This window comes from Streptomyces yongxingensis, assembly GCF_055597465.1.
This window is the reverse complement of the sequence record NZ_CM145717.1, coordinates 4,255,959-4,313,629: the sequence shown is the minus strand read 5'-3', so window position 1 is coordinate 4,313,629 and position 57,671 is coordinate 4,255,959. Positions and strand designations below refer to the sequence as shown.

Genomic DNA, 57,671 nt, shown 5'->3' with positions numbered 1-57,671 from the left:
GAAGCCCAGGTCGAGCATCTCGTCGGCCTCGTCCAGGACGAGCGCCTTGACGGCGGAGAGCCGCAGCTTCTTCTGGCCCGCCAGGTCCAGCAGTCGGCCCGGGGTGCCGACGACCACGTCGACACCCTTCTTCAGGGCCTCTACCTGCGGTTCGTAGGCGCGGCCGCCGTAGATCGACAGGACGCGGACGGCGCGGACCTTACCGGCGGTCAGCAGGTCGTTGGTCACCTGCTGGCACAGCTCGCGAGTGGGGACGACCACGAGCGCCTGCGGGGCGTCGGTCAGCAGCTCGGGCTTGGCCCGGCCGGCCTCGACGTCCGCGGGGACGACGACGCGCTCCAGCAGGGGGAGGCCGAAGCCCAGCGTCTTGCCGGTGCCGGTCTTGGCCTGGCCGATGACGTCGGTGCCGGAGAGGGCGACCGGAAGCGTCATCTCCTGGATGGGGAACGGGGACGTGATGCCGACGGCTTCCAGGGCCTCGGCAGTCTCGGGGAGGATCCCGAGTTCTCGGAAGGTGGTCAGGATGCTTGCCTCTTCTGTGAGCGCGGCGGGAGGCGGCGAAGGGGGTCGCACGGCGCCCGGGTGCACCGGCCTTGGGGAGGGCCGGTTCGGCGCGGGACCACGGCCTTCGCTCGAGCGCTCACGCCGCGAGCGGGTCCCTCCTGCCGTGCGCATAGGTGCTGCGCGCCGCGCGGAGGGCGGTCGGGTTTGGAGCCGATCGGGCCACCGACCGGGCATCCGCATTCGTGGAACGACCCGCCGATACTCGACGGGCGCATTTATCACTGTACCCCGTAAGCGCGCATCTGTGACCGGGCTGTCCGATGCGGGGCCTCCGTGGGCATGGCTGACCAGGGCCTTCCCCGGGGCGCGGAGCGGGCTATTGTGCGCTTCATGGAGACGCCTGACACGCCTGAGACGCCCGCCGCGACCACCGGGGACCGCGCCGGGGACGACGCAGCTCCGGGGAAGGGCGGCGGGGAGAAGGCCCCGGAGCCCACCGGGATCGCCGCCCAGGACTGGGACACGGCTGCCGCCGATCCGCAGTACCGGGCCGCCGTGGTGGATCTGCTCGGCGCCCTCGCGTACGGCGAGCTGGCCGCCTTCGAGCGGCTGGCGGAGGACGCGAAGCTGGCGCCCACGCTCGAGGACAAGGCGGAGCTGGCGAAGATGGCGTCCGCCGAGTTCCACCACTTCGAGCGGCTTCGGGGACGGCTCTCGGCGATCGGCGAGGAGCCCACGGAGGCCATGGAGCCGTTCGCGGCGGCGCTGGACGGGTTCCACCGCCAGACCGCGCCGTCCGACTGGCTGGAGGGCCTGGTCAAGGCGTATGTGGGCGACTCGATCGCCAGTGACTTCTACCGCGAGGTCGCGGCCCGGCTGGACTCCGACACCCGCGATCTGGTGCTCCAGGTGCTGGACGACACCGGCCACGCCTCGTTCGCGGTCGAGAAGGTGCGGGCGGCGATCGAGGCCGATCCGCGGGTCGGCGGGCGGCTGGCGCTGTGGGCGCGGCGGCTGATGGGCGAGGCGCTGTCGCAGGCCCAGCGGGTGGTCGCGGACCGCGACGCGCTCTCCACGATGCTGGTCGGCGGGCTGGCCGACGGCTTCGACCTGGCGGAGGTGGGCCGGATGTTCTCCCGGATCACCGAGGCCCACACCAAGCGGATGGCCGCCCTGGGGCTCGCCGCGTAGGGGGTGTCCGCGGGTCCGTGACACCTGCGGCGGATCCTTCCCCTCGCCGCAGCACCGATAGCAGCACCGGTATGCGGCTCCGCCGCGTGCCGGGCTCCGCCCCGAACCCCGGGGTCCAGGGGCGGAGCCCCTGGTTACGGGAAGGGGCGGGGAGGGGAAAAGCACCGATATGCGGCTCCGCCGCGTGGTCCGCCGGACATCCCGTAGGTCCGAACGACTCCCGTAGGTCCGAACGACTGCGGAACGAGGGGCTCCGGCGGCCGGTGGCGCTCCGGAGCCCGGGTGGACAGGGCCTACAGGCGGGGCCCGAGGGCCTGGGCTTGCGGGCCCACGGCCTTACGCCGTGACCGAACGCCGGCGGCGCGTCCTGGCGGGGCGGATGAGCAGCGACAGCAGCGCTGCCGAGAAGCCGAGCGCGACGATCAGCACGGCCGCCGTGTGCCCCGAACCCAGCACCGTATGGGTCAGCAGAGCGCCCAGAAGCGCGGCGGCGGGGCCGGTGGACAGGACGAGGGGCCGTGCGGGCAGCCTTCGGGGGAGCCGGTGGAGCGCCCCGTACGCGATGACGAGACCGATCAGTGCCGAGGCGAGCGCTTCCCAGAACAGCATTGGCGCGTCCTTCCCGTGAGCGGACCGGGACCGATACGTGATCACGAGTCGGTCACGCCCGTCCTACCCGTGCCCGACCGGAGGCAACCCTGTCCATGGGGGCGGTCTGTGGCGCACGGCGAGCCGGGCGTCGCGTGCGAGCGCAAACAGCGGCGGGGTCCGGTGGTCTTGTTCCACCGGACCCCGCCGCCGTGGGTGAATCCTCAGGCCGCGCCGAAACCGACCTTGCGGGCGGTCGGCTCGCCGAGCTCGACGTAGGCGAGCCGGTCGGACGGGACCAGGACCTTGCGGCCGTGGTTGTCCTCCAGGGTCAGCACCTGAGCCTTGCCGCCGAGCGCCTCGGCCACCAGGCGCTCGACCTCCTCGGCAGACTGCCCGCTCTCCAAGGTGATCTCGCGGGGCGCGTGCTGCACGCCGATCTTGACCTCCACGGCCTTGTCCCTCCGACGGTCAAATTGGGGTAGCGCGGCCATCCGCGCTGTACATCAGCACACACTAGCCGGGCGGGGACACCCGCCGGGGGCCGCGGGCGCACGCCGGCAGCGAACACGCCCGCCGCCGCGAACACGCCTCTTCGCGGCCGGGAACGGTCCCCGGCCGCTCAGTGGCCGCGCCCATCGCGCCCATCCGCCCCGCCGCGCTCGGCGGGTCCGCTCGGCGGTCCGCTCAGTGGCCGCCCTCGGCCCCGTGCAGCGGGAAGCCCGCGATACCCCGCCAGGCCAGCGAGGTGAGCAACTGCACAGCGGTGTCCCGCGGCACGGCGCTCTCGCTGGAGAGCCAGTAGCGCGCGACCACCTGGGACACCCCGCCGAGGCCCACGGCCAGCAGCATCGACTCGTCCCGGGACAGCCCGGTGTCCTCGGCGATGACCTCGCAGATCGCCTCGGCGCACTGCAGCGAGACGCGGTCCACGCGCTCGCGCACCGCGGGCTCGTTGGTCAGATCGGATTCGAAGACGAGCCGGAAGGCGCCGCCTTCCTCCTCGACGTAGGCGAAGTACGCCTCCATGGTCGCCGCGACGCGCTGCTTGTTCTCGGTGGTCGAGGCGAGCGCGGTGCGCACCGCCTGGAGCAGGGCGTCGCAGTGCTGGTCGAGCAGGGCCAGATACAGCTCCAGCTTGCCCGGGAAGTGCTGATACAGCACCGGCTTGCTGACCCCGGCGCGCTCGGCGATGTCATCCATCGCGGCAGCGTGGTAGCCCTGCGCGACGAAGACCTCCTGAGCCGCCCCCAGCAGCTGATTACGTCGGGCTCGGCGCGGCAGGCGCGTACCCCGTGGGCGCGCCTCGGTCTGCTCGATGGCTGTCACGCCGCCTCCCAATGAATGATCCCTGTGCACGATGTCCATCGCGCCCGCCATCGTACTTTTGGGTAACAGTGCGGCGCGCTGTCCGTGCGGAGAATTTCACGTACCGGACTCTATGAAAAGCCCATAAATGACGCTGGTCACCGGTAGTCCTCCTCGTTCTCCTCGACGATCCGTGCCTGTTCCGCCCGGTCGGCCTCGTTGGCTTCCAGGAACTCGTCGGCCCTGGGCCGTTCGTCGCGGCGGGAGATCACCTCGCGGTGCTGTTCGACGGCGTCCGCCTCGGGAGCCTCGACGTCGCGCGCGGCGGTCTCGTCGGTGTTCTCCACGGAGTCCTCGAAGGTGTCGGGGTCGGTTGGGTCGATGGACATGTACTCCCCTTCCCTGTTCCCTGTGGCGGCTTCGCACCGCTGGTTCGCCAGTGGTGGGCGCCAGTGATGGGTTCCCACTTACGGCGGCTTTCCACCGACGGCTACCCAGTGGCGGCCGTGCGGTGACAAGCCAGTGGCAAGGTGATCGCCCCTGTGACTTACGAGCCTAGGAGAGGTCACTTTCGGACGCTACGCGGTCTGTGAGCGTGAACACACGATCGCGCGCGTGATCGTCTCGTAACATTGCCGCATGTCTTCGACCGAGCCGCCGGAAGCCCGCATCGTCGCGGCGGTGCCGCCCGCGAGGTCCGTGCGGGTCGGAGCGGGTGAGAAGCTGCGAACAGCCGCCCTTCCGGGGCTCACGATGACCGTGCGCTGCCGTCCGCCGTCCGCCTCCGGGCTGCCGCCCGCGCTCTTCGTCCACGGCCTCGGCGGCTCCTCGCAGAACTGGTCGGCGCTCATGGAGCTGCTGGCCGACCGGGTGGAGGGCGAGGCGCTCGACCTCCCCGGCTTCGGCGACTCCCCGCCGCCGGACGACGGCAACTACTCGATAACCGGCCATGCCCGCGCGGTGATCCGCTACCTCGACGCACAGGCCCGCGGACCGGTCCATCTGGTCGGAAATTCGATGGGCGGCGCGATCGCCACCCGCGTCGCCGCGGTGCGCCCGGATCTGGTGCGCACCCTCACGCTCGTCTCGCCCGCGCTGCCCGAGCTGCGCCCGCAGCGCACCGCGGTGCCGACCGGCCTGCTCGCGGTGCCCGGGGTGACCCGGCTGTTCACCCGCTTGACCAGGGACTGGGACGCGGAGCGGCGCACCCGCGAGGTGATGATGCTCACCTTCGGCGATCCGTCCCTGGTCACCCGGGAGGCTTTCGCCCACGCGGTGGAGGAGTTCGAGCGCCGGCTCTCCCTCCCGTACTTCTGGGACGCGCTCACCCGCTCGGCACGCGGTGTCGTCGACTCGTACACCCTGGGCGGCCAGCACTCCCTGTGGCGCCAGGCCGAGCGGGTGCTCGCCCCGACGCTGCTCGTCTACGGCGGCCGCGACCAGTTGGTGTCCGTAAGGATGGCGGACCGGGCCAACGCCACCTTCCGCGACTCGCGTCTGCTGACGCTGTTGGACGCCGGGCATGTCGCGATGATGGAGTATCCCGAGGCGGTGGCGCGCGGGATGCGCGAGCTGCTCGACGACGTTGATCAACGAGATGACCGGGACAGCCGGGAGGCGCGGGGGGCCGTACCGGTGTCCGGCGCGGACGGGAGCGGTGCGGCGCGTGGGTAAACACAGCGCACGTGGCAGCCAGGAGGGCCGGGAACGCCGGTCCGTCGTGGCGGGCTCCGGCCAGGGGCAGGGCTCGGGCCCCGAGTTCGTCGAGTACAGCGCGTCCGGCGAGGCCCCCGCGGCCGGCGACGGCAGACCGGGGACCGGGCGCCGCCGGGCCGCACCGGGGCCCGGCGCCCCGGATCCCGGGGTCACCCCGCCGCAGGGCGTGCCGAGGCTGCCTTACGGAGCCGGCGGGCCCGCGGCGCGCACCAGGGGCGGACATCCCGAGCAGCGCGAGGCGGGCGGCGGCTGGGGCGCGGTCGGCGGCCGCGGCGGCGGTCCGGGCGGGCTCAGGGGCCCCGGTGGACCAGTCGGTCCCGGCGGTCAGCGGCCCCCTTACGGCATGCGCACCATGAACCCGCCGCAGCGCCCGACCACGGGCGGCACGGGCGGCGCGGCAGGTCTGATGCCCGGCCCGCGCAAGGAGTACGTCGAGGCGTTCGACACCCCCGACGCCCTGGACTGCGACGGCGACGACGTCTTCGCCGCCGGTGCGCCGGGCGGAGTGCCCCCGCAGCGCCGTACGCGGCGCGGGGCCACCCCCTCCGAGGGGATCGGCGGCGGCTCGGGCGGCGACGGCGGGAGCGGGCCGGACGACGCCGAGCAGGAGCCCCCGGGCAAGGGGGCGCGCGGTGTCACCAAGGGCGGTAAGGGGCGCACCTTCACCGGTGTCGCCGCCGCGGCCGTGACCACCGTGCTGGCCGTCGTGGTGGCCGGACAGGTCGCGAGCGGACCGCAGGGCGGCGGCGGTAAGACGCAGGCCCAGGGCGGCTCGGAGCGCGGCGACGACGCCGCCTCCCGCGGCTCCCACACCGACGACGGCCGCGGTGCGGCCCGCTCGGCGGGCTCGCCCGCCCCCGTCACCTATGACGAGAAGATGGCGGCCCTCTATCCGCTCGACGCCAAGCTGCGCGGATCCGGCGCCTTCCGGACCGTCGGCGGGCACGACAAGGCGCCCGGCCGCGGCCAGGTGCTGCGCTACCGCGTCGATGTGGAGAAGGGATTGCCGCTCGACGGCGAGCTGTTCGCCGAGGCCGTGCACAAGACGCTGAACGACGACCGCAGTTGGGGGCACGGCGGCGTTCGCACCTTCGAGCGGGTCTCGTCCGGGCATGCGGACTTCGTGATCACCCTCGCGAGCCCCGGGACCACGGCGGCGTGGTGCGCCAAGTCCGGCCTGGACACCACCGAGGACAACGTCTCCTGCGACTCGGCGTCCACCGAGCGCGTCATGATCAACGCCTACCGGTGGGCGCAGGGCGCCAAGACCTTCGGCGACGACAAGATGCACTCGTACCGCCAGATGCTCATCAACCACGAGGTGGGCCACCGTCTCGGCCACAACCACGAGATCTGCTCCAAGCAGGGCGCGCTCGCGCCCGTGATGATGCAGCAGACCAAGTTCCTGTCGACGGACGGCGCCACCTGCCGCCCCAACGCCTGGCCGTTCCCCAAGGGCTGACGGGCCCGTACCGGCCCATATAGCGCCTCGCAACGCCTGAATTCCCGATAGGTCACGTGCGTTCACCCCTTCCGGTGGTGCGACGGACAACCGTCCATCGCGCCATGGCCCTGCGCGCATAACGTGCTCCCGCTGCCTGACGGCGGCCGCCGCCGGTGACGGCGGCAGACGAACGGCCCGTTTGGGAGATCGGGGGTGCGCTCATGCGCGTGGGACTGCTTACGGAGGGTGGCTATCCGTACGCGATCGGTGGTGCCCGGGTGTGGTGCGACCGGCTGGTGCGCGGGCTCGCCCAGCATGAGTTCGAGGTGTACGCGCTCAGCCGAGGCCCCGGTCAGGAGGGTGCGGGCCGGGGCGAGCTGCCGCGGCACGTCGTCCGGGTGTGCACCGCGCCGCTGTGGGGAGAGCCGGAGCCCCGGCGGGGCAGGTGGGGCGGCCGTCGGCAGCGGCGGCGGTTCGCCGAGCACTTCGGGGAGCTGGCCGCGGCGATCAGCGCGCCTTACGGTTCCGGCGCGCCCCATGGCTCCGGTGTGCCCCATGGCTCCGGAGTGCCCGGGTGCTCCACGGACCAGGCGGACCGTTTCGCCAATGGTCTCCACGGCCTCGCGGACCTGGCCGGGGAGCACGGCGGACTGTCCGCCGCGCTCCGCTCCGAGGACGCCGTAAGGACGCTGGAGCGGGCCTGCCGCACCCTCGGGGCACCGCACGGCGCGCAGCGGGCGCGGGTCGCCGATCTGCTGACCGTCACCGAGGCCCTGGAGCGCGCACTGCGGCCGCTGTCGCTCGACTGGTACGGCGACGGGGCCGGAGGCGACCCGGGGCTGTCCGGGGTGGATCTGTGCCACGCCGCGACCGGCGGCGCCGCCGTGCTCCCCGGACTGCTGGCCAAGCGCCGCTTCGGCACCCCGCTGCTGCTCACCGAGTACGGCGTACGGCTGCGCGAGTGCTATCTGGCGGGCGCGGCCGGTGCGGAGGGCGGACGGCCGCTCTCCGGGCCCGTACGGTCCCTGCTGACCGCGTTCCACGGCCGACTGGCCGCCGAGGCGTACGCGCGGGCGGATCTGATCACCCCCGGCAATACGCACACCCGCCGCTGGCAGGAGCGGTGCGGCGCCGACCGGGAGCGGCTGCGCACCGTCTACCCGGGCATGGACGCCGCCCGCTTCGCGGAGGTCGGCGAGCAGGGCGCGGCCCCGTCCGAAGGCGACGACCGGACGCTGGTGTGGGTGGGCCGGATCGAGCCCCCCAAGGACGTCATCGCCCTGCTGCACGCCTTCGCCGAGGTGCGCCGGTGGCAGCCGGACGCACGGCTGAGGATCATCGAGACCCGGCGCGGCGAGGACCCGGAGCCGGACGGCTATCCGGCCCACTGCCGGGCGCTGGCCGACCATCTCTTCCCCGACGAGGCGGCGGACGCCCACTCCGCCGGTGACAACCCCGTCTCCTTCGAGCGGCTCGGCGACCCCGAGGTGCCGACCCTGGCCGACGCCTATGGGGCGGGCGGCGTCGTGGTGCTGTCCAGTGTGGTCGAGGGCTTTCCGGTCGGGCTGGTCGAGGCGATGTTCTGCGGGCGGGCCACGGTGTCCACGGATGTGGGCGCGGTGTGCGAGGTCATCGGCGGCACCGGGCTCGTGGTGCCCCCGCGCAACCCCCGGGCGCTCGCGGACGCGTGCCTGGCGCTGCTGAGCGACGCCGAGCGCTGTGCGCGCCTGGGCGCCGCCGCGCGCGCCCGTGCGCTGGAGCTGTTCACGGTCGAGCAGAACGTCGCGGCGTTCCGCGGGATCTATCTGGAGCTGATGTCGCACTGCCCGGTGCCGCGTGAGGAGGTCGGCGAGGGCGGCGGGCCGCTGCCGTTCGCCCGCCCCGCCGAGGCCCATGTGCCGGGGCGCTGGACCGCGGGCCGCGACGGCGACGGCTTCGGGCACCGGCTGCCCGGACCGGCCGCCTCCCGCCCCGCCCCGGAGCACACCCCCACCTGGGCCGGCCCACCGCGCGAGCCGCTGGGCGTGGGCCCGCGCCCGTCCGAGGAGGGCGCATGACCACGCCTCCCCGGTGGAACGGCCCGCTCGATCCGGCCTCCTCCGGTCGCGGCCCCGCCTCCGAAGACCGTGGCCCCGCCTCGGACCGTGGCCTTGTCTCGGACCGCGGCCTTGTCTCCGATCGTGGCCTCGCCGCCCTGTCCGGGGCCGCCCGGGTGCCGGTCTCCCGGCGGCCGGACGAGGCGTCCGCGCGCACCGGCGCCGGAAAGGCGCAGGCGAAGGGGCGGCGCGGGCCCGCCGATCCGGTGCGGGCGCTGATGCACCGCCACCACGACCTGTGCGCCCGCGCCGTCGATCCGCTGGAGATCGCCGCCGGACTGGAGGCCCACGGTGTGACGGACCGCACCGCCGCGCGCTTCCGGCATCGCGATGTCTTCTCGCTCGCCGAGGAGCTGTACGCCCGGGTGCCGCGCGCCGAGGAGCCCGCGCCCCCGGCCGCCCCCGCGCCGGGGCGCGCGCTGGGCGTGCGGATGACGTTCGCGGCGCTGTGGCTGCTGCCGGGCGCCCTGTGCGCGGCGACCACCTCCGCCGCCTTCCGCGTCGGTGCCATCCGTAAGGACACCACCGTCGGCCTCGCCCTGGGCGCGGGCGGCGCCGCCCTGACGCTCGTCGCCCTGTGGCTCTGTCTGCGCCGCGGCCCCCTGCGCGTCCGTGGGAGCGGGCGCCGGGGTCGTATGGCGCACACCCTCGGCACCGGCTGGCTGCTCGGCTACGCCGCCGCCGGGGACTGGCTGCTCACCGGGCTCCTCGACGGACGCCGCCCCTATGACGCGGCGCCCGCGGCCGAGGCCGCCGTCCTCCTCGCCCTGGCCGCCGCGCCCGCCGCGTGGTGCGCCCGCTGGTTCGCCGTCAGGGCGCGCCGCAGGCTGGCGGTCAGCCGCGGTCTCGAGGGGTTCGCGGCGGGGGCGCGCCCGCTGTTCGCGGGCGTGGTGACGGCCTTCCTCTGCGCCCTGGCGGCCCTGGTGCTCGCGGCCCGGCTCACGGTGCCCGGATCGCCTCCCGCCGCCGCGCCCCTCTCGACGGCCGAGGCCGCCGTCGTGGCGCTCTGCGGACTGCTGTTCCTCGCCCGGCTGCTCGCCGTCCACGGCTTCCGGAGGGCCGCGCTCAGCGGCATCGCCGTGGCCTGCGCGGCCCAGGCCGCGGCCCTGGCGACGGCGGCCGCCGCCCGGCTGCCGGGCGCCGCGCCGCTCGGGGAGCCCGTGGCACGGCTGACCGCCGCCCAGGGCGCGGCCGCCGTCCCCGCGGCCGCCTGCGGCGCCGCCGCGCTCGCCCTGCTGGTCCACGCGTTCGGCGCCCTGTGCCGGGCCTCCGCCCACGGCGACCCCGGCGCGCGTACCGCCCGGGCCGCCCGTGACACCCGTACGACCCGCACCGCCCCGGACCGCGCCCCATAAGGCGTCCACCGCGCCCGTAAGGGGCCCACCGCGCCCGGTAAGGCGCCCACCGAACCCGCCACCCCCCGTCCTTCCCCCAATGAGTCCGAATGAGTCCGAGGAGCAACCACATGAGCTGCGACATGACCGATCAGCGCGCCGGTACGGGGAGGCGCGACCGATGAGAGTCCTGTTGCTCGGATCCGGCGGATTCCTCGGCCGCTATGTGGCCGAACACCTGCTCGCCGACCCCGCCGTCCAGCTCACCGCGCTCGGCCGCGGCGACGACGCCGATGTGCGGTTCGACCTCTCCAACGGCAGCCCCGGCGCGCTCACTCGCTTCCTCAACGCGGTCCACCCCGGCGTCGTGATCAACTGCGCCGGGGCGACCCGCGGCGGGGCGCGCGAGCTCACCCGGCACAACACCGTCGCCGTGGCCACCGTCTGCGAGTCGCTGCGCCGCAGCGGCTGTGGCGCCCGCCTCGTCCAGATCGGCTGTTCCTCCGAGTACGGGCCCTCGCAGCCCGGCTCGTCGACCGCCGAGGACGCCGTGCCGCGCCCCGGCGGCCCGTACGGCGTGAGCAAGCTCGCCGCCACCGAGCTGGTGCTGGGCTCCGGTCTTGACGCGGTGGTGCTGCGGGTCTTCTCGCCCGTGGGCCCCGGCACTCCGGCCGGTTCGCCGCTGGGGCGGCTCGCGGAGGCGATGCGGCGCGCGATGCAGTCCGGGGAGAGCGAGCTCAAGCTGAGCGGCCTCGGCGTGCAGCGCGACTTCGTGGACGTACGGGACGTGGCGCGGGCGGTCCACGCGGCCTCGCTGTCGGCCGCGCAGGGCGTGGTCAACATCGGCAGCGGGCGCGCGGTGCGGATGCGCGAGGCGGCCTCCGTGCTCGCCAGGGTCGCGGGCTTCGGCGGCGCCCTGCACGAGATCGACAGCCCGCCGGGGCGCGGGGGACCGCATCACGTCCCGGCCGCCGCGGCCCACGTCCCGGCGCCCGCCCACCCCCATGGCGCGGCCCACGGCCACGCCACCGCCCACGGCCACGCACCCGCCCACCCCCAGGTGGCGGGCGAGCACGGCGGCGGCCCGGCAGGCGCCGGCGGCGCCACCACCTACCCCTATCCGGACGGCTGCGGCAGCTGGCAGCAGGCCGATGTGCGCACCGCCCGCGACCGGCTCGGCTGGCGCTCCAGGATCCCGCTGGAGGAGTCGCTCGCCGACATCTGGATGGAGGCGGCATGTCGCATCTGATCCCCGCGGGCCCCGGGCACGAGGTCCCGGCCACCGCCGCCCGGCTGGGCTTCGGAGTCCCCGGCTACGCCCACCCCCTGGTGGCGCCCACCGAGTGGGCCGAGCTCACCCGCCCCGGCGCGCCCCTGCACTGGGCGGTCCTCAATGTCGCCCGCGGCCCCGGCTCGCGCAGGGATCCGCACTGCCTTACGGCGGCGGCCCGGCTGCGCGCCACGGGCGTACGGGTGCTGGGCCATCTCGACCTGCGGTGCGGCACCCGCCCCTTCGGCGAGGTGATCAGTGACGCGAACCACTTCCTGGACTGGTACCAGGTCGACGGCTTCTGTCTGGAGCGCTGCCCGGTGGACCGCCCCGGACTGCCGGAGGTCCGCCGTACGGTGGCCACGCTGCGCGCGCTGCTGGGCGGGGCCTATCTGGTGCTCGGCCAGGGCATCCATCCGCATGAGGGCTATATGGAGCTCGCCGACCAGCTCGTGACCTACCGGGGCTCGTGGGCCGACTACCGTTGGTCCCAGGTGGCCGAGTGGACCGCGGGGTATCCGCCCGAACGGTTCTGCCACCAGGTGCACGGCGTTCCCCGCCGGCATCTCGAGGAAGCGCTGAGGATCGCCCGCTGGCAGGGGGCGGGCACGATCTACTTCACCGACCGTACGGCCCATCCCGAGGGGCGGACCTGCACCGATTCCCCCTGGACGGCCCTGCCCGGCTACTGGGACGAAATCGTCTCGCGACTCGGACCATGTGTCATGGAATGAGATGGGGCGTGGCAGTGTTACGAGAAGAAAACCACCCCGCTCACGCGGGGGTGAACCGTCTGCTCCCTCCCCTTACGGAGTCCCCGTGTCGCTGCCACCCCTGGTCGAGCCGGCTCCCGAGCTCACCGTCGACGAGGTCCGCAGGTACTCGCGCCATCTGATCATCCCCGATGTCGGGATGGACGGGCAGAAGCGGCTGAAGAACGCCAAGGTGCTCTGTGTGGGCGCGGGCGGCCTCGGCTCCCCGGCCCTGATGTACCTCGCCGCGGCCGGCGTGGGCACCCTCGGCATCGTGGAGTTCGACGAGGTCGACGAGTCCAACCTGCAGCGCCAGATCATCCACAGCCAGGCGGACATCGGCCGGTCCAAGGCGGAGTCCGCCCGTGACACGGTCCTCGGCATCAACCCGTACGTGAACGTCGTGCTGCACGAGGGCCGTCTCGAGGCGGACAACGTGATGGAGATCTTCTCCCAGTACGACCTGATCGTGGACGGCACCGACAACTTCGCCACCCGCTATCTGGTCAACGACGCGTGCGTGCTGCTGAACAAGCCGTACGTGTGGGGTTCGATCTACCGCTTCGACGGCCAGGCGTCGGTCTTCTGGTCCGAGCACGGCCCCTGCTACCGCTGCCTGTACCCGGAGCCCCCGCCGCCCGGCATGGTCCCGTCCTGCGCCGAGGGCGGCGTGCTGGGCGTGCTGTGTGCCTCCATCGGCTCCATCCAGGTCACCGAGGCCATCAAGGTGCTCACCGGCACCGGAGACCCGCTGGTCGGCCGTCTGATGATCTACGACGCCCTGGAGATGACCTACCGCCAGGTCAAGGTCCGCAAGGACCCGGACTGCGCGGTCTGCGGCCCGAACCCGACCGTCACCGAGCTGATCGACTACGAGGCGTTCTGCGGTGTGGTGTCGGACGAGGCCCAGGAGGCGGCGGCCGGTTCGACGATCACTCCCAAGCAGCTCAAGGAGTGGATCGACGACGGCGAGAACATCGACATCATCGATGTCCGCGAGCCCAACGAGTACGAGATCGTCTCGATCCCCGGCGCCCGGCTGATCCCGAAGAACGAGTTCCTGATGGGCGGCGCCCTCCAGGACCTTCCGCAGGACAAGAAGATCGTCTTGCATTGCAAGACGGGTGTCCGGTCGGCGGAAGTCCTGGCCGTCCTGAAGTCCGCGGGCTTCTCCGACGCCGTCCATGTGGGCGGCGGCGTGATCGGCTGGGTCAACCAGATCGAGCCCGACAAGCCGGTCTACTGATCTCCGGTACGCACCGCCCGTAAGGGGGCCGGACCGCCGCGCCGACGGCGATCCGGCCCCCTTACGGCTTTACGGGCTGCAGGGCCCTCTTACGGCTGCGGGGCCTTCTTACGGCTGCCGCGAGAGCCTCAGCGGCAGGTCGTGCCGCCCGCGGGCACCTTCCCGTCCAGCAGATAGGCGTTCACGGTCTTCGTCATACAGGCGTTGCCGCTGTTGTACGCGCCATGGCCCTGCCCCTTGTAGGTGACCTCGACGCCCACGCCCTTGCCCAGCTCCTGGACCATCTTCCGGGCCCCCTCGTACGGCGTGGCCGGGTCGCCGGTGTTGCCGACCACGAGGATCGGCGCCGAGCCCTCGGCGTGGACGTCCGGGGTGTCCGTGGTGCCGTCCACCGGCCAGCCGGTGCAGCCGAGCATGCCCCAGGCCAGATACTCGCCGAAGACGGGTGACGCCTTGCGGAAGCGCGGAAGCTGCGCCTTCACATCGGTCACCGTGTAACGCTGCCTGTCGTCCACGCAGTTGATGGCCGCGTTGGCGGCGTTGATGTTGCTGTAGTGGCCGTTCTCGTCGCGGCCGGACATCGAATCGGCCATCGCGAGCAGCATGTTGCCCTCCTCGAGCTGCATCGCCTCCTGCAGCCCGAGCGTCAGGTACTTCCAGCTCTCCTTGTCGTAGAGCGCGGCGGCGATACCGCCCAGCGCCCCGTCCTGGGTGAGCTTGCGGCCGCTCTCGGTGGACAGCGGCTTCTTGTCGAGCTTCTTCAGGAAGGCCACGATCCGGTCGGCGCCCGCCGCCGGGTCGCCGCCGGTCGGGCAGGCCGTGCCCTTCTTGGCGCAGTCCTTGAGGTAGTTGTCGAGCGCGAGCTGGAAGCCCTTCGCCTGGCCGTAGGAGCCCTGCTCGGGGTCCTCGGTGGGGTCGACCACGGCGTCCAGGACCGCGCGTCCCACCCGCTTCGGGTACAGATGGGCGTAGACGCCGCCGAGTTCGGTGCCGTAGGAGATGCCGAAGTACGACAGCTTGTCGTCGCCCAGCACCTGCCGCATGAGGTCCATGTCGCGGGCGGCGCTCACGGTGTCCACATGGGCGAGCACCTTGCCGGAACGCTTCTGGCAGCCCTTGATGAACGCCTTGGCGTCCGCCATCGCGGTCTTGACCTCGGCGTCATTGTCCGGAGTGCTGTCCACGGCGTCCGAGGCGTCGATCTCCTCGTCGCTCTGGCACCGCACCCCGGCGCTCTCGCCGACCCCGCGCGGATCGAAGCTCACCAGGTCATAGCGTGAGCGCAGGGTGTCGTAGGCGGCGGCGAAACCGGGGAGCGAGGAGACACCGGAGCCGCCGGGTCCGCCGAAATTGAACACCAGGGAGCCGATGCGCTTGCCCGATCCGGTGGCCTTGGCGCGGATCATGGCCAGATCAATCGTTTCGCCTCTGGGCTTCGCGTAGTCCAGCGGCGCCTTGAGAGTGGCGCATTCCCACTCGCTTCCCGGCTTCTCACCGGTGCCCTGCATCGCGGTCGGGGCAGGGCAGGACGACCAGTTGAGCTTCTGACCGGTGAGCGAGCCCGGCAGCCCGGAATCCGAAGGCGCGGCGGGGGCCGACGTCGAGGGCTTGGACGACGCCTTGCCCTGCTCGTTTCCCCCGTCGTCGTCGCAGCCCGCGACGGCGAGGAGGGTGACCATGGCGGTCATGGAGACCAGCGCCCTGGTCCGTATGGTGCGTGAGGAACTCGGCATATCCGGAGATCCTATGAGGAGGCGGGGGCGGAATCGTCCGCAAGTCTTCTCAAATAGGTCACGGTTCGCGCGGCGGACCCGCCCGCGGACCCCGGTCTAGGTGCAGACCTTGCCCTTCGGAGGCACCGTGCCCTGGAGCAGATAGGCGTTGACCGTCTTTCGGACACAGGCGTTGCCGCTGTCGTACGCCCCATGGCCCTCGCCCTTGTAGGTGAGCTGGACGCCGACCCCGGGGCCCAGCTCCTTCGCCATCCGCGCGGCACCCTCGTACGGGGTCGCCGGGTCACCGGTGTTGCCGACGACCAGGATCGGCGCGGCCCCCTTGGCGCTCACGTCGGGCGTGGTCCAGGCGCCGCGGACCGGCCAGTCGGTGCACTGGGTCAGGCCCCACGCCATCATGTCGCCGAAGACGGGGGAGACCTTACGGAAGGTGGGCAGCTTCCGCTCGATGTCCGGGACCGTATAGCGCTGCTTGAAGTCGGCGCAGGTGATGGCGGCGAGGGCGGACTGGAGGGTGCTGTAGCGGCCGTCCGGGCCGCGTCCGTTCATGGCGTCCCCCAGGGCCAGCAGGATCCTGCCGTCGCCCCGCTGGGCGGCCGCGATCCCCTGGGTGAGGTACTGCCAGTACTCCTTCGAATAGAGGGACTGCGCGATACCGCCGTCGGCCAGGGACTCGGTCAGCTTCCGGCCGCCGTAACCGCGCACCGGACGGCCGTCGAGCCGCTTCAGCAGCGAGCGGATCCGGTTCTGGGTGGGGCAGCTGTAGACGCTGGTCCTGGTGCACCCCTTCAGATAGTCGTCGAGGGCGCGCTGGAACCCCTTGGCCTGGCCGAGCGCGCCCTGCTCGGGCGTCTGCATGGGGTCCACGACCCCGTCGAAGAGGGCGCGTCCCACCCGCTTCGGGTACAGATGGGCGTAGACGCCGCCGAGTTCGGTGCCGTAGGAGACGCCGAAGTAGTGCATCTTCTTGTCGCCGAGGACGCGCCGCATGAGATCCATGTCACGGGCGGCGTTGGTGGTGCCGACGTACGGCAGGATCGTGCCGGAGTTCTTCTCGCATCCGGCGGCATAGGTCTTCACCCGGCGGACCAGGCTCTTCACCTCGGCGTTGTCGTTCGGGGTGGAGTCGGCGGCGTAGTAGGCGTCGAGCTGCCGGTCCGGGAGGCAGCGCACCCCGCTGCTGCGGCCGACCCCGCGCGGATCGAAGCTGACCAGGTCGTAGCGGGTCCGAAGCTGCTTGTAGCCGCCCGCGAGCGCCGGGAGGGTGGCCACGCCCGAACCGCCCGGGCCGCCGAAGTTGAAGATCAGCGAGCCGATCCGGTGGCGCCGGTCGGTGGCCTTGGCGCGGATCATGGCGATGCCGATGGTCTTGCCGTGCGGCTTGCGGTAGTCCACCGGCACATGGAGCGTCGCGCACTCCCACTCCCCGCCCGGGGCCTTGGTGGCGGCCGCGTCCTGGCTCGAGGAGGGGGCGGGGCAGCTGGACCAGTCCAGCTTCTGGTGGGCCGAGGTGTCCGGCCGTCCGCCGTCGCCACCGCATCCGGCGGCCAGGGCGGTCAGCAGCAGGGCGGCGGACAGCGCACCGAGGCGCAGAGGTCGGGACACGGCGGCTCTCCCGTGGGTGGGGGTACCGCCATCGTGAGGTCCGCGCCCGCCGTACGCGCGCACAGCGGGGGCGTACGGGTGAGGGGAGCCCCCCGGGTGCCCGGTGCCCGGGGGAGGGCTCCAGAGGGGCCTCTACGGGCGCCGCGGCGCCCGTATCGGGCGTGCCCCTACAGCGCCTCTTTGCGGGTGAGGTGGGTGAAGGCCACCCAGCCGGGCAGCACCGGCAGCCAGAAGACCATCAGCCGGAAGAGCAGCACCGCGGGCGCCGCCGTCTCGTACGGCAGCCCGGCGAAGGTCAGACCCGCGATCAGGGCGGCCTCGACCGCGCCCACACCGCCGGGGGTGGGCGCCGCGGACCCCAGGGCGTTGCCCGCGAGGAAGACGACGGCGATGCTCGCGTAGCTCAGCTCACCGCCGAACGCCCGGATCGCGGAGTCGAGGCACATCACGTTCGCGGCGGTCAGCAGCAGGGTGCCGCCGATGCCGGCGAGCAGCTTCTTGGGCCGCTGCAGCACGTCCAGCATGCGCGGGATGACGCCCGCGAACAGCGACCGCACCCGGGTGGAGACGAACTTCCGCAGGACGGGAATGGCGGTCACCACCAGCACCAGGACGGCGGCCGTCAGCAGCCCGGCGATCACGGTCCGGGACGGCGAGAGCGCCGGGGTGCGCTCGGTGCCGGTGATGTAGCCGAAGGTCAGCAGCAGCACGATATGGCTGGCGAGCCCGAACAGCTGGGAGGCGCCCACACTGGCCACCGCGAGCCCCGGCCGCACCCCCGCGCGCTGCAGGAAGCGGGTGTTGAGGGCGACCCCGCCGACCGCCGCGGGCGCCACCAGCTTCACGAACGAGGCGGCCACCTGTGCCAGCACCGTCCGCCCGAGGGGCACCTTCTCCGGGACGAAGCCGAGCAGGCTCAGCGCCGCGGCCAGATAGGTGAGCGCGGAGAAGGCGAGCGCGAAGATGACCCAGATCCAGTTGGCCTCGCCGACCAGGGCGCCCAGCTTGAGATGGGTGAACTGGGACAGCAGGAAGTACGCGGCGAAGGCCCCCGCGCAGAAGCTGACCAGGGTGCGCGGCTTGATGCGCTCCAGCCGTTCGGGCTCTATCGGTGCCTGCGGCCTCACCAACAGCACCTGCTGGCGGATCTGGGAGAGCAGATCCTCCTCGCGGGCGTCCTCCAGGGCCTCCTCCATGGCGCGCTTCTCCGCCTGCTTCTCGGCCTTGGCGGTCTTACGGTCGCCGGCGGCCGCCTCCGGGCCCCCGGCGGCCTCCTGTGCCTCCCGCGCCTCGGCCTCCCGGGCCTCCTTGGCCTCCTTGGCGGCGTGGGACGCCTCCAGGACGGCCTCCCGATGGCGCTGGGCGCGCTCGCGCGCGAGCTGGCGCAGGGTCGCGCGGGTGCCCCGGCCGAGCGCCAGGGGCTGCAGCAGCGGAAGGCTGCCGGCGACCGCGTCCGGGCCGAGGACCTCCACCGCGGCGGCCACGGAGCGCTCGGCGCCCACCCGCAGGCCCAGGGTGGTCAGCAACTGCGCGATGTCCATCCGCAGCACCACGTCACCGGCCGCGATCTCACCGCCGCGCAGATCGGTCAGGAAGACCGTGCCGTTGCGGTCGACCAGCAGGGCGTCGCTGTCCAGCCGCCGGTGGGCGATCCGCCGCGACTGGAGCGCCTGGACCTGGTGCCAGGCCCCGGCCAGCAGCTCGTCGGTGATCGCCTCGTCCGGCAGGGCGTGCAGCGGGCGCCCGCCGACGTGCTCGTAGACGAGTATCACGGCGTCCGGGCCGAGCTCGGAGGTGGCGATCAGCTTGGGCGCGTTGGCCCCGGCCGCGATGGCCGCGTAGGCGAGCAGCGCCTCCTGCTCCAGGGCCTGGCGCAGCGACTGGAGGCTGCGCGGCGGGGTGATCGTCCGCAGGGTCAGCCGCTGCCAGACGCCGTAGAAGAAGCCCCGGGCCTGCTGCTCCCGGTCGACGACGGTGACGTCCAGGGGCGGGCCGTCCTCCAGGGTGACCAGATAGCGGCGGCCCCGGTCGCCATGACCGCCGTGCTCGTCCTCGGGCTCCTCGGCGCGCATGGCGCTGACCGGGTTGAAGCCGACCCGGCGCAGCCCGGCGAGCAGGTGCTGGCCGGTGGGGCGCACATTGGGGGAGCCGACCGCGTAGAGCGTGCCGTAGGCCACCGCCCAGCCGATGAGCACCGTAAGGATGATCGAGAAGGGTGTGGTGTAGCCGCCCACGAGCACCGCGAAGGCGTCGAGCAGCAGCACGCACCACATGGCCACCCGCCAGCGCGGGCGCCGGGCCATGCCGACGGCCGTCATATAGGCGATGACGGGGGCGAGATAGCCGTGCACGGGGTCGCTGAAGGTGCCGCCGGGCGCGGGCTGGGTGAGGGCCTCGCGGAGCGAGCCGGGGGCGCCTCTGGCGACCCAGAGGTCCGTGGCGAGGGACACTCCGTGGGCCAGCACCGCGGCCAGCACGCCGTCGGCGATCCGCAGCCCGTCCCGTTTGATCAGCCGCTCGAAGGCGAAGGCCACCGGCAGGACGAGGACGGCCACCCCGGCCGTGAGCCCCGCGAAGTCGATCAGTAGCGGGGGCGCCTGGTTGGCGCCGTGCCCGATGTCCTTCTCCAGACCCGCGGTGGTGCCGTGGGCGAAGGCCGCGATGGCGAGCACGACGGCCATGCCGAGGATCCCGAGCAGCATCCGCAGCAGATCGGAGGGGCGGTGCACGCGGGCCGGCAGCAGCGGCTCGTCGCCGGAGACGCGGTCCACATGGCCCTCCGGTCCGTCCGGGCCGCAGTCATCCCCCGAGCCCGGGGCCTCTGTCTCCGGCCGACCGGGCGGTGTCGTGGAGTGCGGCAACGCCTCCGGGGTGCGGGCCTCCTCCTCCGGAGGCTGCGCACCCTGCTGCTTCGCCGTCTCTTCTTGATCTCGTATCACCAGTCACCGCCCGGAAGATGGTGGCATGCCCGGGCTGCGGAGGGGGGCATCAGGGTGCATTTCGGGGACGTGGACCCCGAATGGTACGCCCTGCTGAGGATTCCCGCACAATGCGTGATCGAACCGCGATCCCGCCCGAAGCGGGCCTGCCGCCACCCTGCGCGGGGCACGCGGTGGTGCGCTCTGCGGGGTGTGCGGAGGGGCGTGCGGAGGGGGGTGCGGCGCGGCTGCCGTCGGGGCTGTCGGAGCGGTGCGGCAGGATGGGGCGGATGAGCCGGGAGAGCAGGGAGCCGGAGGACGGGGACAGCGCCGAGGAGCTGCCCGAGTACGCCGAGCGGGTGCTGGAGGTGGCCGAGTTGATCCCCTCCGGCCGCGTGATGACCTATGGGGACGTCGCCGAATGGCTGGAGGAGGGCGGCCCGCGCCAGGTCGGGCGGGTGATGGCGCTCTACGGGGGCGCCGTGCCGTGGTGGCGGGTGGTGCGCGCGGACGGTGTGCTGCTGCCAGGCCACGAGCTGCGTGCCCTTGACCACTACCGCGAGGAGGGCACCCCGCTGCGCGAGGCGCCGCGCTCGGCCGAGGGCCATGTGCCGCGGATCGACATGGCCAGGGCCCGGTGGGACGGGGGCGGCCAGGACCGCGGCCGGTAGCGGGGCGGCTCTCGGAAGCGCCGCGGGACCGGGGCGGCCGTCCCCGGGGGCGGCGGACGCGCGGCCGTGCCGGGGCGCGGTGAGCGCGGGGCCGTACGCGTGCGCGGCGGGCCCGCGGTCGTACCGGCGGTATCCACAGCCATAAGGGTGAGGCCCCACCGCGCATGAGAGGCTGTCCCGCACCCAGCCAACCCACCAGGACCGGCGATCCAACGTGAGCTCCTCCCCCTCGTCCCTTCCGCGGCAGCGGCAGGCACGGCAGCCGTCCTCACGGCAGTCGGCCCAGGGCGTCTACCGCCTGCTCCGTCATCGGCCGGAGCCAGGTGCCCTTCCTGTCCTGGACGCACGGCAGCGCGCTGTGGTTGAGCATCGGGGCGGTCCTTTGCTGGTGCTCGCCGGGCCCGGCACGGGCAAGACCACGACGCTCGTGGAGGCGGTGGCCCGCCGGGTGCGCGAGGGCGCGGATCCCGAGCGGCTCCTGGTGCTCACCTTCAGCCGTAAGGCGGCCGTCGAACTGCGCGACCGCATGGCCGCGCGCCTGGGCGGCGCGAGCGCCCCGCGGGCCACGACCTTCCACTCCTACTGCTACGCACTGGTCCGTGCCCACCAGGACGTCGATCTCTTCGTCGATCCGCTGCGGCTGCTCTCCGGACCGGAGCAGGACGTCGTCGTCAGGGAGCTGCTCGCCGGTCAGGCCGAGCTGGCGAGCGAGGGCCGGGCCTTCGTCCGCTGGCCGGACGACCTGCGCGCCTGCCTGACCACGCGGGGCTTCGCCGACGAGGTGCGCGCGGTGCTCGCCCGCAGCCGGGAGCTGGGCCTCGGCCCACGGGCGCTGGGGGAGTTCGCCCAGCGCACCGGGCGCCCCGACTGGTCCGCCGCGGCCGGCTTCCTCGCCGAGTACCTCGACGTCCTGGACGCCCAGGGGGTGCTGGACTACGCGGAACTGGTGCACCGCGCGGTGCTGCTCGCCGGACGGCCGGAGGTCGCGGCCGAGCTGGCGGGGCGGTACGACGCGGTGTTCGTCGACGAGTACCAGGACACCGACGTGGCCCAGGGGCGGCTGCTGCGGGCGCTCGCGGGCGGCGGCAGGACCCTGCTCGCCTTCGGCGACCCCGATCAGTCGATCTACGCCTTCCGCGGCGCCGACGTCGGCGGCATCCTCCGCTTCCGCGAGGACTTCCCGCGGGCGGACGGCCGCCCCGCCGACATGGAGGTCCTCACCGTCTCCCGCCGCTCGGGGGCCGCCCTGCTCGCGGCCACCCGGCAGATCACCGGCCGGATGCCGCTCACCCGGCTGCCCGCGCGAGCCGTAAGGGCGCACCGGGAGCTCGCGGCCACCCGCGACGGCGGCCGCGTCGAGGTCTACACGTACCCCACCGCGGGCGCCGAGCTCGACAATGTGGCCGACATCCTGCGCCGCGCCCATCTGGAGGAAGGGGTGCCTTGGCGCGAGATGGCCGTCCTGGTGCGCGCCGGGGGGCGCTCGATCCCGGGTGTGCGCCGGGCGCTCACCTCGGCCGGAGTCCCGGTCGAGGTGGACGGCGATGACATCCCACTGCGCCATGAGCCCGCCGTGGCTCCCCTGCTGACGGCGTTGCGGGCGGCCGCCACGGCCGCGCTGCCGGACAGCGGCGGGCTGTCCGCGACCCTCGGCGTCGAGACCGCCCTGACCCTGCTCGCCTCGCCTCTCGGCGGTATGGACGCCGCCGATCTGCGCCGCCTTGGCCGCGCGCTGCGCGACGAGGAGCGGTCGGCCGGGCGGGCGGTGCCGCGCCCCTCCGACGTCCTGCTCGCCGAGGCGCTCGCCGAGCCGGAGCGCCTCGCCGTCCACGACCCGGCGTACGCGCGCGGCGCCCAGCGGCTCGGGCTGCTGCTGCGCACGGCCCGCGAGGCGCTGGCCCGGGGCGGCACAGCCGAACAGGCGCTGTGGGGGCTGTGGGACGGCACCCCCTGGCCCGGCCGACTGGAGCGGGCCGCGCAGCGCGGCGGCACCGCCGGGCGGAACGCGGACCGCGACCTGGACGCGGTGTGCGCGCTGTTCGAGACCGCCGCCCGCGCCGAGGAGCGCACCGGCGGCCGCGGCGCCCTCAACTTCCTGGAGGAGATCGACGCCCAGGACATAGCCGCCGACACCCTCTCCCGCCGGATGGTCCGCCCCGACGCCGTACGGCTGATGACCGCCCACCGCTCCAAGGGGCTCGAATGGGCCCTGGTTGTCGTCGCCGGGGTGCAGGAGGGGCTGTGGCCCGATCTGCGGCGGCGCGGCTCGCTCCTGGAGGCCGACCGGATCGGCCGGGACGGGCTGGCCGAGCCGCTGCCGCCGGGCGCGCTGCTGGCCGAGGAGCGGCGGCTGTTCTACGTGGCGGCGACGCGCGCCAAGGAGCGGCTCGTGGTCACCGCCGTCAAGGCCGCCTCCGAGGACGGGGACCAGCCCTCCCGCTTCCTGGCCGAGCTGGGCGTCCCGCCCACCGACGTCACCCACCGGCCGCGCCGCCCGCTGTCCGTCGCCGCGCTCGTCGCCGAGCTGCGCGCCACCACCGTCGACCCGGACGCCTCGGAGGCGCTGCGGGACGCCGCCGCGCGCCGGCTGGCGCGGCTGGCGGCGCTGCGCGACGAGGAGGGCCGCCCGCTGGTCCCGGCCGCCCACCCCTACCGCTGGTGGGGGCTGTACGAGCCGACGCACAGCGAGGTCCCGCTGCGCGACCGGGACCGGCCCGTGGCGCTGTCCGGCAGCGCGCTCGACCAGCTCGTCAACACCTGCTCGCTCCAGTGGTTCCTGGGGCGCGAGGTGAAGGCGGACGCGCCCTCGACGGCCGCCCAGGGCTTCGGCAACGTCGTGCACGTCCTGGCCGACGAGGTCGCCTCCGGCCGCACCCCGGCCGATCTCGCGGTCCTCATGGAGCGCCTGGACTCCGTATGGGACGCGCTCGCCTTCGACGCCCCCTGGAAGTCACGGCAGGAGAAGGAGCAGGCGCGGGCGGCCCTGGAGCGCTTTCTGCAGTGGCATGTGATGGAGCGCGGCGGCCGCACCCCGGTCGCCACCGAGCACTCCTTCGACGTCACGCTCGAAGCCGACGTCTATAAGGTGCGCATCCGCGGCAGCATGGACCGCGTCGAGACGGACGCCCAGGGGCGCGCCTATGTGGTCGACTTCAAGACCGGTAAGCAGACCGTGACCCGCGGCGATGTCGAGCACCACCCCCAGCTTGCGGTCTATCAGCTGGCGGTGCGCGAGGGAGCCGTGGACGACGTCTTCGACGGGGGGCGCCCCGAGCCGGGCGGCGCGGAGCTGGTCCAGTTGCGGCAGGGTGCCGCCAAGAAGGACGGCGGCGACGATGTCCCCAAGGTCCAGGCCCAGGAGCCGCCGGACGGCGAGTGGGTGGGGCGGCTGCTCGCCACCGCGGCCGGGCGCGTCCTGGACGAGCGGTTTACCCCGAGCACGGGCGACCACTGCGAGCGCTGCGCCTTCCGGGGCGCGTGCAGCGCGCGGGCGGAGGGGCGCCATGTGGTCGACTGACGCTGCCGCGTACGGGGCTGGGGCGGCGCGGCACCGGGCTGACGCCGTTGCGCGTCAAGCCGTGCCTCCGGGGCGGCCGTCGACCGGGGTGGCGGGGCCTGTCGGTGGGCACCGATAGCCTCACTGGAGTGTCAGCCCGCATCACCGATCCCGAGGAGCTCAAGGAACTCCTCGGGATCCCGTTCACCCCGGAGCAGGTGGCGTGCATCACCGCACCGCCCGCCCCGCAGGTGATCGTCGCCGGGGCGGGCTCCGGAAAGACCACGGTGATGGCCGCCCGCGTCGTCTGGCTGGTCGGCACCGGCCAGGTCGCGCCCGACCGGGTGCTCGGCCTCACCTTCACCAACAAGGCCGCCGGGGAGCTGGCGGAGCGCGTCCGTAAGGCCCTCGTCACGGCGGGCATCGTGGACCCGGACCCGGATCCGGGCGCCACCGAGGAGGCCCCGGGCGAGCCCGTCATCTCCACCTACCACGCCTTCGCCGGACAGTTGCTCAAGGACCACGGGCTGCGCGTCGGCCTCGAGCCGAGCGCCCGGCTGCTCGCCGACGCCACCCGCTTCCAGCTCGCCGCGCGCGTCCTGCGCTCCGCCCCCGGCCCGTATCCGGCGCTCACCCGCCCCTTCTCCGACCTGGTCACCGATCTGCTCGCGCTCGACGCCGAGCTCGCCGAGCACCTCGTCCCCACCGGCCGGCTGCGCGCGTACGACACCGAGCTGCTGCGGACGCTGGAGGGCACGCGGCTCACCAACGAGGCGCTGCGCAAGGTGCCCGAGGCCGCCCGCGCCCGCCAGGAGCTGCTGGGCCTGGTCGAGGCGTACCGCGAGGAGAAGCGCCGCCGCGATCTGCTCGACTTCGGCGACCAGATCGCCCATTCGGCCACCCTGGCCCTGGACCACCCGGAGGTCGGCCGGATCCTGCGCGAGCAGTTCGCGGTCGTCCTGCTCGACGAGTACCAGGACACCTCCGTCGCCCAGCGGCTGCTGCTGTCCGGTCTCTTCGGCGGCGGCACCGGACACCCCGTCACCGCCGTCGGCGACCCCTGCCAGGCCATCTACGGCTGGCGCGGCGCCTCCGTGGCCAACCTGGACGACTTCCCCGAGCACTTCCCGCACGCCGACGGCAGCCCGGCGGAGCGCTTCGCGCTCAGCGAGAACCGGCGCAGCGGCGGCCGCCTCCTGGACCTCGCCAACGGGCTGGCCGCCCCGCTGCGGGCGATGCACGAGGGCGTCGAGGCGCTGCGCCCCGCACCCGGCGCCGAGCGGGACGGAGCGGTGCGCTGTGCGCTGCTGCCCACCCACGCCGAGGAGCTGGCCTGGCTCGCCGACTCCATCGCCCACCTGGTGCGCACCGGCACCCCGCCCAGTGAGATCGCGGTGCTGTGCCGTACGGCGGGTGACTTCGCGCAGATCCAGGGCGCGTTGGTGGAGCGGGACATTCCGGTGGAGGTGGTGGGCCTGTCGGGGCTGCTGCATCTGCCGGAGGTCGCCGATCTGGTGGCCGTCTGCGAGGTCCTCCAGGACCCGGGGGCCAACGCCGCCCTGGTCCGTCTGCTCACCGGGCCGCGCTGGCGGATCGGCCCCCGCGACCTGGCGCTGCTCGGCCGCCGCGCCCGCGCGCTGGTCTCTTACGGTGGGCCGGACGGGACGGAGGACGATCCCGACCGACGGCTCGCCGAGGCCGTCGAGGGCACCGACCCCTCCGAGGTGATCTCCCTCGCCGACGCCCTCGACACCTTCCTGGAGGCGGGCGGCGGCCCGGACGACGGGCTGCCCTTCTCGGCGGAGGCACGGGTCCGGTTCGCCCGGCTCGCCGCCGAACTCCGCGAGCTGCGCCGCTCGCTGGCCGACCCGCTGATGGACGTCCTGCACCGGGTCCTGGCCACCACGGGCCTGGAGGTCGAGCTGTCCGCCTCACCGCACGCCCTGGCCGCGCGCCGCCGCGAGACGCTCGGCAACTTCCTGGACGTCGCGGCCGCCTTCGCCGGCCGGGAGGGCGGCGCGGCCGTGGACGGCGAAGCCACCCTCCAGGGCTTCCTCGGCTTCCTGCGCACCGCCGCGCAGTACGAGAAGGGGCTCGACAACGCCCTGCCCGGCGGCGAGAACACGGTCAAGGTGCTCACCGCCCACAAGGCCAAGGGGCTGGAGTGGGACGTGGTGGCGGTGCCGGGGCTGGTCGCCAAGCAGTTCCCGAGCGAACAGTCCCGCGAGTCCTGGACGGCGAACGCGAAGGTGCTGCCGCACGAGCTGCGCGGGGACGCGCGGACCCTCCCGGACGTCACCGCCTGGACCAGCAAGGGGATCGCCGCCTTCAAGGACGCCATGAAGGGGCATCAGCGGACCGAGGAGCTCCGGCTGGGCTATGTGACCTTCACCCGGCCGCGCTCGCTGCTGCTCGGCTCCGGCCACTGGTGGGGCCCCACCCAGAAGCGTCCGCGCGGCCCGTCGGGCTTCCTGGACGCACTGCGCGAGCACTGCGAGGCCGGGTACGGCGAGATCGAGGCATGGGCCGAGCCGCCGGAGGAGGGCGCGGAGAACCCGGCCCTGCGGGAGTCGGCGGCCGACCGGGCCTGGCCGCTTCCGCTGGACCCGGCCGCGCTGCGCCACCGGCGCCGCGCCGCCGATGTCGTCCTCGCCCATCTGGCGCGCATCGAGACGGCGGGGGAGGGGGCTACCGCGCGGGACGAGGGGCGCCCCTCGGCAGACGGGGACCTCTTTCCGGAGCCCATGGAGGAGCTCGAACCCCCGGAGGACCCGGAGTGGCCCGAGCCTCCGGAGGATCCTTACGGTTCGTACGAGGACGAGCCCTACGACGACGCGTCGCACGGCGAAGGGCAGCCCCCCGATCCTTACGGCGCGCCGGAACCTGGCGTACCGGAACCCGATGTGCCCGAAATCACGTCAGAACCGGCCGAGGACGAGCTGGCGCCCGAGGAGGCCCGGCTGGTCGGCTCCTGGGACCGCGATCTGGACGCGCTCGCCGGAGAGCTGCGCCGGGCCCGCGAGACCGTGCACGAGGTGCCTCTGCCGGGCACGCTCACCGCGTCCCAGCTGCTGCGCCTCGCCGCCGACCCGGACGGCTTCGCACGGGAGCTGGCCCGCCCCATGCCCCGGCCGCCGCGCCCCGCCGCGCGGCGCGGCACCCGCTTCCACGCCTGGGTCGAGTCGCGCTTCGAGGCGCTGCCGCTGCCCTTCCTCGGCCCGGACGAGCTGCCGGGCGGCGAGGACGACGAGGCGGAGATCGCCGACGAGCGGGATCTGGCCGCGCTCAAGGAGGCGTTCGCCCGCACGCCGTACGCCCGTCGCACCCCTTACCGCGTGGAGGCGCCGGTCCAGCTGACCCTGGCGGGCCGCACGATCCGCGGCCGGATCGACGCGGTGTACCGCGAGTCCGGTACGGGCCCCGACGGCGGCCCGCGCTACGAGATCGTCGACTGGAAGACCGGCCGCACCCAGGACGCCGACCCGCTCCAGCTGGCCGTCTACCGCGTCGCCTGGGCCGAACAGCACGGGCTGCCCCTGTCGGCGGTCACGGCGGCCTTCGTGTACGTACGCAGCGGTGAGGTGGTCCGCCCCACCGGGCTGCCCGGCCGGGCCGGGCTCGAGCGCCTCCTGCTCGGGGAGCCGGGGGACGCGGACATTGACGGGGGCGGGGACGCCGACGTCGGCGGGAACGCGGACGTCGGCGGGAATCCGGACGTCGGCCGGAACGCGGACGGCGACAGGGACGCGACCGGAAACGACCGTATCGATGCCGGAACCGTCACCGAGAGCGAGCGCACCTGAGCGGCCCGGAGGCCCCCGCCCTCGCCCCGCCGCGGGCCGGATAGGCTCGCATGCATGAGCAACACCCCGGACACGGACAACGCCGTCCGCGCCTTTGTGGACGGCCATCGCGCCGCCTTCCTCGCCGAGCTCTCCGAGTGGCTGCGCATCCCGTCCGTATCCGCCGACCCCGCCCGCGCCGACGACGTCCGGCGCGGCGCCCAGTGGCTCAGGGACCACCTGGCCGCCACGGGCTTCCCGGTGACTGAGATATGGGACACACCGGGCGCCCCGGCCGTGTTCGCCGAATGGCCGTCCGGCGATCCCGACGCCCTTACGGTGCTCGTCTACGGCCACCACGACGTCCAGCCCGCCGACCGCGCGGACGGCTGGCGCACCGACCCCTTCGAGCCCGTCATCGAGGACGGCAGGCTCTACGCCCGCGGCGCCGCCGACGACAAGGGGCAGGTCCTCTTCCACACCCTGGGGATACGGGCGCATCTGGCCGTGACCGGCCGAGTCGCGCCCGCGGTGAACCTCAAGCTGCTGATCGAGGGCGAGGAGGAGTCCGGCTCCCCGCACTTCCCCGAGCTGGTCCGCGCGCACGCCGACCTGCTGGCCTGCGACACCGTGATCGTCTCCGACACCGGGATGTGGTCCGAGGACACCCCGACCGTCTGCACCGGCATGCGGGGCCTCGTCGACTGCCAGATCGATCTCCACGGCCCCGGTCAGGACATCCACTCCGGCTCCTTCGGCGGCGCGGTCCCCAACCCGGCCACCGAGGCCGCCCGGCTGGCCGCCGCGCTGCACGACGACGACCGTAAGGTGGCCATCCCCGGCTTCTACGACGGCGTCGTGGAGCTGACCGACCGTGAGCGCGAGCTCTTCGCCGAGCTGCCCTTCGACGAGGCGGGCTGGCTGCGGACCGCGCATTCACGGGCCACGCTCGGCGAGGCCGGGTACTCCACCCTGGAGCGGATCTGGGCCCGTCCGACCGCCGAGGTCAACGGCATCGGCGGGGGCTATCAGGGGCCGGGCGGGAAGACCATCGTGCCCTCGGCCGCCCAGCTGAAGCTGTCCTTCCGGCTGGTGGCGGGCCAGGACGTGGAGAAGATCCAGTCGGCCGTGCGGGACTGGGTCGCGGCCCTGCTCCCGGCCGGGATCCGCCATGAGATCACCTATTGGGGCGCCACCCGCCCCTGTCTGACCCCGCTGGACCACCCCGCGCTCCAGTCGGTCGTCCGCGCCATGGGGCGCGCCTTCGGCCAGAAGGTCCGCTTCACCCGCGAGGGCGGGTCGGGCCCCGCCGCCGATCTCCAGGACCTCCTCGGCGCTCCGGTGCTCTTCCTGGGTATCTCGGTGCCGTCCGACGGCTGGCACGCACCCAACGAGAAGGTGGAGCTCGGCCTGCTCATGAAGGGCGCCGAGACGGCCGCCCACCTCTGGGCCGATCTCGCCGAGAATGGACGGGAATAGCTTGCTCATGTACGTGAACCACCCATTTCACTGGGGGAGTTGGAAGCAGCCGTGACCACCTCGACCGACCACGCCACCGACCGGCCGATCACGCTCAGCGCCCCGGGCGGCATCGACCGCTCCGCGCACCACCGCTTGGACGAGGCGTGGCTGGCCGCCGCGTGGAGCCACCCGACGACGCGCGTCTTCGTGGTCTCCGGCGGCCAGGCCCTGGTCGACGACACACCGGACGGCCGCACCGAACTCGTCATGACTCCGTCCTTCGAGGCCCCGCCCACCGAGAACCACCGCTATTTCCTGGGCACCGACCAGGAGGGCGTGCGCTACTTCGCGCTCCAGAAGGACTCCCTGCCGGGGCGGATGGACCAGTCGGCACGCCCCGCCGGGCTGCGCGAGGCGGGCGCGCTGCTGTCCGAGCGCGACGCGGGGCTGCTGGTACACGCGGTCGCGCTGGAGAACTGGCAGCGGCTGCACCGCTTCTGCTCACGCTGCGGTCAGCGCACGGTGATCGCGGCGGCGGGCCATATCCGCCGCTGTTCGGCGTGCGGGGCCGAGCACTACCCGCGCACCGACCCCGCCGTGATCATGCTGGTGAAGGACGATCAGGACCGGGCGCTGCTGGGGCGCCAGGTGCACTGGCCGGAGGGACGCTTCTCGACGCTGGCGGGCTTCGTGGAGCCGGGCGAGTCGATCGAGCAGGCCGTGGTCCGCGAGGTGGCGGAAGAGGCGGGCGTCACGGTGGGCGAGGTCGAGTACGTGGCCAGCCAGCCGTGGCCGTTCCCGTCCAGCCTGATGCTCGGCTTCATGGCCCGGGCCACGTCCTCCCGGATCCAGGTGGACGGGGAGGAGATCCACGAGGCGCGCTGGTTCTCCCGGGACGACCTGCGGGCCGCGATCGAGTCCGGGGAGGTCCTGCCTCCCTCCGGTATCTCGATCGCGGCCCGGCTGATCGAGCTCTGGTACGGCGAGCCGCTGCCGCGGGGCTGAGTCGGAGACCGCGGGACCGACCCAGAGGCCGCGGGGGCCGGGTCAGAGCCCGCGGAGCCGGCTCGGAGACCGCCGGCTCAGAGCCCGACCTTGGCCTTGACCTGCGCCAGGGACGGGTTGGTCAGGGTCGACCCATCGGGGAAGAGAACGGTCGGCACGGTCTGGTTGCCACCGTTCGCCTTCTCGACGAAGGACGCGGACTCCGGGTCCTGCTCGATGTTGATCTCGGTGTAGGCGATGCCCTCGCGGTCCATCTGCCCCTTCAGGCGTCGGCAGTAGCCGCACCAGGTGGTGCTGTACATCGTCACAGTGCCGGACATCGGTCTTCGCTCTCCTCGGGGTCGTGGTGGGTGGGCAGAAGGTGAACGCTCACCTTCCACCGGTCATTCCCGGATTCATATGACCGGAAGGCCATGGCTGTGGACAACCGGCATCGCGCGTCTCAGGGGACCTGGCAGCATGGCGGGGTGACTGCAGCAACGTCCTCCACTCTGTTCCCGCGGGGCTCCACGCCGGGTGCCTACGCGGACACGCCGCGTGACGCCGACGCGGTGCTCGACGGGCTCGACCCCGAGCAGCGCGAGGTGGCGACGTCCCTGCACGGCGCGGTGTGCGTGCTGGCCGGGGCCGGCACCGGCAAGACCCGCGCCATCACCCACCGGATCGCCTACGGGGTGCGCGCGGGGATCCTCCAGCCGGCCAGTGTGCTGGCCGTCACCTTCACCAACCGCGCGGCGGGGGAGATGCGCGGCCGGCTGCGGCAGCTCGGCGCGGGCGGGGTGCAGGCGCGCACCTTCCACTCGGCGGCCCTGCGCCAGCTGCAGTACTTCTGGCCCAAGGCGGTCGGCGGTGAGGTGCCGCGGCTGGTCGAGCGCAAGGTGCAGCTCGTGGCCGAGGCCGCGGCCCGGTGCCGGGTCCGGCTGGACCGCAATGAGCTGCGGGATGTGACCGGCGAGATCGAATGGTCGAAGGTCACCCAGACCGTGCCCGAGGACTATCCGGCCGTGGCCGCCAAGTCCGGCCGTGAGGCCCCCCGGGACGCCGCCGAGATCGGCCGGATCTACGCCACCTATGAGCAGTTGAAGCGCGACCGCGGCGTCATCGACTTCGAGGATGTGCTGCTCCTCACGGTCGGTGTGCTCCAGGAGCGGCCGGACATCGCCGATCAGGTGCGCCGTCAGTACCAGCACTTCGTGGTCGACGAGTACCAGGACGTCAGCCCGCTCCAGCAGCGGCTGCTGGATCTGTGGCTCGGCGAGCGGGACAGCCTGTGCGTGGTCGGCGACGCCAGCCAGACCATCTACTCCTTCACCGGCGCCACCCCCGACCATCTGCTGAACTTCCGCACCCGCCACCCCCGGGCCACCGTGGTCAAGCTGATCCGGGACTACCGCTCCACTCCCCAGGTGGTCCACCTGGCCAACGAGCTGCTGTCCCAGGCCCGCGGCCGGGCCGCCGAGCACCGGCTGGAGCTGGTCTCCCAGCGGGAGGCGGGCCCCGACCCGGTCTACGCCGCCTATGCGGACGAGCCGGCCGAGGCGGAGGGCACCGCCCGCCGGATCCGGGAGCTGATCACCCCGGTCGAGCAGGGGGGCGGCGGGGTCCCGGCGAGCCAGATCGCGGTCCTGTACCGGGTCAACGCCCAGTCGGAGCTCTATGAGCAGGCGCTGGCCGATGCCCAGGTGCCCTATCAGCTGCGCGGCGCGGAGCGGTTCTTCGAGCGGCCCGAGGTGCGCGAGGCGGGGCTGCTGCTGCGCGGCGCGGCCCGTGGGGGCAGCGCCGACCCGGCGCTGGCGGACGCGGACATCCCGTCCCAGGTGCGGGCCGTGCTGACCACCCGTGGCTGGACGCCCGAGCCCCCGGCGGGCTCGGGCGCGGTGCGCGACCGCTGGGAGTCCCTGGCCGCCCTGGTGCGGCTCGCCGAGGACTTCGCGGCGAGCCGCCCCGGGGCCACGCTCTCCGATCTGGTGGCGGAGCTCGATGAGCGGGCGGCGGCGCAGCACGCCCCGACCGTCGAGGGTGTGACCCTCGCCTCACTCCACGCGGCCAAGGGCCTCGAATGGGACGCCGTCTTCCTGGTCGGTCTCACCGAGGGAATGATGCCGATCACCTACGCCAAGACCGAGCAGCAGATCGAGGAGGAGCGTCGGCTGCTCTATGTGGGGGTCACCCGCGCCCGTCGCCATCTGACGCTGTCCTGGGCGCTCTCGCGGGCTCCGGGCGGCCGGGCCTCCCGTCGCCCCACCCGCTTTCTCAACGGGCTGCGGCCCGGCTCCCAGGCCATCGGCGCCCGCACCCCGGGCGGGGGCGGCGGGATCGAGCGCGGGGTGGCGGCCCCGGGTGGGGGCGGCGAGGTGCGCAGGCGGCGCGGCCCGGTCCACTGCCGGGTGTGCGGCCGGGCGCTGACCGACGCGGGCGAGATGAAGCTGATGCGCTGCGAGGGCTGCCCGTCCGAGCTGGACGAGGCGCTCTATGAGCGGCTGCGTGACTGGCGGGCGGAGCAGGCGGGTCTGCTGGGGCAGCCGGCCTACTGCGTGTTCACCGACAAGACACTGCTCGCGATCGCCGAGGCCGTTCCGGGAACCGAACCGGAGCTCGCCCGCATCTCCGGTGTCGGAAGGCGGAAGCTGGACCGGTTCGGGGCCGATGTTCTCGCACTGTGCGCGGGCCGGGAACTGCCCTCCGCACTCGACGACGAGGGCGACGGCGATGCCGGGGGAAGCCATTCGGGTGACCCTTGGCAAAACTCGACGGAAAAATAGTTTGCGCGCGTGGAGGCCATACCCATAGCCTTCCGAGCACGGAAGACAACGGCCCTTCCAGGAGCCAAGGATTCCGTGTTGTACTGAACACCCGGACTGGTTTCGGACCGGTCCCTGAGACGCCGAGAGGAGGCGAAGACCAGTGATCAGCTTCATCAACACCATCAAAAAGGCCGATCGGTCGGTCGTCGCCACATGCCTGCTCGGTTCCGCGCTGCCTGGCACCGGTATGCCCGGCGCCAATGAGGCGCGTCTCAGCGAGCGACCGATCCAGGCACCTGCGGTAGCAGCAGAGGCACAGGCAATGGCCTATGCCTTTGCGGCCAATGGTGCCGAATCCCGGACGACGCAGCAGCACCACAAGACGTGGGCCTTCCGCAGGCTCGAACCCTGGAGTTATCCAGCCTGATCCAGGATCAGGTCGGCACCTTCCAGGGCCGCGGAACCCACACCGGGATCCGCGGCCCTTTTGATTTGCCAGAGCCCGGCCACCAGCCGGACCGAAGAGACGAGGAACACACACCGTGCAACTCAACGCGCACGCCCCGTCCGCATCAACCGACCTGAACCGCCCGCCTGACTCCTCGGAGGACTCCTTGACCCCGCTCACCGCCCTCACCGAACTCGATGAGGCCATCGAGAACCTGGGTGTAGCCGTTCCGTGCCGCTCGTACGACCCGGAGGTCTTCTTCGCCGAGTCCCCGGCCGACGTCGAGTACGCGAAGTCGCTGTGTCAGACCTGCCCGCTGCGGGAGGCATGCCTCGCCGGCGCCAAGGACCGCCGGGAGCCCTGGGGCGTCTGGGGCGGCGAGCTCTTCGTCCAGGGCGTGGTGGTGGCCCGCAAGCGGCCGCGTGGTCGCCCGCGTAAGAACCCGGTCGCGGCATGAGCACCATCGGCACCATCGATCGCCCAGCGACGCACGACCCCATGAAGCAGGTCCCGACGATGACCCCACCGGTCTCCGAAACCCCCGCACCTGATACCTCCGGTGCGCCCGAGGCGCGCCAGAACAGGAACCGAGAGATGCAACTCATGCAAGAAGCCCTGGCACGTGCGCATATGCACGACCGGCTGCAGGAGGCCGAGTCCGAACGGCAGGCCGTTCGGCTCGCGGCCGCCCGCCGGATGCAGCGGCGTGCGGAGCGTGCCTCGCTCCGCGCCCGCCGCGCCCTGGCCATGGCGGTCATGCAGTGACGACCATGTGCGGCACCGGCCAGAGGCGGGGCTGACACACAACACGCGCCGACGGGTCCTACGCCGACCCATCGCGCAACCACGAAGGGCCGGTCCGATCGGACCGGCCCTTCGGCTATCCCGAGGCGCCCGAGCTCAGGCCGAGGTCTCCGGGCTCAGGCCGAGGTCTCCGCGGCCTCGGGCTCCTCCTCGGCGCTTGCCGCGGCCTCTTTCCCGGCGTCCGCCGCGGGGCCTTCTTCGGCCTCTGCTTCGGCGCGGTCCTCGGGCTCCGGGTCCGCGGTGAAGCCGGGGACCCACGCCTCGAGCTCATCCCGCATCCGCACCGTGGCACCCAGCTGGCAGAGCACCCCGATGGTGCTCAGCGTCACCCGGTGAATCAGCAGATAGGCGGGCGGCAGATTCAGCTGATTGCCCAGCTCATAGACGGGGGAGTGGCGGTCGGCCATCCGCGCCGCCTGGCTGCGCAGCCACTGCCGGTCGAAGACGAACGCGTCGACCTGGGCCGGTTCGAGCATCGGCAGCAGGAAGTCCAGCAGATCATCCGGGTCGAGCTCGATCGTGGGCTTGACGAACCCCTCCCCGCGCATCAGCTCATAGACCCCCGCGGCATCGCCCTCCAGCGCCATGCGCAGCGCGATGCCGATGGGCTCCGGAAGCCCTCCCGGGAGCCGGTTCACCGAACCGAAGTCCAGAACGCCCAGCTTCCACTGCTCCGGCGGCCCGTCCGGGGCGTCACCGGTCAGCAGCCGGAAGTTCCCCGGATGGGGATCGGCGTGCAGCAGCCCCGTGCGGGACGCCCCCGAGAAGAGAAAGCGGGCCAGCAGCTGCCCGGCGCGGTCCCGCTCCTCCTGTGTGCCGTCGGCTATCACCTCGGAGAGCGGCACCCCCTCCAGCCATTCGGTGATCAGTATCTGATCGCTCTGGTGCACCACCTCGGGCACCACGATCTCCGTGTCCTGTGCGTACTCCTCCGCATGGATCCGCTGGGACGCCGCCTCCAGTTCGTAGTCCAGCTCCTCGGCGACCCGCTCGCGCAACTCCGCGATCAGCGGCTTGACGTCCAGCCCCGGCACCAGCGGCCCCAGCACCCGGGCGAACCGGCTCAGTTGGTTGAGGTCGGACAGCAGGGCCTCGCCCGCCCCGGGATACTGCACCTTGACCGCCACCGTGCGCCCGTCGTGCCAGACCGCCCGGTGCACCTGCCCGATCGAGGCGGCCGCCGCCGGCTTGTCCTCGAACTCCTGGAACAGCTCCGGCCAGTCCGGGCCCAGCCGCTCCTCCAACGCCGCGTGGACCGTGCGGCTCGGCATGGGAGGGGCCGCTTCCTGGAGCTTGGTCAGGGCCGCCCGATAGGGCCTGGCTATCTCCTCGGGCAGCGCCGACTCGAAGACCGACATGGCCTGTCCGAGCTTCATGGCCCCGCCCTTGAGCTCGCCGAGGACCTTGAACATCTGCTCCGCGGTGCGCTGCTGCACCTCGCGTGCGACGATCTCCGCCGGCCGCCCCCCTATCCGCTTCCCGAGCCCCCATGTGGCGCGCCCCGCGAATCCCAAGGGCAGCGCCGCCAGTTTGGCGGTACGGGTGATCGCCTTGCGCGGCAGATCGGTCATGCGCCCCTCCAACTACAGCCGTGCCATCCCGGAAGGTGGCCCCCGGGCCCCCGGTGCCCACTCCGCGGACGTGGGTCACCCGGACATTGTCGCGTGCGGTGCCTCTGCGGCCGAGGCATATACGGCATCCTCCTCCCCGGCCGCTCCACAGCCGCATCCGGGATGTGCTTCGATCGGGCGCGCCTCCCAGACGAGGGAGGGGAGCGCCAACTCCCACCGGACCCCCGCGCCCCCGGAGGGGCGGCCGTCGAGGAAGGCCAGCGCCTGCACCGCGGTGAGCCCCGCCACCACCATCGCCAGCGCCGTGTCACAGGCCGGGGCGGTGCGCCGCCGCCCGGACCGCCACTGCGCGAGCATCCGCGGCCAGACCGGCTCCCGCTCGGCACGGCCCGCCGCGGCACAGCCCGCGCAGGGCGTGATCCCCGGCACCACCAGCGGGCCCACCACCCCCGTCGCCTCGATGACTCCCGCATAGAGATGGGGCGTGCCGGAGGCGAGCAGCGGCCGGGTCTGCTCCGGATCCGGTGCGTACGCCGCGAGGCCGTCACGCGGGACGATCACCACCAGCGCCAGCCCGGGCTCTCCCGAGGCGATCCGCTCTCTCGAGGCGGTCCGCTCTCCCGAGGGGGTCCGCTCTCCTGAAGGGACCTTCCCTCGTGAAGGGGCCCGCTCTGCCGCGGAGGTCCGCTGCCGCGCCGACCGGCGGGGAAGCGGGGCGGGCGCGGCCTGGCGCACCACGCGGCGTGCCGCCAGATCCCGGCGCTCCCCGATCTGCTCGGCCGACAGCCCGCCGGGAGCCACATCCCAGGGCTCGACACAGCCCCCGTCCACCACATCGACCCGGCCGATCCCCGAGCCCGACAGCGCGGCCGCGACCGCCACCCCGACCCGGCCCGCGCCCCGCACCTGAACCCGCGTCGCCCGCCGCGCGGCGAGCAGCCGCGCCGCCGCTCCGGGCTCGGGATGCAGCACCGACAGCGCCCCCGCGTCGGGCCGCAGCCGGTCCAGGGCCGCGGCGGGCTCGCCGCCGTCCCTCGGCTCGTCCAGCAGACCGGCCGCCGCCAGCCGGTCCACCAGTGCGTCGGCCCGCCCCTCCGGCAGCCCGATGGCCCGGGCCTCCTGCCGCAGCAGCGGCAGACCGCGGGTGCCGTCCAGCAGCTCCAGAAAGCTGCCCGTGGCCGTGTCCACCGGCCCCATCACCACCGCATGCGCCCGGGCCACCCCGAACTGCACCGTGTCCCGGCTCCGCCAGCCGCGCCGCAGCGCGGGCTTGAGCATCGGATGCATCGCCGTCCCCCCGTCTGATGTGCTGTCCGTCGAACCGCCTTCAGCATGCGGGTCGGCGTCCGCACCCGCAGCGCGTTGTCCACAGGCAGTGGAATAAGTCGTACGAACGCCAGCCGTACAAAACGCCGGTCGTACAAGCCGTGCACACCGTGGAGTGGTTCGGTCCGCAACCATCGGCGGGGCGGGACTTCCCCGGCTGCCAGCGGGTAACGTCGTGGCGTGTCCGCCGACCCGCCCCCTCGCACCGCGGGACAGAACGTCTCCCGCAGCGCCGCGAGCGCACCGAGCACCGTCCCGAGCCCGCAGAGCCGGGGCTCCGACGCGAGCGCGGTCGAGGTCCGCCGGAGCACCCGGCGGCGCAGGACGGTCTCCGCCTATCGCGAGGGCGACCGCACCGTCGTCCTCATCCCCGCCCGGATGTCCGAGGCGGAGGAGCAGCGCTGGGTGAGCGTCATGCTGGACAAGCTTGCGGCCCAGGAGAGCAAGCGGATGCTGGGCGACGCGGAGTTGGCCGCCCGCGCCGAGTGGCTCTCCGGCCAGTACCTGGGCGGGCGGGCCCGGCCCGTCTCCGTCCGCTGGGTCACCAACCAGAACACCCGCTGGGGGTCGTGCACCCCCGCCGAGGGCAGCATCCGGCTCTCCCACCGGCTCCAGGGCATGCCGGAGTACGTCGTGGACTATGTGCTCCTCCACGAGCTGGCCCATCTGCTGGTGCCGGGGCACGGCCGCCGCTTCTGGCAGCTCCTGGAGGCGTACCCGCGGACCGAGCGGGCGCGGGGCTATCTCGAAGGGGTGGTCGCCGCCGGACGGTTGCCGCATCTCTCCGGGCCCCCGGACGACCAGCCGTAAGGCGACCGTGCCCGGGCGGCGAGGGATCGACCCCCGGACCGTGTGGGAACCACGTCCTGGTTCCCGGCGTCGCTCATAGTCGGCGGCAGCGGCTAGCCTGGCGCGCAACGCACACACCGGTACGGCGATGGGGGACGGTCCTAACGTATGGCCAGGGAATTCCAGCGCGGCCACAAGGCCAGGATCAGTGATCTGACGGCCGGGAGGGATCTGTACGTCGGGGTGCAGATCGCCGGACCCGGCCTGACCTTCGACATCAGCTGCTTCGGTCTCGACGCGAACGAGCGGCTGTCGGACGACCGCTACTTCATCTTCTTCAACCAGCCGAAGTCCCCTGAAGAAGCGATACAGCAGCTCGGGCCGCAGGCAGGTGACACGGATTCGTTCCGCGTCACGCTCGACAGCATCCCGCCCGCCATCCAGAAGCTCTCCTTCACCGCGACCATCGACGGCGCCGGGCAGATGTCGCAGGTCGGCCCCGGCTACCTCCGGATCGTCGCGGGCGGCGAGGAGGTGGCCCGGTACTCCTTCACCGGCTCGGAGTTCAGCACCGAACGCGCGGTGATGCTGGGCGACTTCTACCTCAAGGACGTCTGGCGGTTCGCCGCCGTCGGGCAGGGCTTCGACGGGGGACTGGAGGCGCTGCTCAAGAACTTCGGCGGTGAGGTGGCCGAGGAGGAGCCCGCCCCCGCGCCCGCCCAGGGCGCCACGCCAGGCTTCGCGCCGCCCGGCCAGGCCGCCCCCGCACCGGGCTTCGCACCCCCGGCCGGGACCCCCGCCCCGTCGGCCCCTCCGGCCCCCGCCCCTCCGGCGCCGCAGCCCGCCCCCGCCTTCGGCGCTCCCCAGGGAACGCCGCCTCAGGGAACGCCCCAGGGCACGCCCCCGCAGGGCGTTCAGCCGCCCGCCCCCGGCACCCCGCAGATGCACGGTGCCCCCACCATCGCCGCGCCCATCGCACCCCCCGGCCAGGTGCCGCCGCCCGGCCAGGTGCCGCCCCCGGGTCAGGCACCGCCGCCCGCACCGCCGGGCCAGTTCCCGGGCCAGCAGCCCCCGTTCGGCCAGCAGCCGGGCCAGGCCCCGCCCGCCCCCGCGCCGTACGGCCAGCCGCCCGCCCAGCCCTACCCCGGCCAGCCCGGTCAGCCGGGCCAGCCCGCACCTTACGGTCAGCCGCAGCCCATGGGCGGCGTCCCCCAGGGCGGTGGCGCGCCCGGGCTCCAGGCAGCGCTCTCCAAGTACCGCGAGGCGCCCACCGGTCAGCGCTGGACGCCGCAGAACCCCCGGCTGATGCGGGTCGACCTCGGCGTCGGCGGCCAGCCCGTGCTCGCCCGCCAGGGCACGATGGTGCTCTACCAGGGCAAGGTCGACTTCAGCTACAAGGGCGCCGGCTTCCGCGGCCGGATCGTCGGCAACGCGACCGGCCAGGAGATGCAGCTGATGCGCTGCACCGGCCAGGGCCAGGTCTTCCTCGCCGAGAACGCCGCCGAGCTCCACCCGATCGAGCTCCAGGGCGACGCCATCTGCGTCTCCGCCGAGAACGTGCTCGCCTTCGACGAGTCGCTGCACCACGAGGTGCGCCGGATCGAGGGCCACGGCATCCCCGGCGGCGCGCTGTTCACCATGCAGTTCCAGGGCACCGGCACCGTCGTGGTGAAGACCGAGGGCACACCGGTCGTCCTCCCGGTCACCCCGACCACCTTCGCCGACAGCAACGCCATCGTGGCGTGGTCCGCCGGAGCCCAGGTGATCATCTCCAGCCAGGTGCGGCTGCGCCGCAGCGCCTACCCCGGCCACAGCGGGGAGACCGTGAACCTCCAGTTCCGTGGCGCGCCCGGCAACTTCATCGTCGTCCAGCCCTACGAGGTCTGAGGGAGCCCGCTATGGACCAGCACATGATCTCGGGCTTCGCACCCGCCCCGGTCGCCGCCCGGATGGAGAACCACGGCGCCAGCATGCTCAAGGTCGCCATGCAGAGCGGCCAGGACCTGTTCGCCCGCACCGGCTCGATGGTGGCGTACGAGGGCTTCGTCCAGTACGAGCCCAACCCGCCCGCGGTACGGCAGATGGCCTCCCAGTGGCTGACCGGCGAGGGTGCCCCGCTGATGCGGTGCAGCGGCGACGGACTGCTCTACCTCGCCGACTACGGGGCCGACGTCGTCTGCATCAACCTCAACGGCGACGCGCTGTCGGTCAACGGCACCAACCTCCTCGCCTTCGACGCCCACCTCCAGTGGGGCGTCGAACGCGTCAAGGGCATCGCCAAGTTCGCCGGGCAGGGCCTGTTCAACGTGGGCGTATCCGGCACCGGCTGGGTCGCCCTGACCTCCCGCGGCACCCCCATCGTGGTCGACTGCGGCCGTGGTGAGGACGAGACCTATGTGGACCCGGACGCGCTCGTGGCCTGGTCCTCCGGGCTCAAGGTGAAGGGAAAGCGCAGCTTCAAGGCGTCGTCCCTGATCGGCCGGGGCAGCGGCGAGGCGTATCAGCTCGGCTTCTCCGGGCAGGGCTTCGTCGTCGTACAGCCCAGTGAGGACAGCACCGACCGGCTCCGGGCCCGGGGCTGAGGGGGAGGGACACCAGATGCAGAGCCCGCTTTTCGCCTTCACCGAGGCCCAGACGCAGGACCGCTACGCGCTCCAGAACCCGCAACTGCTGCGGGTCGCCCTGAGCGGCCATGAGGATGTGCTCGCCCGTAAGGGCAGCATGGTCGCCTATCAGGGGCTCATCGAGTTCGACGGCGAGTACCAGACGCCGGGACAGCGCATGGCCCGGAGCCGCACCGGTGAGGGCCTTGACCTGATGCGCTGCTCCGGGCAGGGCACGGTCTACCTCGCCAACCTCGCCCAGCACATCCATGTGATGGACGTGGACCACGACGGGCTGACCGTCGACAGCTCCTATGTGCTCGCGATCGACTCCACGCTGCACTGGGAGTCGATCGCGGTGGACAGCCAGTTCGGGATCTCCGGGTCCGGCAAGTACAACCTCAACATCTCCGGCCAGGGCAAGGTCGCGCTGATGACCTCGGGGCAGCCGCTGATGCTCCAGGTCACCCCGGACAAGTACGTCAACGCCGACGCGGACGCCATCGTCGCCTGGTCCAGCTCGCTGCGGGTCCAGATGCAGGCGCAGACGCACTCCTCGGGCGTCTGGCGGCGGCGCGGCAACACCGGCGAGGGCTGGGAGCTCAGCTTCCTCGGCCAGGGCTATGCCCTGGTGCAGCCCAGCGAGCTGCTCCCGCCGCAGAACGCGGTGGTCGGGGGCGGCATGGCCGCGCAGTTCGGCATGGGCCAGCAGGGCGCCCGCGGTCAGAACCAGGGCAACATCTTCAGCAACTGACCGAGATCACCGCTGAAGGACCACAGCGGCCGCGGACCCCTCGGGTCCGCGGCCGCCCCGCATTCCAACAGGCTCCTCAGCGCGGCCCAACGCGCTCCTCAGAGCAGCGCGCGGGTGCGCGTCACCAGGTGGCGCACCGACTCGTCGGCCACGTCCGCCACCTCGTCGTAGCCGAACCAGCGCAGATCCAGCGACTCGTCGCTGATCGCCGCCACCGCGCCCCGGGGCGCCACCGCCGCGTACTGGACGTCCAGGTGCCAGGCGCAGGGGGTCTGGTGCCGGTCGAGCCGCACCGGGCCGCCCGGCAGCAGCGTCAGCCCCTCGATCCCGGACTCCTCGGTGGTCTCGCGAAGCGCCGCGCCCGCGAGCGTGGTGTCGTCCGGCTCGCAGTGGCCGCCCATCTGGAGCCACATCCGCAGCTTGCGGTGCAGGGTGAGCAGCACCTGCTCCCGGTCCGGGTCGATCACCAGCGCGCTCGCCGTGATGTGCCCGTCGCCGCACGCCTTCCACATGCCGTCCGGATACGCGGCCAGATGGTCGCCGTACAGCCGCCGCAGCCGCTCCTGGGCGGCATCGGGCGCGGGCCACTCGGTGAGCACCCGCGCCGCGTCCTGGTGCAGACTCACTTCTCGCCGTCGCCCCGGTCGCCGCCCTCGCGGTCGTCCTCGCCGCCCTCGCGGCCCTTACGGAGGTCGGGACCGTCGGAGCCGCCCTTACGGTCCTCATCACCGCCCGCCGCCTCGCCGAGCATCTTGTCCAGCTCGGAGAAGTCCAGCTGCTCGCGGTGGACGAAGCCGTCCGGGTCGTCGAGGTCCTGTGCCGTCGGCAGCATGTCCGGGTGCGCCCACAGACCGTCGCGCCCCTCCAGGCCGCGGGCGTCGGTGAGGGAGGCCCACAGCCGGGAGGCGTCCCGCAGCCGGCGCGGCCGCAGCTCCAGGCCGATCAGCGTGGCGAAGGTCTGCTCGGCGGGGCCGCCGCTCGCCCGGCGCCGCCGCAGCGTCTCGCGCAGGGCGTCGGCGGACGGCAGATGCGGCTTGGCAGCGGCGTGCACCACCGCGTCCACCCAGCCCTCCACCAGCGCCAGAGCGGTCTCCAGACGCGCCAGCGCGGCCTTCTGCTCGGGGGTGTCCTCGGGCTGGAACATGCCCTGCTGGAGCGCTTCCTGCAGCTGCTCGGGGTGGGTCGGGTCGAGCTGGCCGACCGCGTCCTCCAGCTTGGCGGTGTCGACCTTGATGCCGCGGGCGTACCCCTCGACCGCGCCGAAGAGGTGCGAGCGCAGCCACGGCACATGGGCGAACAGCCGCTGGTGGGCCGCCTCGCGCAGCGCCAGGTACAGCCGGACCTCTTCCTTGGGCACGCCGAGGCCGGAGCCCAGCGCCGCGATGTTGACCGGCAGCAGGGCCGCCTTGCCCGCCGGACCCAGCGGCAGCCCGATGTCGGTCGAGCCGACCACCTCGCCGGCCAGCACGCCCAGCGCCTGACCGATCTGGGTGCCGAACATGGCGCCGCCCATCGAGCGCATCATCCCGAGCAGCGGGCCGGCCATGGCCTGCATCTCCTCGGGCAGCACATCGCCCATGGCGGCGCCGACGCGCTCGGCGACCGGGTCCACCAGGTCCTTCCACACCGGCAGGGTCGCCTCGACCCATTCGGCGCGGCTCCAGGCCACCGCGGTGCCCGAGCCCGAGGGCAGCGAGGTGACGCCGTCCAGCCACAGGTCCGCGAGCCGCACGGCCTCCTGGACCGCGGCGCGGTCGGCGGGGCCGACGCTCTCGTCCTTGCTGCCGTCGGCGGTGCCGCGCGCGACGGTCTGGCGGGCGATGTCCTTGGCCATGTCCCAGTTCACCGGGCCGCCCTCGTACGAGAGCATCTGCCCGAGCTGCTGGAAGGCGGCGCCCAGGTCGCCCGGATTCAGCGAACCGAACATCGCGGCGAACGGATTCTCCGCGCCGCCCGCTCCGCCCGGCCCGCCGCCGAACCCGAAGGGATTCGCGGGGCCCTGCTCGCCGCCCTGGCCGCCCTTCTTCTTACCGTCGTCGCCGTCCTCCGGCTCCTCCGGCGGAAGGCCGAATCCGAATGGGGAGTCACTCACGGGTTTCCTCGGCTCGTTGGGCCACCGGCCCCGGGCCGGTGGCGGATGCCCGACATCACCACCCAGCCTAGACACCTCGCCGGTTTCCGGGCTCGGTGCTTCGCTGATCGCCGCCCTGCGGCAGGATGGACGTCACCTGGTACGTATGCGTGCATGCGCTGCGTACTGAAGACAACCGCTGGAGACGCCCGGTGAGTTCCCCAGACCGAGAAGTTCGCGCTGCGCGAAACGATACGGCCCCTACCGCACGACGACCCGTCGTGGCGGTGACCGGTGCCGCCTCGGGCCCAGGTGCCCTGCTCACGCAGCGGCTCGCGGAGTCCGAAGAGGTCAAGCAGGTCCTGGCCATCGACGAACGCCGCGGTGAGGTGACCGAGGCGCAGTGGCATGTGCTGGACGTCCGAGATCCAGCCATCGCCGAGAAGCTGCGCGGCGCCGACGTGGTGGTCCACCTCGCCGTCGACCTGGATCTGGGCACCGATCCCGCCGCCCGCACCGCCTACAACGTGCGCGGCACCCAGACCGTCCTGACGGCCGCCGCGGCGGCCGGGGTGCGCCGGGTGGTGCTGTGCACCTCGGCGATGGTCTACGGGGCGCTCCCCGACAACGCCGTGCCGCTCGCCGAGGACGCGGAGCTGCGGGCGACCGCCGAGGCCACCGGCGTCGGCGACCTCCTGGAGATCGAGCGGCTCGGGGAGCGTGCGCCCCGGGCGCATCCGGGGCTGAATGTGACCGTGGTGCGCCCGGCGCTCCTGGTCGGCGGCACGGACACCGCGCTTACCCGCTACTTCGAGTCGCCGCGGCTGCTGGTCGTCGCCGGATCCCGCCCCACCTGGCAGTTCTGCCATATGGAGGACCTGGTCGGCGCGCTGGAGTACGCCGCCCTGGAGAAGGTCGAGGGCGAGCTGGCGGTGGGCTGCGAGGGCTGGCTGGAGCAGGAGGAGGTCGAGGAGCTGTCCGGGATCCGGCGCATGGAGCTGCCCTCGGCGGTCGCCCTGGGCGCGGCCTCCCGGCTGCACCGGCTCGGTCTGACGCCGTCCCCGGCGGGCGATCTCGCGTACACGATGCACCCCTGGGCGGTCAGCGGCAGCAGGCTGCACGCGGCGGGCTGGCGGCCGCGCTGGACCAACGAGGAGGTCCTGGCGGAGCTGCTGGAGGAGGTCGCCGGCCGCCATACGGTCGCGGGGCGGCGTCTCGGCCGTAAGGACGCCACGACGCTCGGCGCCGCGGGCGCGACCGTGGCCCTGGTGGGCACAGCGGCGATCGTGCGCCGCGCCCGTAAGGCGCGCCGCCGGGCCTGAGGCACAGGGCCCCGGAAGGTGTTTTCCGGGATCCGGTAGTCCGGTGGCTCCCTCGATTCCCTGAGGGCGGGACGGTACGGCACGATGGACGGCATGGCACCTTCGTACGATCACCCTGGCGAACTCGCGGCCGCCCATCCCATCCGGCTGCTCGCCGTCCGTGACACGCCCCTGTCCGTGGACGAGGTGTTCGGGGCGGTGGGCGATGCCGCGGCGGGCGGCACGGCGCTGTTCGTGGGCACCGTGCGCAACCACGACGGAGGCGCGGAGGTCGGCGCCCTCGGCTACTCCGCGCATCCGACCGCCGAGGCCGAGCTGCGCCGGGTGGCCGAGAAGGTCGTGGCCGACTTCCCGGTGCGCGCGCTGGCCGCCGTGCACCGGGTGGGCGATCTGGTGATCGGCGATCTGGCCGTGGTGGTGGCCGTCTCCTGCCCGCACCGCGCGGAGGCGTTCGCGGCCTGCCGCAGGCTGATCGACGACCTCAAGAGCGAGGTCCCGATCTGGAAGCACCAGACATTCGCGGACGGCACCGAAGAATGGGTGGGCGCGTAGCGCCTCGTTGAGGGGTGGTGGTCGGGCGACGGGAGGGCGGGTGGGCGCGTAGCGCCTCGTTGGGGGGTGGTGGTCGGGCGACGGGAGGGCGGGTGGGCGCGTAGGGGGAATGCGCATGCGCATGGGGGCACGGAAGGGTGTACTCCGCTTGCGTAACCCCCACCCTGCCGTAAGCGTTGACCTGGCAGAGGACTAATCTGCTCATCTGTCAGTCGCGGTCCTGAACCGCGATTTTTCAAGGGGTCGGGAGGCTGCTGTGGCTGCGCTTCTCTGGTTGCTGATTCCGTTGTTCGCGGCGATAGGCGCGGCGATATACGCCGGCATAGCCGCCCGAGCCGGCAAACGGAAGTCCGGGGGGGACGTAGCTGAGCTGGCCGGATACGCCCGCTTCCGCGAAGCGATGGAGCGCCGGCCCTCCGATTCGGACGCCGCGGCCTGAGGCCGCCGCCCCGTCCGCGCCGCCCCTCGTACGGACGGCCCCGACGGTGGACTGACGGACGGGTCCCGTACTGTCGTTCCATGCCACGCCGCACTGCGACGATGCTCGCCTCCCTTCTGATGCTGATCGCGCTGCTCTGCGCCGGAGTGCTGATCCCGGTGCCGTACGCGGAGATGTCGCCCGGGCCGACCTACAACACCCTGGGTGAGCACAATGGCGAGTGCGTGCTCCAGATCTCCGGCCGCAAGAGCTGTGAGACCACTGGCGGGCATCTGAACATGACCACGGTCCGGGTCACCGGCTCCGAGTACCGGATGAACCTCGTGGAGGCCGTCTACGGCTGGCTGGCCCACGATGACGTGGTCGTGCCGCACAGCACCCTCTACCCGGACGACAAGACCCCGGACCAGGTGGACCAGCAGAACGCCGAGGAGTTCACCCAGTCCCAGGAGTCCGCCAAGGTCGCGGCGCTGCGGGCGCTGAAGAAGCCGGTCACCGCGCATGTCATCGTCGGCGCCGTCCAGAAGGGCGCCCCGGCCCAGGGCAAGCTGCACGCCGGCGATGTGATCAAGTCGGTGGACGGCACGGCGGTGCGCGAGCCCGACGACGTGGCCAAGCTCGTCACCAAGCACAAGCCGGGCCAGAAGGTGGTCTTCTCGGTCGTCCCGGCCAAGAACGTGGCCGCGGCGGAGAAGAGCGGCAAGCAGCCCACCGGCGAGGAGCGCGTCGCGATCACCACCACGAAGGCGGACAAGGGCCCGGCCCGCGCCATCGTGGGCATCCAGGCCGGGATCGACTACACCTTCCCGTTCCGGATCGACATCAAGCTGGCGGACGTGGGCGGGCCCAGCGCGGGTCTGATGTTCGCGCTGGGGATCGTGGACCGGCTCTCGCCAGGCGATCTCACCGGCGGGAAGTTCATCGCGGGCACCGGCACGATCGACGACAAGGGCACGGTCGGCCCGATCGGCGGCATCGAGATGAAGACGATCGGCGCGCGCGAGGCGGGCGCCCGCTACTTCCTCACGCCCAAGGAGAACTGCGCGGCCGCCGCCAAGGACGTGCCGAGCGGGCTGCGGCTGGTCAAGGTGCACACGATCGACGACGCCCTTACGGCGCTCGAGAAGATCCGTAAGGGGGACACCGCCGGTCTGCCGAAGTGCACGACGGGCTGAGCGGCGCCCCCGTGGCGGGGGTCAGGTCGCGGGGGTCAGTCGGTGGCGAACGTGGCGGCGAGCGCGTCCGCCAGGCCCGGCACCAGACCGGCCCCGGTGAGCACCTCGGTCGGGGAGTCCTTCTCCCGCAGCCGCAGGGCCGACTCGCGCGCGCCGTCCCGCAGCACGGCCACGGTCATCCGGACCTCCTGGCGGTCCGGGTGGTCGGCGACCCACTTGGCCAGCGCCGCCTCGTCCAGGCCCTCGGGCACGGAGCTCTCGGCGGACGGCGGCAGCATCTGCCGCTCCACGGTCAGGGCGCAGCCGGTCACCGCGTCCGGCCAGGCGATGGTGGCGAGGAACTCGTCCAGCGGGGCGCCGGAGGGCAGCTCGTCCTGCTCGATGGGGGTCAGGGAGGCGATCTCCTCGCCGCCCTCGTCAAGGCCGAGCTGAGCGGCGAGGCCGGGCTCCTCGGTGCGCAGCCGGGCGGTGTCGACGAGGGCGAAGAGCCGGGCGGGCTGGTCCCAGCCGAGCCCCGAGGCGTACTCGTCGATTTCGAGGACGGCTCGGGTCAGTGGATTCGAGGCCAGCGGGTCGGTGCCGGGGGTTGCGTTGGACATGGTTCATATCGTGCCCTGTTCGGACCCGGAAACGGGAACTGAGTAAAGCCTGAGTAAGTTGCATCAGGTGGGCCCTGGAGTTCAGGGTTCCCTCAATCGACAGCGAACTTCGAGGTGCGCACCTTGGCTTTCCAGATGCCGGACCGCGGCGGAGGCCCGACGGGGCCGCGGGTGAGAGTCGGCCGTCCGTCCCGGCGTGCCAGAACCCTGCTCATGACCCTGGGCGTGCTGGCCGTGTTGGCCATGCTCTTTGTCATGTTTGCCGGATTTTGGACGGATTGGCTCTGGTATCGCTCGCTTCATTACTCTTCCGTCTTCAGTACCACCCTGAAGACGAAGATCGGGCTGTTCTTCGTCTTCGGCCTGCTGATGGCCACGGCCGTCGGGATCAACATCTGGCTGGCCCACCGGCTGCGGCCACCGCTGAGCGCGATGTCCATGGAGCAGCAGAGCCTGGACCGCTACCGGATGGGCATCGCCCCGTTCAAGAAGTGGGTGCTGCTCGCGGTCACCGCCCTGGTGGGGCTGATCGCGGGCGCTTCGGCGGCCGGGCAGTGGCGCATCTGGCTGCTGTGGGTCAACGGGGTGCCGTTCGGCCAGAAGGACCCGCAGTTCCACAAGGACGTGGCCTTCTACGCCTTCGATCTGCCCTGGTACCGCTTCCTGCTGAGCTTCGGCTTCGCGGCCACGGTGCTCTCGCTGATCGCCGCCGCCCTGGTGCACTACCTCTACGGGGGCCTGCGGGTCACCAGCCCCGGCGCCCGCGCGACCGCGGCGGCCACCGGCCATCTGTCGGTGCTGCTGGGCGTCTTCGTGGCGCTCAAGGCGGTGGCGTACTGGCTGGACCGCTACGGCCTGGCGGTGAAGTCCAGCGACTTCAAGGCGACGGGCAACTGGACGGGTCTGCGCTATGTGGACGCCAACGCCTATCTGCCCGCCAAGACGATCCTGTTCTGCATCGCGGCCATCTGCGCGGTGCTCTTCTTCGCCACGCTGTGGCGCCGCACCTGGCAGCTGCCGGTCATCGGCTTCGGGCTGATGGTGCTGTCGGCGATCCTGATCGGCGGGCTCTACCCGGCGATCGTCCAGAAGTTCCAGGTCCAGCCGAACGAGCAGGCCAAGGAGGCGCCGTACATCCAGAAGAACATCGAGGCCACGCGCAAGGCGTACGGCATCGATGACTCCAAGGTGGCGGACTACTCCGGCAAGAACGACAGCGACGGCGGCGGCGAGAAGCTCCGTAAGGACGCCAATACGACGGCCAGTTACCGGCTGATCGACCCCAGCGTCATCTCGCCGACCTTCCAGCAGCTCCAGCAGGAGCGCAAGTACTACCAGTTCCCCTCGACGCTCGACGTCGACCGCTACAAGGGTGCCGACGGCAAGGACCAGGACACCGTCGTCGGTGTGCGCGAGCTGAACCTCAACGGCATCCCCAAGCGGAACTGGATCAACGACCACTTCACCTACACCCACGGCTACGGCATGGTGGCGGCGAAGGGCACCACGACCGACCCCAACGCGGACCCGGCCGGGTCGCCGGACTTCACCGAGTCCGGGCTGCCCACCAAGGGCTCCAGCGGCGGCGGGGTCGGCACCTACAAGCAACAGGTCTACTACGGCGAGAAGACCGACCAGTACTCGATAGTCGGCGGTCCCCAGAAGGAGCTCGACTACGAGAAGAACGGCGAGCGGACCACCAGCTACAAGGGCAAGAGCGGGGTCAGCCTCTCCAACCCGATCAACCGCGCCGCCTACGCGGTGGCGTTCGGAGAGCCCCAGATCCTCTACTCGGGCGCGATCGGGGACGGTTCCCGGATCCTGTACAACCGCACCCCCAAGGAGCGCGTCGAGAAGGTCGCCCCCTGGCTGACCATCGACGGTGACGCCTACCCGGCCGTGGTCCATGGCCGGATCAAGTGGGTCGTGGACGCCTACACCACGACCAACGGCTATCCGTACGCCTCGCGGACGACCCTGGGCGACAGCACGGCCGACTCGCTGAGCGACGGGGACCGCTCGGTGGTCGCGCAGCAGAACAAGGTCAACTACATCCGCAACTCGGTCAAGGCGACCGTGGACGCCTATGACGGCACCGTCAAGCTCTACGAGTGGGACTCCAAGGACCCGGTCCTGAAGACCTGGGAGAAGGCGTTCCCGGGCACGGTCGAGCCCAAGGAGAAGATCAGCGGCGAGCTGATGGAGCATCTGCGGTATCCGCAGGACCTGTTCAAGGTCCAGCGCGAGCTGCTGACCCGCTACCACGTGACCGACCCCACGCAGTTCTACAGCGGCAGTGACGCCTGGCAGGTGCCCGAGGACCCGACCCACAAGGAAGGGAACGCGGTGCCGCCGTACTACCTGAGCATGAAGATGCCCGACCAGAAGGGGCAGACGTTCTCGCTGACGACGACCTTCACCCCCAACGGGCGTCCCAACCTGGGGGCGTTCATGTCGATCGACGCGGATGCCAACAGTAAGGACTACGGCACGATAAGACTGCTGAAGGTCACCTCCAACGTGCCCGGTCCACAACAGGTGCAGAGCGAGCTCAACGGTGATCCGGAGGTCGCCGAGTTCGTCCGTAACCTGAGAGGCACCGACTCCGACATCGAGTACGGCAATCTGCTCACCGTGCCACTGGACAACGGCTTCCTCTATATCGAGCCCGTCTACGCCCGCGGTGGCAGCGCCAACTACCCGCTGCTGAAGAAGGTCGGCGTCTCCTACGGCAAGGAGACCGTCTTCAAGGACACCCTGGGCGAGGCCCTGGACGCCGTCTTCGGCGAGTCGTCCGAGCAGCGGCCACCGGGTGACGGAGGCCAGGACGAACCGCCGTCGAGCGCCAACCCCACGGTGAAGGACGCCCTGAAGGACGCCCAGGAGGCATATCAGGACGCCCAGGACGCCCTCCAGAAGGAGCCGCAGGACTGGGAGGCATACGGCAGGGCCCAGGACGATCTGAAGGCCGCGCTGGACCGCGCCGCCAAGGCGGAGGACAAGGCGGCCGGCGACAAGCAGGGGCAGCAGCAGAACCAGCCACGGAGCCAGAGCGCCGGCGGCGGTTCCGACAAGAAGGGCGGCTGACCCTTGACGACCTGCGAGAACGGCCGGGCGGCCGACCCCTCGCGCCGTGGTACGGTGGTTGCACCACGGCGCGGGGTGGAGCAGCTCGGTAGCTCGCTGGGCTCATAACCCAGAGGTCGCAGGTTCAAATCCTGTCCCCGCTACTGACACACGAGGCCCGGATCCGCAAGGATCCGGGCCTCGTTGTGTGTTGTATGAGCGTCCACTCGGGGAATGCGGATACAAGCGTTTGGGTTGTCTCTCTGTGGGCATGTCGACAAAACGCTGAAGTGACCTCCTCGGCTGCGGTATACCAGGTGTACGCCGGACGCGGGTGATGCCACGATGGGATTTATGGGGGACAGGGTCAGTCTGTTGGAGACAGGGCGTTTTGCGCACGCGCACGACGATGCCGAGGAGGAGACCCGGCACCGTCGTGCCGCCGAGGCCGGTGACACCGCCGCGATGAGCGCGCTCGGCGCACTGCTGCTGCGCCGCGGCGACCTCGACGGCGCCGAACCGCATCTGCGGGGAGCCACCGCGGCGGGCGACCGCGCCGCCGCCAACAACCTCGGCGTTCTGCTGCACCAGCGCGGTTACGCCGACGAGGCGGCCGGCTGGTGGCGCATAGCCGCCGTCGCCGGATCCCCCGCCGCGGCCCACGCCCTGGGCCGCCACCACCGCGAGCGGGGCGACGAGCCCGCCGCCGAGTACTGGCTGCGCCAGTCCGCCGAGTCCGGCCACACCCTGGGCGCGTACGCGCTGGGCGATCTGCTGGAGCACCGCAGCGACATCGGGGCCGAGCGCTGGTTCCGTACGGCCGCCGAGCGCGGCCACCGCGAGGCCGCGTACCGCCTCGCCCGCATCCTCGACGACCGCGGGGACGAGGGGGACGAGCCGGCGGCGGACCGCCGCCGCGGCGCCGACGGGAGCGGCCGGGAGGAGGCCGGGCAGTGGTACCGGCAGGCCGCCGCGCGCGGCCACCGGCGCGCCGCCCTCCACCTCGGCACGCTGCTGGAGAAGCGCGGTGAGACCAAGGAGGCCGGGCGCTGGTACCTGATGTCCGCCAAGGACGGCGAGGCGCGGGCCGCCTGCGCGCTGGGCTTCCTGCTGCGTGACGCGGGCGACACCGACAGCGCCGCCGTCTGGTGGCACCGGGCGGCCCAGGACGGCGACGGCAACGCCGCCAACGCGCTGGGGGCGCTCCACGCCGACCGCGGCGAGACCCAGACCGCCGAGCGCTGGTACCGCGCCGCGCTCGACGCCGGGGACATCAACGGCGCCTACAACCTCGGGCTGCTCTGCGCCGAGCAGGGCCGCACCGCCCAGGCCGAGCAGTGGTACCGCCGCGCCGCCTACGCGGGCCACCGCGAGGCCGCCAACGCGGTCGCCGTGATGCTGCTGCAGCGCGGCGACGCGGCGGGCGCCGAGCCGTGGTTCTCCAAGGCGGCCGAGGCGGGCAGCGTCGACGCCGCGTTCAACCTGGGGATCCTGTACGCGGGCCGGGGCGAGGACCGGGCGGCCCGGCAGTGGTACGAGCGGGCCGCGGCCGCCGGGCACACCGAGGCCGCGCTGCAGGTCGGCCTGGCCCTGCAGCGGGAGGGCGACGTCCAGGGCGCCGAGCGCCATCTGCGCTGCGCCGCGGGCGGCGGCAGCGCCGAGGGCGCCTTCCGGCTGGCCGCGCTGCTGGACCGCTCCTCGGTCGGCGGTGACCCGGCGACCGGCACCGGCTTCGGCAGCTCGTCCGGGACGCGCTTCCCGACCCGGCCGCCGGACGACGGCTCCGGGCCGCACGTCCCCGAGTACGAGGAGTGGTACGAGCGCGCCGCCCGCCAGGGCCACCGGCGGGCCCAGGTGCGGGTGGGCATGTTCGCGGCCGCGCGCGGCGATGTGGTCGAGGCCGCGCGCTGGTACCGCATGGCCGCCGAGGCGGGCAGCAGCAACGGCGCGTTCAACCTGGGCCTGCTGCTGGCCCGGGAGGGCAGCGAGCCGGAGGCCGCCCTGTGGTGGACGCGTGCCGCCGAGGCGGGGCACGGCCGGGCCGCGCTGCGGCTCGCGCTGCTCGCGGCCCGTCGCGGGGCGCTCGCCGAGGGGCAGCGGTGGTGTGCGCGGGCGGTCGAGCTGGGGCCCGCGGAGGTCGCCGAGCGCGCGGCCCGACTGCGAGAGGCGCTCCAGGAGGAGCTCACGGCGTAGGCGGCGAGGGCTTACGGCGCGGGCGGCGGGCCCGTCGCCCAGGGGCCCGCCGCCCAGGGGGTGTCCGGCGGGTTCTGACGCCTGCGGCGGGCTGCTCCCCTCCCCGCCCCTTCCCGTAACTGGGGCTCCGCCCCAGACCCCGGTCCTCAATCGCCGGACGGGCTGCGTTCAGCCCGTCCGGCGATTGAGGACACGCCCGAAGGGCGTCCGGGGTCCGGGGGGCGGAGCCCCATGGTGCGCGCACCGGGCCGGATCCGCGGCCCGGACCCGCCCGCGGCGAGCCACCGGCGGGCGGCCCGTCGGTAACCGGTTTGCTCCTGCTGTCCACCCCGGGTTAAGGTTGCTACACAACGACGCGGGGTGGAGCAGCTCGGTAGCTCGCTGGGCTCATAACCCAGAGGTCGCAGGTTCAAATCCTGTCCCCGCTACCACGGCGAAGGCCCGGATCCTCCAGGATCCGGGCCTTTCGTCTGTCGCGGCCCTACGGTCGCCGTCGCGGCCTTACGGTCGCGATCCGCGCCGCTCGCGCCGCCCCGGGGCCTCAGGCCGCACAGTCGGGGCACAGCCCCCGGTACGTCACCTCGACCGCGGAGATCGCGAAGCCGTAGCGCTCCTGCGTGGGCAGGTCGGCGAGCAGGTCACCGGCGGGGTGGACATCGCGGATCGTGCCGCAGCGCGCGCACACCAGGTGCTGATGCGCGTGATGCGCGTTCGGGTCGTAGCGCTTGGCTCTGCCGTCCGTGCTGACCTCGATCACCTCGCCGAGCGTGACGAGCTCGCCGAGGGTGTTGTACACGGTCGCGCGGGAGATCTCGGGCAGTCGCTCGGCCGCCAGCGCGTGGACTTCGTCGGCGGTGTAGTGCACGTGGTCCCCGTCGAGGACCTCGGCGACGACACGCCGCTGCGCCGTCAGCCTCCAGCCGCGTCCCCTGAGCCGTTCCAGCAGGTCACTCATGCCATTCACCTATCAGTCAGATAAGGACAAGGGTAGCAGCGGACGAGTCCTTGACCAGACCGGGTACGAGTTTCAAAGCCTTCTTGACTTAGACAATGTCCAATGTAGGATCGAGCCCAGCCCCAGACAAAGGGACAGGATGCGAGTACGCAGGAGGCGCACGTGACGGTCCAGGACAACATCACTGGTCCGCTGACCACGGAGTCCGGGGCTCCGGTGGCGGACAACCAGAACAGCGAGACGGCGGGCGCCGGTGGTCCGGTCCTCATCCAGGACCAGCACCTGATCGAGAAGCTCGCCCACTTCAACCGCGAGCGGATCCCGGAGCGGATCGTGCACGCGCGGGGCGCCGGTGCGTACGGCACCTTCACCGTGACCGCGGATGTGACGAAGTACACCCGCGCGGCGTTCCTCTCCGAGGTCGGCAAGCAGACCGAGACGTTCCTGCGCTTCTCGACGGTCGCCGGCAACCTCGGCTCGGCGGACGCGGTGCGCGACCCGCGCGGTTTCGCGCTGAAGTTCTACACCGAGGACGGCAACTACGACCTGGTCGGGAACAACACCCCGGTGTTCTTCATCAAGGACGCCATCAAGTTCCCCGACTTCATCCACACCCAGAAGCGCGACCCGTACACCGGCTCGCAGGAGGCGGACAACGTCTGGGACTTCTGGGGGCTCTCGCCCGAGGCCACCCACCAGGTGACCTGGCTGTTCGGCGACCGCGGCATCCCCGCCTCGTACCGCCACATGAACGGCTACGGTTCGCACACCTACCAGTGGAACAACGCCGCGGGCGAGGTCTTCTGGGTGAAGTACCACTTCAAGACCGACCAGGGGATCAAGAACCTCACCACCGCCGAGGCGGCCGAGACCGCCGGTCTGGACCCGGACAGCCACCAGCGCGATCTGCGCGAGGCCATCGAGCGCGGTGACTTCCCGACCTGGACCGTGCAGGTGCAGATCATGCCGGCGGCCGACGCGGCGAACTACCGCTTCAACCCGTTCGACCTGACCAAGGTCTGGCCGCACGAGGACTACCCGCCGATCGAGATCGGCAAGCTGGAGCTCAACCGCAACCCGCGGAACATCTTCGCCGAGGTCGAGCAGTCGATCTTCTCGCCCGCCCACTTCGTGCCGGGCATCGGCCCGTCCCCCGACAAGATGCTCCAGGGCCGCCTGTTCGCGTACGGCGACGCCCACCGCTACCGCGTCGGCATCAACGCCGACCACCTGCCGGTGAACCGTCCGCACGCGGCCGAGGCGCGCACGTACGGCCGGGACGGCTTCCTGTACGACGGCCGTCACGCGGGCGCCAAGAACTACGAGCCCAACAGCTTCGGCGGCCCGGACGAGACCGGCCGGCCGCTGTGGCAGCCGTCCCCGGTGTCCGGCCGGACCGGTGACCACGAGGCACCCTCGCACGCCGAGGACGACGACTTCGTCCAGGCGGGCAACCTCTACCGGCTGATGTCGGACGACGAGAAGGAGCGCCTGATCGAGAATCTGGCGCAGTTCATCGCCAAGGTCTCCCGCGATGACATCGCACAGCGGGCGATCGAGAACTTCCGCAAGGCGGACGCCGACTACGGCAAGCGGCTGGAGGCCGCGGTCCAGGCCCTGCGCGGCTGACGGACGCTTGCCGTATCAACCGAAGAGGCCGGACGCCGTTGGGCTCCGGCCTCTTCGGGTGCCGGTTCGGGTGCCGGGCGCGGTGCGCCGGGTCCTTACGCCGGTACGGGCTGGGGCGCCGGGGCCCAGCAGCGGATGATGTCGCGCACCGACACCACCCCGACCGGGCCGCCCGCGTCGAGGACGACCAGATGGCGGAAGCCGCCCTGGGACATCGCGCGGGCCGCCTCGTCCAGCGTCCACCCGGGGGCGGCGAAGACGACATCGGCGGTGGTGTGGTCGTGTGCCGTCTCCTGATCGGGGTCCTGGCCCGCCCCCAGGGAGTTGAGGATGTCGCGCTCGGTGAGAATCCCCAGGCCGCTGGTGTCGGGATCGAGCACGATGGCCGATCCCACCCGGCGTGCCGACATCAGCCGGGCGGCCTGGCGGAGCGTATGCGCGGGGCCGATGGTGAGGACCACCGAGCTCATGGCGTCACGGACGTGCATGGGCATGGATGGAGCCACCTCCTTGGTGAATCCCACATCCCATTAGAGAAAGGATTCACAAGTTCACAAGGTCCTGGATTCTCATGTTCACATGCCTCGGTGGGTCCAACAAGGGCGCGCGGAAGCCGATCTGCCGCTGAGCGCGCCCCGCGCTCCGGTTCACGCTCCGGCCGGCCCCGGAAGGCTCCTCAGGACCGCAGGTAGTCCAGCATCACCCCGTGCAGCAGCCCATTGGACGCCGCCGCATCGCCGCTGTTCGGGCCAGGTACGCCGTCGAGCCCGGTGAAGCGGCCGCCCGCCTCCTGGACGATCACCGCGTTGGCCGCCATGTCCCACAGCGACAATTCCGGTTCGGCGCAGATGTCCACCGAGCCCTCGGCCACCATCATGTACGGCCAGAAGTCGCCGTAGCCACGGGTGCGCCAGCAGGCGCGGGTCAGGTCGAGGAAGCCGTCCAGCCTGCCGCGCTCCTCCCAGCCGCTGAGCGAGGAGTACGCGAACGAGGCGTCGGAGAGGTTGCTCACCTTCGAGACCGCGAGCCGGCTCGCGGAGGACAGGCTGCGCCCGGTGTACGCCCCGAGCCCCTCGGCGGCCCACCAGCGCCGCCCCAGCGCCGGTGCGGAGACCACCCCGACCACCGGCCGGTCGCCGCCCTCACCGCGCTCCATGAGGGCGATCAGGGTGGCCCAGACCGGGACCCCGCGTACGTAGTTCTTGGTGCCGTCGATCGGGTCGACCACCCAGCGCCGCGGACCGCTGCCCTCGCTGCCGAACTCCTCGCCGAGCACCGCGTCGCGCGGCCGGGCGCGCTGGAGCGAGGTGCGGATCAGCTCCTCGGCCGCCTTGTCGGCCTCGCTCACCGGCGTCATATCGGGTTTTGTCTCGACCTTGAGGTCGAGCGCCTTGAACCGCTCCATGGTGGTCGCGTCGGCGGTGTCGGCGAGAACATGGGCGAGACGCAGGTCATCGTGGTAGTCGGGCATGGCCGAACAGTATCGACAGGAAAAGACGCGGAGCCACACGACTCCACAACGACCGGGGGACTTCGGCTGGACGGCCCGCCCGCGCGGGGCTCTTGACTTCATCTGGCGGTCCGTCAATTCTGTCGGGCACATGCCCGGCCGGGAGGCGACGACGCCCGCTCTGGGAGGCGAAGATGCCCGCAGCGCGTGAATCCTTACTCGACGCGGCCTTCGCCGCGCTCGACCGCCGTCCGTGGCCGAGGGTGAAGATGTCCGAGGTCGCGGCGGCGGCCGGGGTCTCCCGGCAGACCCTCTACAACGAGTTCGGCAGCAAGGAGGGCCTCGCCCGCGCTCTGGTGCGGCGCGAGGCCGACGCGTACCTGTGCGGGGTCGAGCGGGCGCTGTCGGGGGTGTCCGGCGCGGCGGCCCCCAGGGAGCGACTGGCCGCCGCCGCGGTGTGGACGGTCCGCTCGGCGACCGAGAACCCGCTGGTGCGGGCGGTGCTCACGGGCTGCTGGAACGAGCGGTTGCCGACGTCCGTAAGGGCGGCACCGCCGGGGTCGCCGGGGTCGCCGGGGCCGCTGCCCGCGCCGGGCGAGCTGCTCGGCCAGGCGCGGGACCGGGCGGTGCGGCTGTTGGAGGGCGACTGGCCGCCCGGCGCGGTGGAGCTGCCGCTGGCCTGTGAGGCGGTCGCCAGGCTGGCCCTGTCGTACGTGGTGGCGCCCGCTCCGGCGGCGGACGTGGCCCGTATGGTGCGCACCGTGCTGGCCTGAGCCGGCCCCGGCCCCCAGGGGGGCGGGTCTCAGTGGGCCGAGCCGGAGAGCTGGAGCCCTATCACGCCGACGATCACCAGCGAGATGGAGATGATCTTGAGCGTGGAGACGAGGTCACCGAGGAAGACCATGCCGTAGATCGCGGTCCCGGCGGCCCCGATCCCCGTCCACACCGCGTACGCGGGCCCCACGTCGAGCTTCTTCAGGGACAGCGTCAGCAGGCCGAAGCTGCCGAGCGCGAAGGCGCAGAAGGCGATGGTCGGCCAGAGGCGGGTGAAGCCGTGCGAG

The 57,671-nt window shown here is 72.6% G+C and carries 46 protein-coding genes, 2 tRNA genes and 1 pseudogene (2 of these 49 cut by a window edge); 31 read left to right on the top strand and 18 right to left on the bottom strand.

Annotation, left to right across the window (positions count from 1 at the left end; translation table 11 throughout):
* Positions 1-580: pseudogene (locus ACZ6TD_RS18060) on the bottom strand (DEAD/DEAH box helicase); its annotated part reaches 1,842 nt to the left of the window's first position; the annotation flags it as partial.
* Between the two features lie 305 nt (positions 581-885).
* Between ACZ6TD_RS18060 and ACZ6TD_RS18055 the strand changes: the two are divergent.
* A complete protein-coding gene (locus ACZ6TD_RS18055; protein WP_471355175.1) occupies positions 886-1,695 on the top strand; it encodes a ferritin-like fold-containing protein in 810 nt (269 codons plus the stop codon).
* A gap of 336 nt (positions 1,696-2,031) precedes the next feature.
* Here ACZ6TD_RS18055 and ACZ6TD_RS18050 read toward each other — a convergent pair whose 3' ends face one another.
* The 4 genes from ACZ6TD_RS18050 to ACZ6TD_RS18035 form a co-directional block, all read right to left on the bottom strand.
* Positions 2,032-2,304 (bottom strand): hypothetical protein, encoded by a 273-nt coding sequence (locus ACZ6TD_RS18050; protein WP_471355173.1) that lies wholly within the window; start codon positions 2,302-2,304, stop codon positions 2,032-2,034.
* 203 nt (positions 2,305-2,507) lie between these two features.
* A complete protein-coding gene (locus tag ACZ6TD_RS18045) occupies positions 2,508-2,735 on the bottom strand; it encodes a DUF3107 domain-containing protein (RefSeq protein ID WP_191067179.1) in 228 nt (75 codons plus the stop codon).
* Positions 2,736-2,970: 235 nt separating this feature from the next.
* The gene (locus tag ACZ6TD_RS18040) at positions 2,971-3,612 is read right to left on the bottom strand and encodes a TetR/AcrR family transcriptional regulator (protein WP_037952404.1); all 642 of its coding nucleotides are present in this window, start codon (positions 3,610-3,612) and stop codon (positions 2,971-2,973) included.
* 137 nt (positions 3,613-3,749) lie between these two features.
* Positions 3,750-3,980 carry a hypothetical protein gene (locus ACZ6TD_RS18035; RefSeq protein WP_471355171.1) on the bottom strand — a complete coding sequence of 77 codons (231 nt, stop codon included), beginning with the start codon at positions 3,978-3,980 and terminating at the stop codon, positions 3,750-3,752.
* Between the two features lie 250 nt (positions 3,981-4,230).
* Here ACZ6TD_RS18035 and ACZ6TD_RS18030 point away from each other — a divergent pair, with 250 nt between their 5' ends.
* The 7 genes from ACZ6TD_RS18030 to moeZ all read left to right on the top strand — a co-directional run bounded on the left by ACZ6TD_RS18030 (position 4,231) and on the right by moeZ (position 13,449).
* Positions 4,231-5,265, top strand: coding sequence for an alpha/beta fold hydrolase (locus tag ACZ6TD_RS18030; protein ID WP_471355169.1), 1,035 nt, complete (start codon positions 4,231-4,233; stop codon positions 5,263-5,265).
* Positions 5,249-6,769, top strand: coding sequence for a DUF3152 domain-containing protein (locus tag ACZ6TD_RS18025; RefSeq protein WP_471355167.1), 1,521 nt, complete (start codon positions 5,249-5,251; stop codon positions 6,767-6,769). Before ACZ6TD_RS18030 ends, ACZ6TD_RS18025 begins: the two co-directional genes overlap by 17 nt.
* Positions 6,770-6,972: 203 nt before the next feature.
* On the top strand, positions 6,973-8,808 hold the full coding sequence (locus ACZ6TD_RS18020) for a DUF3492 domain-containing protein (RefSeq protein ID WP_471355165.1): 1,836 nt from the start codon (positions 6,973-6,975) through the stop codon (positions 8,806-8,808).
* The gene (locus ACZ6TD_RS18015; protein ID WP_471355164.1) at positions 8,805-10,202 is read left to right on the top strand and encodes a hypothetical protein; all 1,398 of its coding nucleotides are present in this window, start codon (positions 8,805-8,807) and stop codon (positions 10,200-10,202) included. Before ACZ6TD_RS18020 ends, ACZ6TD_RS18015 begins: the two co-directional genes overlap by 4 nt.
* A 160-nt stretch (positions 10,203-10,362) precedes the next feature.
* The gene (locus ACZ6TD_RS18010; RefSeq protein ID WP_471355163.1) at positions 10,363-11,430 is read left to right on the top strand and encodes an NAD-dependent epimerase/dehydratase family protein; all 1,068 of its coding nucleotides are present in this window, start codon (positions 10,363-10,365) and stop codon (positions 11,428-11,430) included.
* A complete protein-coding gene (locus ACZ6TD_RS18005; RefSeq protein ID WP_471355162.1) occupies positions 11,418-12,185 on the top strand; it encodes a spherulation-specific family 4 protein in 768 nt (255 codons plus the stop codon). Before ACZ6TD_RS18010 ends, ACZ6TD_RS18005 begins: the two co-directional genes overlap by 13 nt.
* An 85-nt stretch (positions 12,186-12,270) precedes the next feature.
* On the top strand, positions 12,271-13,449 hold the full coding sequence (gene moeZ / locus ACZ6TD_RS18000; protein ID WP_471355161.1) for an adenylyltransferase/sulfurtransferase MoeZ: 1,179 nt from the start codon (positions 12,271-12,273) through the stop codon (positions 13,447-13,449).
* A gap of 128 nt (positions 13,450-13,577) precedes the next feature.
* Here moeZ and ACZ6TD_RS17995 read toward each other — a convergent pair whose 3' ends face one another.
* From ACZ6TD_RS17995 to ACZ6TD_RS17985, 3 genes are all read right to left on the bottom strand, one after another.
* Entirely contained in the window at positions 13,578-15,182 is a 1,605-nt protein-coding gene (locus ACZ6TD_RS17995; RefSeq protein WP_471355160.1) for an alpha/beta hydrolase, read from the bottom strand.
* A gap of 96 nt (positions 15,183-15,278) precedes the next feature.
* Complete coding sequence (locus ACZ6TD_RS17990; protein WP_471355159.1) at positions 15,279-16,787, bottom strand: alpha/beta hydrolase; 1,509 nt, start codon at positions 16,785-16,787, stop codon at positions 15,279-15,281.
* A 167-nt stretch (positions 16,788-16,954) separates the two neighbouring features.
* Complete coding sequence (locus ACZ6TD_RS17985) at positions 16,955-19,726, bottom strand: lysylphosphatidylglycerol synthase transmembrane domain-containing protein (RefSeq protein WP_471355158.1); 2,772 nt, start codon at positions 19,724-19,726, stop codon at positions 16,955-16,957.
* A 269-nt stretch (positions 19,727-19,995) separates the two neighbouring features.
* On the opposite strand from ACZ6TD_RS17985, the gene ACZ6TD_RS17980 reads away from it, so the two are divergent.
* The 5 genes from ACZ6TD_RS17980 (at position 19,996) to nudC (ending at position 30,120) form a co-directional block, all read left to right on the top strand.
* The gene (locus ACZ6TD_RS17980) at positions 19,996-20,376 is read left to right on the top strand and encodes an MGMT family protein (RefSeq protein WP_471355156.1); all 381 of its coding nucleotides are present in this window, start codon (positions 19,996-19,998) and stop codon (positions 20,374-20,376) included.
* A 337-nt stretch (positions 20,377-20,713) separates the two neighbouring features.
* Complete coding sequence (locus ACZ6TD_RS17975) at positions 20,714-23,893, top strand: ATP-dependent helicase (protein ID WP_471357826.1); 3,180 nt, start codon at positions 20,714-20,716, stop codon at positions 23,891-23,893.
* Between the two features lie 128 nt (positions 23,894-24,021).
* Positions 24,022-27,675, top strand: a complete 3,654-nt coding sequence (locus ACZ6TD_RS17970; RefSeq protein WP_471355154.1) for a UvrD-helicase domain-containing protein — start codon at positions 24,022-24,024, stop codon at positions 27,673-27,675.
* A gap of 54 nt (positions 27,676-27,729) precedes the next feature.
* Entirely contained in the window at positions 27,730-29,133 is a 1,404-nt protein-coding gene (locus tag ACZ6TD_RS17965; protein ID WP_471355152.1) for a dipeptidase, read from the top strand.
* A gap of 51 nt (positions 29,134-29,184) precedes the next feature.
* The gene (nudC, locus tag ACZ6TD_RS17960) at positions 29,185-30,120 is read left to right on the top strand and encodes an NAD(+) diphosphatase (protein WP_471355150.1); all 936 of its coding nucleotides are present in this window, start codon (positions 29,185-29,187) and stop codon (positions 30,118-30,120) included.
* 77 nt (positions 30,121-30,197) lie between these two features.
* On the opposite strand, the gene ACZ6TD_RS17955 is transcribed toward nudC, so the two are convergent.
* Entirely contained in the window at positions 30,198-30,440 is a 243-nt protein-coding gene (locus ACZ6TD_RS17955) for a mycoredoxin (protein ID WP_471355148.1), read from the bottom strand.
* 147 nt (positions 30,441-30,587) lie between these two features.
* Between ACZ6TD_RS17955 and ACZ6TD_RS17950 the strand changes: the two genes are divergently transcribed.
* The 4 genes from ACZ6TD_RS17950 to ACZ6TD_RS17935 all read left to right on the top strand — a co-directional run bounded on the left by ACZ6TD_RS17950 (position 30,588) and on the right by ACZ6TD_RS17935 (position 34,077).
* Entirely contained in the window at positions 30,588-32,882 is a 2,295-nt protein-coding gene (locus tag ACZ6TD_RS17950) for an ATP-dependent DNA helicase UvrD2 (protein ID WP_471355146.1), read from the top strand.
* Positions 32,883-33,024: 142 nt separating this feature from the next.
* Positions 33,025-33,291, top strand: a complete 267-nt coding sequence (locus ACZ6TD_RS17945; RefSeq protein WP_471355144.1) for a hypothetical protein — start codon at positions 33,025-33,027, stop codon at positions 33,289-33,291.
* Positions 33,292-33,406: 115 nt separating this feature from the next.
* Positions 33,407-33,769: a WhiB family transcriptional regulator gene (locus tag ACZ6TD_RS17940; RefSeq protein WP_020868576.1), complete on the top strand. Its 363-nt coding sequence runs from the start codon at positions 33,407-33,409 to the stop codon at positions 33,767-33,769.
* Positions 33,766-34,077, top strand: a complete 312-nt coding sequence (locus ACZ6TD_RS17935) for a hypothetical protein (RefSeq protein ID WP_137979441.1) — start codon at positions 33,766-33,768, stop codon at positions 34,075-34,077. The genes ACZ6TD_RS17940 and ACZ6TD_RS17935 overlap by 4 nt, the downstream gene beginning before the upstream one ends.
* Before the next feature lie 155 nt (positions 34,078-34,232).
* Here the strand turns inward: ACZ6TD_RS17935 and ACZ6TD_RS17930 are convergent, their stop codons facing one another.
* Positions 34,233-35,687, bottom strand: coding sequence for an ABC1 kinase family protein (locus tag ACZ6TD_RS17930; protein ID WP_471355141.1), 1,455 nt, complete (start codon positions 35,685-35,687; stop codon positions 34,233-34,235).
* A gap of 75 nt (positions 35,688-35,762) precedes the next feature.
* Positions 35,763-36,974 (bottom strand): ThiF family adenylyltransferase, encoded by a 1,212-nt coding sequence (locus ACZ6TD_RS17925; RefSeq protein ID WP_471355140.1) that lies wholly within the window; start codon positions 36,972-36,974, stop codon positions 35,763-35,765.
* A gap of 219 nt (positions 36,975-37,193) precedes the next feature.
* On the opposite strand from ACZ6TD_RS17925, the gene ACZ6TD_RS17920 reads away from it, so the two are divergent.
* From ACZ6TD_RS17920 to ACZ6TD_RS17905, 4 genes are all read left to right on the top strand, one after another.
* Positions 37,194-37,823 (top strand): M48 metallopeptidase family protein, encoded by a 630-nt coding sequence (locus ACZ6TD_RS17920; RefSeq protein ID WP_471355138.1) that lies wholly within the window; start codon positions 37,194-37,196, stop codon positions 37,821-37,823.
* Positions 37,824-37,970: 147 nt separating this feature from the next.
* Complete coding sequence (locus ACZ6TD_RS17915; RefSeq protein WP_471355136.1) at positions 37,971-39,689, top strand: TerD family protein; 1,719 nt, start codon at positions 37,971-37,973, stop codon at positions 39,687-39,689.
* 11 nt (positions 39,690-39,700) lie between these two features.
* On the top strand, positions 39,701-40,384 hold the full coding sequence (locus tag ACZ6TD_RS17910; RefSeq protein ID WP_471355134.1) for an AIM24 family protein: 684 nt from the start codon (positions 39,701-39,703) through the stop codon (positions 40,382-40,384).
* 16 nt (positions 40,385-40,400) lie between these two features.
* Positions 40,401-41,159 carry an AIM24 family protein gene (locus ACZ6TD_RS17905; protein ID WP_471355132.1) on the top strand — a complete coding sequence of 253 codons (759 nt, stop codon included), beginning with the start codon at positions 40,401-40,403 and terminating at the stop codon, positions 41,157-41,159.
* Between the two features lie 98 nt (positions 41,160-41,257).
* Here the strand turns inward: ACZ6TD_RS17905 and ACZ6TD_RS17900 are convergent, their stop codons facing one another.
* Positions 41,258-41,785 carry an NUDIX hydrolase gene (locus ACZ6TD_RS17900; RefSeq protein WP_471355130.1) on the bottom strand — a complete coding sequence of 176 codons (528 nt, stop codon included), beginning with the start codon at positions 41,783-41,785 and terminating at the stop codon, positions 41,258-41,260.
* Positions 41,782-43,251, bottom strand: a complete 1,470-nt coding sequence (locus ACZ6TD_RS17895; protein ID WP_471355128.1) for a zinc-dependent metalloprotease — start codon at positions 43,249-43,251, stop codon at positions 41,782-41,784. The genes ACZ6TD_RS17900 and ACZ6TD_RS17895 overlap by 4 nt, the downstream gene beginning before the upstream one ends.
* A gap of 191 nt (positions 43,252-43,442) precedes the next feature.
* Between ACZ6TD_RS17895 and ACZ6TD_RS17890 the strand changes: the two genes are divergently transcribed.
* The 4 genes from ACZ6TD_RS17890 to ACZ6TD_RS17875 all read left to right on the top strand — a co-directional run bounded on the left by ACZ6TD_RS17890 (position 43,443) and on the right by ACZ6TD_RS17875 (position 46,718).
* On the top strand, positions 43,443-44,552 hold the full coding sequence (locus ACZ6TD_RS17890) for an NAD-dependent epimerase/dehydratase family protein (protein ID WP_471355126.1): 1,110 nt from the start codon (positions 43,443-43,445) through the stop codon (positions 44,550-44,552).
* 84 nt (positions 44,553-44,636) lie between these two features.
* Positions 44,637-45,104: a molybdenum cofactor biosynthesis protein MoaE gene (locus ACZ6TD_RS17885; protein WP_471355124.1), complete on the top strand. Its 468-nt coding sequence runs from the start codon at positions 44,637-44,639 to the stop codon at positions 45,102-45,104.
* A gap of 256 nt (positions 45,105-45,360) precedes the next feature.
* Positions 45,361-45,543, top strand: coding sequence for a hypothetical protein (locus tag ACZ6TD_RS17880; protein ID WP_020868566.1), 183 nt, complete (start codon positions 45,361-45,363; stop codon positions 45,541-45,543).
* Between the two features lie 80 nt (positions 45,544-45,623).
* A complete protein-coding gene (locus ACZ6TD_RS17875) occupies positions 45,624-46,718 on the top strand; it encodes a YlbL family protein (RefSeq protein ID WP_471355122.1) in 1,095 nt (364 codons plus the stop codon).
* Positions 46,719-46,753: 35 nt separating this feature from the next.
* On the opposite strand, the gene ACZ6TD_RS17870 is transcribed toward ACZ6TD_RS17875, so the two are convergent.
* Entirely contained in the window at positions 46,754-47,317 is a 564-nt protein-coding gene (locus ACZ6TD_RS17870) for a PPA1309 family protein (protein ID WP_471355120.1), read from the bottom strand.
* 135 nt (positions 47,318-47,452) lie between these two features.
* Here ACZ6TD_RS17870 and ACZ6TD_RS17865 point away from each other — a divergent pair, with 135 nt between their 5' ends.
* The 4 genes from ACZ6TD_RS17865 to ACZ6TD_RS17850 all read left to right on the top strand — a co-directional run bounded on the left by ACZ6TD_RS17865 (position 47,453) and on the right by ACZ6TD_RS17850 (position 53,007).
* Positions 47,453-50,404 carry a UPF0182 family membrane protein gene (locus tag ACZ6TD_RS17865; RefSeq protein WP_471357824.1) on the top strand — a complete coding sequence of 984 codons (2,952 nt, stop codon included), beginning with the start codon at positions 47,453-47,455 and terminating at the stop codon, positions 50,402-50,404.
* 69 nt (positions 50,405-50,473) lie between these two features.
* Positions 50,474-50,547, top strand: a tRNA-Met gene (locus tag ACZ6TD_RS17860).
* 181 nt (positions 50,548-50,728) lie between these two features.
* Entirely contained in the window at positions 50,729-52,576 is a 1,848-nt protein-coding gene (locus ACZ6TD_RS17855; protein WP_471355119.1) for a tetratricopeptide repeat protein, read from the top strand.
* 354 nt (positions 52,577-52,930) lie between these two features.
* Positions 52,931-53,007, top strand: a tRNA-Met gene (locus ACZ6TD_RS17850).
* 110 nt (positions 53,008-53,117) lie between these two features.
* Here the strand turns inward: ACZ6TD_RS17850 and ACZ6TD_RS17845 are convergent.
* Entirely contained in the window at positions 53,118-53,531 is a 414-nt protein-coding gene (locus ACZ6TD_RS17845; protein ID WP_471355117.1) for a Fur family transcriptional regulator, read from the bottom strand.
* Positions 53,532-53,693: 162 nt separating this feature from the next.
* Between ACZ6TD_RS17845 and ACZ6TD_RS17840 the strand changes: the two genes are divergently transcribed.
* Positions 53,694-55,160: a catalase gene (locus tag ACZ6TD_RS17840; protein ID WP_471355115.1), complete on the top strand. Its 1,467-nt coding sequence runs from the start codon at positions 53,694-53,696 to the stop codon at positions 55,158-55,160.
* Positions 55,161-55,255: 95 nt separating this feature from the next.
* Here ACZ6TD_RS17840 and ACZ6TD_RS17835 read toward each other — a convergent pair whose 3' ends face one another.
* On the bottom strand, positions 55,256-55,648 hold the full coding sequence (locus ACZ6TD_RS17835) for a CBS domain-containing protein (protein ID WP_470004984.1): 393 nt from the start codon (positions 55,646-55,648) through the stop codon (positions 55,256-55,258).
* A 188-nt stretch (positions 55,649-55,836) separates the two neighbouring features.
* A complete protein-coding gene (hisN, locus tag ACZ6TD_RS17830; protein WP_471355113.1) occupies positions 55,837-56,631 on the bottom strand; it encodes a histidinol-phosphatase in 795 nt (264 codons plus the stop codon).
* Positions 56,632-56,804: 173 nt separating this feature from the next.
* Between hisN and ACZ6TD_RS17825 the strand changes: the two genes are divergently transcribed.
* Positions 56,805-57,383 carry a TetR/AcrR family transcriptional regulator gene (locus tag ACZ6TD_RS17825; protein ID WP_471355111.1) on the top strand — a complete coding sequence of 193 codons (579 nt, stop codon included), beginning with the start codon at positions 56,805-56,807 and terminating at the stop codon, positions 57,381-57,383.
* Positions 57,384-57,412: 29 nt separating this feature from the next.
* Here the strand turns inward: ACZ6TD_RS17825 and ACZ6TD_RS17820 are convergent, their stop codons facing one another.
* Positions 57,413-57,671: the 3' portion of a DMT family transporter gene (locus tag ACZ6TD_RS17820; RefSeq protein WP_262701764.1), read on the bottom strand. Its footprint extends 65 nt past the window's final position; the window shows 259 of its 324 coding nt (coding positions 66-324); the start codon falls outside the window, past its right edge — the gene reads right to left on this strand; the stop codon is at positions 57,413-57,415.

Excerpts from the sequence above, each read along its gene's own strand:
- ACZ6TD_RS18050 (WP_471355173.1), bottom strand. The coding sequence starts at position 2,304 with ATGCTGTTCTGGGAAGCGCTCGCCTCGGCACTGATCGGTCTCGTCATC.
- ACZ6TD_RS18035 (WP_471355171.1), bottom strand. The coding sequence starts at position 3,980 with ATGTCCATCGACCCAACCGACCCCGACACCTTCGAGGACTCCGTGGAG.
- ACZ6TD_RS18030 (WP_471355169.1), top strand. The coding sequence starts at position 4,231 with ATGTCTTCGACCGAGCCGCCGGAAGCCCGCATCGTCGCGGCGGTGCCG.
- ACZ6TD_RS18020 (WP_471355165.1), top strand. The coding sequence starts at position 6,973 with ATGCGCGTGGGACTGCTTACGGAGGGTGGCTATCCGTACGCGATCGGT.
- ACZ6TD_RS18015 (WP_471355164.1), top strand. The coding sequence starts at position 8,805 with ATGACCACGCCTCCCCGGTGGAACGGCCCGCTCGATCCGGCCTCCTCC.
- ACZ6TD_RS18010 (WP_471355163.1), top strand. The coding sequence starts at position 10,363 with ATGAGAGTCCTGTTGCTCGGATCCGGCGGATTCCTCGGCCGCTATGTG.
- ACZ6TD_RS18005 (WP_471355162.1), top strand. The coding sequence starts at position 11,418 with ATGTCGCATCTGATCCCCGCGGGCCCCGGGCACGAGGTCCCGGCCACC.
- ACZ6TD_RS17995 (WP_471355160.1), bottom strand. The coding sequence starts at position 15,182 with ATGCCGAGTTCCTCACGCACCATACGGACCAGGGCGCTGGTCTCCATG.
- ACZ6TD_RS17980 (WP_471355156.1), top strand. The coding sequence starts at position 19,996 with ATGAGCCGGGAGAGCAGGGAGCCGGAGGACGGGGACAGCGCCGAGGAG.
- ACZ6TD_RS17965 (WP_471355152.1), top strand. The coding sequence starts at position 27,730 with ATGAGCAACACCCCGGACACGGACAACGCCGTCCGCGCCTTTGTGGAC.
- ACZ6TD_RS17955 (WP_471355148.1), bottom strand. The coding sequence starts at position 30,440 with ATGTCCGGCACTGTGACGATGTACAGCACCACCTGGTGCGGCTACTGC.
- ACZ6TD_RS17935 (WP_137979441.1), top strand. The coding sequence starts at position 33,766 with ATGAGCACCATCGGCACCATCGATCGCCCAGCGACGCACGACCCCATG.
- ACZ6TD_RS17930 (WP_471355141.1), bottom strand. The coding sequence starts at position 35,687 with ATGACCGATCTGCCGCGCAAGGCGATCACCCGTACCGCCAAACTGGCG.
- ACZ6TD_RS17925 (WP_471355140.1), bottom strand. The coding sequence starts at position 36,974 with ATGCATCCGATGCTCAAGCCCGCGCTGCGGCGCGGCTGGCGGAGCCGG.
- ACZ6TD_RS17915 (WP_471355136.1), top strand. The coding sequence starts at position 37,971 with ATGGCCAGGGAATTCCAGCGCGGCCACAAGGCCAGGATCAGTGATCTG.
- ACZ6TD_RS17910 (WP_471355134.1), top strand. The coding sequence starts at position 39,701 with ATGGACCAGCACATGATCTCGGGCTTCGCACCCGCCCCGGTCGCCGCC.
- ACZ6TD_RS17905 (WP_471355132.1), top strand. The coding sequence starts at position 40,401 with ATGCAGAGCCCGCTTTTCGCCTTCACCGAGGCCCAGACGCAGGACCGC.
- ACZ6TD_RS17885 (WP_471355124.1), top strand. The coding sequence starts at position 44,637 with ATGGACGGCATGGCACCTTCGTACGATCACCCTGGCGAACTCGCGGCC.
- ACZ6TD_RS17875 (WP_471355122.1), top strand. The coding sequence starts at position 45,624 with ATGCCACGCCGCACTGCGACGATGCTCGCCTCCCTTCTGATGCTGATC.
- ACZ6TD_RS17870 (WP_471355120.1), bottom strand. The coding sequence starts at position 47,317 with ATGTCCAACGCAACCCCCGGCACCGACCCGCTGGCCTCGAATCCACTG.
- ACZ6TD_RS17865 (WP_471357824.1), top strand. The coding sequence starts at position 47,453 with ATGCCGGACCGCGGCGGAGGCCCGACGGGGCCGCGGGTGAGAGTCGGC.
- ACZ6TD_RS17855 (WP_471355119.1), top strand. The coding sequence starts at position 50,729 with ATGGGATTTATGGGGGACAGGGTCAGTCTGTTGGAGACAGGGCGTTTT.
- ACZ6TD_RS17845 (WP_471355117.1), bottom strand. The coding sequence starts at position 53,531 with ATGAGTGACCTGCTGGAACGGCTCAGGGGACGCGGCTGGAGGCTGACG.
- ACZ6TD_RS17835 (WP_470004984.1), bottom strand. The coding sequence starts at position 55,648 with ATGCACGTCCGTGACGCCATGAGCTCGGTGGTCCTCACCATCGGCCCC.
- hisN (WP_471355113.1), bottom strand. The coding sequence starts at position 56,631 with ATGCCCGACTACCACGATGACCTGCGTCTCGCCCATGTTCTCGCCGAC.
- ACZ6TD_RS17825 (WP_471355111.1), top strand. The coding sequence starts at position 56,805 with ATGCCCGCAGCGCGTGAATCCTTACTCGACGCGGCCTTCGCCGCGCTC.